Source organism: Chryseobacterium potabilaquae (assembly GCF_902728265.1).
Lineage (GTDB): Bacteria > Bacteroidota > Bacteroidia > Flavobacteriales > Weeksellaceae > Chryseobacterium > Chryseobacterium potabilaquae.
Genome location: NZ_CACVBR010000014.1, coordinates 1 through 57,671 on the forward strand (window position 1 = coordinate 1; position 57,671 = coordinate 57,671).

The 57,671-nt window shown below is 32.6% G+C and carries 48 protein-coding genes, 1 tRNA gene and 1 riboswitch (1 of these 50 running past the window's edge); of the genes, 34 read left to right on the plus strand and 15 right to left on the minus strand.

Translation table 11 applies throughout. The annotated features are described in order from the left end of the window. Positions 1-285: 285 nt before the first annotated feature. From CHRY9293_RS09190 to CHRY9293_RS09200, 3 genes are all read right to left on the minus strand, one after another. Positions 286-359: transfer RNA gene (locus CHRY9293_RS09190), tRNA-Asn, on the minus strand. A gap of 81 nt (positions 360-440) precedes the next feature. Continuing rightward, on the minus strand, positions 441-1,802 hold the full coding sequence (rseP, locus tag CHRY9293_RS09195) for an RIP metalloprotease RseP (protein ID WP_162032708.1): 1,362 nt from the start codon (positions 1,800-1,802) through the stop codon (positions 441-443). A 109-nt stretch (positions 1,803-1,911) separates the two neighbouring features. Continuing rightward, positions 1,912-2,352, minus strand: a complete 441-nt coding sequence (locus CHRY9293_RS09200; protein ID WP_122545475.1) for a DUF6646 family protein — start codon at positions 2,350-2,352, stop codon at positions 1,912-1,914. Positions 2,353-2,455: 103 nt separating this feature from the next. Between CHRY9293_RS09200 and CHRY9293_RS09205 the strand changes: the two genes are divergently transcribed. Further along, positions 2,456-3,208 carry a nitrilase-related carbon-nitrogen hydrolase gene (locus tag CHRY9293_RS09205; RefSeq protein ID WP_162032709.1) on the plus strand — a complete coding sequence of 251 codons (753 nt, stop codon included), beginning with the start codon at positions 2,456-2,458 and terminating at the stop codon, positions 3,206-3,208. Between the two features lie 47 nt (positions 3,209-3,255). On the opposite strand, the gene CHRY9293_RS09210 is transcribed toward CHRY9293_RS09205, so the two are convergent. Together CHRY9293_RS09210 and CHRY9293_RS09215 are read right to left on the minus strand one after the other, a co-directional pair. Then, positions 3,256-3,555: a thioredoxin family protein gene (locus tag CHRY9293_RS09210; protein WP_122545473.1), complete on the minus strand. Its 300-nt coding sequence runs from the start codon at positions 3,553-3,555 to the stop codon at positions 3,256-3,258. 42 nt (positions 3,556-3,597) lie between these two features. After that, on the minus strand, positions 3,598-5,007 hold the full coding sequence (locus CHRY9293_RS09215; RefSeq protein WP_162032710.1) for an MBL fold metallo-hydrolase: 1,410 nt from the start codon (positions 5,005-5,007) through the stop codon (positions 3,598-3,600). 244 nt (positions 5,008-5,251) lie between these two features. Here CHRY9293_RS09215 and CHRY9293_RS09220 point away from each other — a divergent pair, with 244 nt between their 5' ends. The 4 genes from CHRY9293_RS09220 to CHRY9293_RS09235 all read left to right on the plus strand — a co-directional run bounded on the left by CHRY9293_RS09220 (position 5,252) and on the right by CHRY9293_RS09235 (position 10,117). Continuing rightward, positions 5,252-6,778, plus strand: coding sequence for a helicase HerA-like domain-containing protein (locus CHRY9293_RS09220; protein WP_162032711.1), 1,527 nt, complete (start codon positions 5,252-5,254; stop codon positions 6,776-6,778). Between the two features lie 211 nt (positions 6,779-6,989). Continuing rightward, positions 6,990-8,213, plus strand: a complete 1,224-nt coding sequence (locus CHRY9293_RS09225) for a 3'-5' exonuclease (RefSeq protein WP_162032712.1) — start codon at positions 6,990-6,992, stop codon at positions 8,211-8,213. Between the two features lie 58 nt (positions 8,214-8,271). Continuing rightward, positions 8,272-9,471 carry a diaminopimelate decarboxylase gene (lysA, locus tag CHRY9293_RS09230; protein WP_185153207.1) on the plus strand — a complete coding sequence of 400 codons (1,200 nt, stop codon included), beginning with the start codon at positions 8,272-8,274 and terminating at the stop codon, positions 9,469-9,471. Positions 9,472-9,685: 214 nt separating this feature from the next. Then, positions 9,686-10,117, plus strand: a complete 432-nt coding sequence (locus CHRY9293_RS09235; RefSeq protein WP_162032713.1) for a hypothetical protein — start codon at positions 9,686-9,688, stop codon at positions 10,115-10,117. Between the two features lie 806 nt (positions 10,118-10,923). On the opposite strand, the gene CHRY9293_RS09240 is transcribed toward CHRY9293_RS09235, so the two are convergent. Together CHRY9293_RS09240 and CHRY9293_RS09245 are read right to left on the minus strand one after the other, a co-directional pair. Beyond that, positions 10,924-11,868, minus strand: a complete 945-nt coding sequence (locus CHRY9293_RS09240; RefSeq protein WP_162032714.1) for a T9SS type A sorting domain-containing protein — start codon at positions 11,866-11,868, stop codon at positions 10,924-10,926. 5 nt (positions 11,869-11,873) lie between these two features. Then, on the minus strand, positions 11,874-12,461 hold the full coding sequence (locus CHRY9293_RS09245) for a hypothetical protein (protein ID WP_162032715.1): 588 nt from the start codon (positions 12,459-12,461) through the stop codon (positions 11,874-11,876). A gap of 949 nt (positions 12,462-13,410) precedes the next feature. Between CHRY9293_RS09245 and miaB the strand changes: the two genes are divergently transcribed. From miaB to CHRY9293_RS09275, 6 genes are read left to right on the plus strand one after another with little or no spacing between them, the layout of a single operon-like run. Continuing rightward, positions 13,411-14,841 (plus strand): tRNA (N6-isopentenyl adenosine(37)-C2)-methylthiotransferase MiaB, encoded by a 1,431-nt coding sequence (gene miaB / locus CHRY9293_RS09250; RefSeq protein ID WP_162032716.1) that lies wholly within the window; start codon positions 13,411-13,413, stop codon positions 14,839-14,841. Positions 14,842-14,899: 58 nt separating this feature from the next. Further along, positions 14,900-15,355, plus strand: coding sequence for a hypothetical protein (locus CHRY9293_RS09255; protein WP_162032717.1), 456 nt, complete (start codon positions 14,900-14,902; stop codon positions 15,353-15,355). Between the two features lie 53 nt (positions 15,356-15,408). After that, positions 15,409-16,689 (plus strand): sigma-54 interaction domain-containing protein, encoded by a 1,281-nt coding sequence (locus tag CHRY9293_RS09260; protein ID WP_162032718.1) that lies wholly within the window; start codon positions 15,409-15,411, stop codon positions 16,687-16,689. A gap of 4 nt (positions 16,690-16,693) precedes the next feature. After that, entirely contained in the window at positions 16,694-17,380 is a 687-nt protein-coding gene (locus CHRY9293_RS09265; RefSeq protein ID WP_162032719.1) for a hypothetical protein, read from the plus strand. Next, the gene (locus CHRY9293_RS09270) at positions 17,373-17,921 is read left to right on the plus strand and encodes an LptE family protein (protein ID WP_162032720.1); all 549 of its coding nucleotides are present in this window, start codon (positions 17,373-17,375) and stop codon (positions 17,919-17,921) included. Before CHRY9293_RS09265 ends, CHRY9293_RS09270 begins: the two co-directional genes overlap by 8 nt. Positions 17,922-17,923: 2 nt before the next feature. Beyond that, a complete protein-coding gene (locus CHRY9293_RS09275) occupies positions 17,924-19,825 on the plus strand; it encodes a hypothetical protein (RefSeq protein WP_162032721.1) in 1,902 nt (633 codons plus the stop codon). A gap of 76 nt (positions 19,826-19,901) precedes the next feature. Here CHRY9293_RS09275 and CHRY9293_RS09280 read toward each other — a convergent pair whose 3' ends face one another. The 4 genes from CHRY9293_RS09280 to CHRY9293_RS09295 all read right to left on the minus strand — a co-directional run bounded on the left by CHRY9293_RS09280 (position 19,902) and on the right by CHRY9293_RS09295 (position 22,302). Further along, a complete protein-coding gene (locus CHRY9293_RS09280) occupies positions 19,902-20,501 on the minus strand; it encodes a DUF4126 domain-containing protein (RefSeq protein ID WP_162032722.1) in 600 nt (199 codons plus the stop codon). Positions 20,502-20,577: 76 nt separating this feature from the next. Beyond that, positions 20,578-20,958 carry a ribonuclease P protein component gene (gene rnpA, locus CHRY9293_RS09285; RefSeq protein WP_162032723.1) on the minus strand — a complete coding sequence of 127 codons (381 nt, stop codon included), beginning with the start codon at positions 20,956-20,958 and terminating at the stop codon, positions 20,578-20,580. Beyond that, positions 20,958-21,683: a tRNA threonylcarbamoyladenosine dehydratase gene (locus CHRY9293_RS09290; RefSeq protein ID WP_162032724.1), complete on the minus strand. Its 726-nt coding sequence runs from the start codon at positions 21,681-21,683 to the stop codon at positions 20,958-20,960. The genes rnpA and CHRY9293_RS09290 overlap by 1 nt, the downstream gene beginning before the upstream one ends. Beyond that, on the minus strand, positions 21,676-22,302 hold the full coding sequence (locus CHRY9293_RS09295; RefSeq protein WP_162032725.1) for a TatD family hydrolase: 627 nt from the start codon (positions 22,300-22,302) through the stop codon (positions 21,676-21,678). The genes CHRY9293_RS09290 and CHRY9293_RS09295 overlap by 8 nt, the downstream gene beginning before the upstream one ends. Positions 22,303-22,399: 97 nt before the next feature. On the opposite strand from CHRY9293_RS09295, the gene CHRY9293_RS09300 reads away from it, so the two are divergent. From CHRY9293_RS09300 to CHRY9293_RS09335, 8 genes are all read left to right on the plus strand, one after another. Then, positions 22,400-23,029: a TetR/AcrR family transcriptional regulator gene (locus CHRY9293_RS09300; protein ID WP_122635350.1), complete on the plus strand. Its 630-nt coding sequence runs from the start codon at positions 22,400-22,402 to the stop codon at positions 23,027-23,029. Positions 23,030-23,130: 101 nt separating this feature from the next. Next, positions 23,131-24,126, plus strand: a complete 996-nt coding sequence (locus CHRY9293_RS09305) for an outer membrane protein assembly factor BamD (RefSeq protein WP_162032726.1) — start codon at positions 23,131-23,133, stop codon at positions 24,124-24,126. Positions 24,127-24,167: 41 nt separating this feature from the next. Further along, positions 24,168-24,491 (plus strand): DNA-directed RNA polymerase subunit omega, encoded by a 324-nt coding sequence (locus CHRY9293_RS09310; protein WP_122545454.1) that lies wholly within the window; start codon positions 24,168-24,170, stop codon positions 24,489-24,491. Between the two features lie 121 nt (positions 24,492-24,612). Continuing rightward, positions 24,613-25,812 carry a bifunctional phosphopantothenoylcysteine decarboxylase/phosphopantothenate--cysteine ligase CoaBC gene (coaBC, locus tag CHRY9293_RS09315; protein ID WP_162032727.1) on the plus strand — a complete coding sequence of 400 codons (1,200 nt, stop codon included), beginning with the start codon at positions 24,613-24,615 and terminating at the stop codon, positions 25,810-25,812. A gap of 36 nt (positions 25,813-25,848) precedes the next feature. Further along, the gene (gene porD, locus CHRY9293_RS09320; protein ID WP_162032728.1) at positions 25,849-26,751 is read left to right on the plus strand and encodes a type IX secretion system protein PorD; all 903 of its coding nucleotides are present in this window, start codon (positions 25,849-25,851) and stop codon (positions 26,749-26,751) included. 70 nt (positions 26,752-26,821) lie between these two features. After that, entirely contained in the window at positions 26,822-28,471 is a 1,650-nt protein-coding gene (locus CHRY9293_RS09325; protein ID WP_162032729.1) for a DNA repair protein RecN, read from the plus strand. Between the two features lie 52 nt (positions 28,472-28,523). After that, positions 28,524-29,990, plus strand: a complete 1,467-nt coding sequence (locus CHRY9293_RS09330; protein ID WP_162032730.1) for a DUF5687 family protein — start codon at positions 28,524-28,526, stop codon at positions 29,988-29,990. A 2-nt stretch (positions 29,991-29,992) separates the two neighbouring features. After that, complete coding sequence (locus CHRY9293_RS09335) at positions 29,993-30,724, plus strand: ABC transporter ATP-binding protein (RefSeq protein ID WP_162032731.1); 732 nt, start codon at positions 29,993-29,995, stop codon at positions 30,722-30,724. Between the two features lie 127 nt (positions 30,725-30,851). On the opposite strand, the gene fumC is transcribed toward CHRY9293_RS09335, so the two are convergent. After that, positions 30,852-32,246: a class II fumarate hydratase gene (gene fumC / locus CHRY9293_RS09340; RefSeq protein ID WP_162032732.1), complete on the minus strand. Its 1,395-nt coding sequence runs from the start codon at positions 32,244-32,246 to the stop codon at positions 30,852-30,854. A 135-nt stretch (positions 32,247-32,381) separates the two neighbouring features. Here fumC and CHRY9293_RS09345 point away from each other — a divergent pair, with 135 nt between their 5' ends. The 13 genes from CHRY9293_RS09345 (at position 32,382) to CHRY9293_RS09405 (ending at position 54,465) form a co-directional block, all read left to right on the plus strand. Further along, positions 32,382-33,989, plus strand: coding sequence for a fumarate hydratase (locus tag CHRY9293_RS09345; RefSeq protein WP_162032733.1), 1,608 nt, complete (start codon positions 32,382-32,384; stop codon positions 33,987-33,989). Positions 33,990-34,089: 100 nt separating this feature from the next. Next, complete coding sequence (locus tag CHRY9293_RS09350; RefSeq protein WP_122545446.1) at positions 34,090-34,368, plus strand: hypothetical protein; 279 nt, start codon at positions 34,090-34,092, stop codon at positions 34,366-34,368. 298 nt (positions 34,369-34,666) lie between these two features. Further along, the gene (locus CHRY9293_RS09355) at positions 34,667-37,507 is read left to right on the plus strand and encodes an alpha-amylase family glycosyl hydrolase (RefSeq protein WP_162032734.1); all 2,841 of its coding nucleotides are present in this window, start codon (positions 34,667-34,669) and stop codon (positions 37,505-37,507) included. Positions 37,508-37,616: 109 nt separating this feature from the next. Then, a riboswitch (SAM riboswitch) is annotated at positions 37,617-37,724 on the plus strand. 95 nt (positions 37,725-37,819) lie between these two features. Continuing rightward, the gene (locus tag CHRY9293_RS09360; protein ID WP_162032735.1) at positions 37,820-40,363 is read left to right on the plus strand and encodes a TonB-dependent receptor plug domain-containing protein; all 2,544 of its coding nucleotides are present in this window, start codon (positions 37,820-37,822) and stop codon (positions 40,361-40,363) included. A gap of 6 nt (positions 40,364-40,369) precedes the next feature. Then, positions 40,370-41,671, plus strand: a complete 1,302-nt coding sequence (locus tag CHRY9293_RS09365) for an APC family permease (RefSeq protein ID WP_162032736.1) — start codon at positions 40,370-40,372, stop codon at positions 41,669-41,671. Between the two features lie 55 nt (positions 41,672-41,726). Then, positions 41,727-42,812, plus strand: coding sequence for a peptide chain release factor 1 (prfA, locus tag CHRY9293_RS09370; RefSeq protein ID WP_122545442.1), 1,086 nt, complete (start codon positions 41,727-41,729; stop codon positions 42,810-42,812). A 163-nt stretch (positions 42,813-42,975) separates the two neighbouring features. Beyond that, positions 42,976-45,015 (plus strand): prolyl oligopeptidase family serine peptidase, encoded by a 2,040-nt coding sequence (locus CHRY9293_RS09375; protein WP_394351031.1) that lies wholly within the window; start codon positions 42,976-42,978, stop codon positions 45,013-45,015. Positions 45,016-45,223: 208 nt separating this feature from the next. Further along, complete coding sequence (gene scpA / locus CHRY9293_RS09380; protein WP_162032738.1) at positions 45,224-47,341, plus strand: methylmalonyl-CoA mutase; 2,118 nt, start codon at positions 45,224-45,226, stop codon at positions 47,339-47,341. Between the two features lie 554 nt (positions 47,342-47,895). Next, entirely contained in the window at positions 47,896-49,287 is a 1,392-nt protein-coding gene (locus CHRY9293_RS09385; RefSeq protein WP_162032739.1) for an RtcB family protein, read from the plus strand. Between the two features lie 89 nt (positions 49,288-49,376). Continuing rightward, positions 49,377-49,922, plus strand: coding sequence for a nucleotidyltransferase domain-containing protein (locus CHRY9293_RS09390; protein WP_162032740.1), 546 nt, complete (start codon positions 49,377-49,379; stop codon positions 49,920-49,922). 2 nt (positions 49,923-49,924) lie between these two features. Continuing rightward, positions 49,925-50,623, plus strand: a complete 699-nt coding sequence (prfH, locus tag CHRY9293_RS09395) for a peptide chain release factor H (RefSeq protein WP_162032741.1) — start codon at positions 49,925-49,927, stop codon at positions 50,621-50,623. Positions 50,624-50,716: 93 nt separating this feature from the next. After that, entirely contained in the window at positions 50,717-53,284 is a 2,568-nt protein-coding gene (locus CHRY9293_RS09400) for a T9SS-dependent M36 family metallopeptidase (protein ID WP_162032742.1), read from the plus strand. A gap of 185 nt (positions 53,285-53,469) precedes the next feature. Further along, positions 53,470-54,465, plus strand: coding sequence for an enolase C-terminal domain-like protein (locus tag CHRY9293_RS09405; RefSeq protein ID WP_162032743.1), 996 nt, complete (start codon positions 53,470-53,472; stop codon positions 54,463-54,465). A 54-nt stretch (positions 54,466-54,519) separates the two neighbouring features. Here CHRY9293_RS09405 and CHRY9293_RS09410 read toward each other — a convergent pair whose 3' ends face one another. Then, entirely contained in the window at positions 54,520-54,777 is a 258-nt protein-coding gene (locus CHRY9293_RS09410; protein WP_228455504.1) for a cytochrome C, read from the minus strand. Positions 54,778-54,826: 49 nt separating this feature from the next. Then, positions 54,827-55,123: a c-type cytochrome gene (locus CHRY9293_RS09415; protein WP_162032745.1), complete on the minus strand. Its 297-nt coding sequence runs from the start codon at positions 55,121-55,123 to the stop codon at positions 54,827-54,829. A gap of 139 nt (positions 55,124-55,262) precedes the next feature. On the opposite strand from CHRY9293_RS09415, the gene meaB reads away from it, so the two are divergent. Beyond that, entirely contained in the window at positions 55,263-56,246 is a 984-nt protein-coding gene (gene meaB / locus CHRY9293_RS09420) for a methylmalonyl Co-A mutase-associated GTPase MeaB (protein ID WP_162032746.1), read from the plus strand. Here the strand turns inward: meaB and CHRY9293_RS09425 are convergent. Next, entirely contained in the window at positions 56,243-56,782 is a 540-nt protein-coding gene (locus tag CHRY9293_RS09425) for a DUF4251 domain-containing protein (RefSeq protein ID WP_162032747.1), read from the minus strand. The genes meaB and CHRY9293_RS09425 overlap by 4 nt on opposite strands. Before the next feature lie 108 nt (positions 56,783-56,890). Here CHRY9293_RS09425 and CHRY9293_RS09430 point away from each other — a divergent pair, with 108 nt between their 5' ends. Continuing rightward, positions 56,891-57,671: the 5' portion of a M48 family metallopeptidase gene (locus CHRY9293_RS09430; protein WP_122545430.1), read on the plus strand. It continues 26 nt past the right edge of the window; the window shows 781 of its 807 coding nt (coding positions 1-781); the start codon lies at positions 56,891-56,893; its stop codon lies beyond the right edge, outside the window.

Genomic DNA, 57,671 nt, shown 5'->3' on the forward strand with positions numbered 1-57,671 from the left:
CAGCAGAGTCTTTTAATGCGAAAATCAAAAACTTTAGATTGCAACTAAGAGGGGTAAAAGACAGAACCTTTTTCTTATTCAGATTATCCAAACTTTTTGCATAGCCCCCAACTTTTGCGCCTGATCCCCTTTTTCTTATTCAGATTATCCAAACTTTTTGCATAGCCCCCAACTTTTGCGCCTGATCCCCTTTTTCTTATTCAGATTATCCAAACTTTTTGCATAGCTCCCAATTATTACAAGTGAGTATATAAAAAAAGACTTACAGAAATGTAAGTCTTTTTGCTCCTCCTGCTGGGCTCGAACCAGCGACCCTCTGATTAACAGTCAGATGCTCTAACCAACTGAGCTAAGGAGGAATGTCCTTTGTTTTAAGTGGTGCAAATATAGGACGAATATTTATACCTTACAAATTTTTTAAAGAAAAAAATATGAGTTTTTTATAATTTCCCTGTAAAGATTTTGAATATATCACTTCCAAAAATTAGTAACATTAAGCCTAACAAGAAGATAACGCCAATCATTTGGGCACTTTCCAATACTTTTTGAGGAACCGGTTTTCCTACAATTATTTCATACAAAGTGAAAATTACATGTCCACCGTCAAGTCCTGGGATAGGAATTAAATTTAAAAATGCTAACCAAACTGAAAACATCGCTGTGAAGCTCCAAAATGCTGTCCAGTTGATCGCAAAATCACCATTAATATCTTTATCAACAGGCATGCTTTTTACGATAGCGATTGGACCTCCTACATTTTTGTATCCTTGAATTTTAGAGTTAAACATGATTTTAAATTGTTTCACCTGCATTGTTAATGCTTCAATTGTTCTTGTAAAACCTCTAGGTATAGCTTCTCCAAATGAATATTTTCTATTGGTAGTAATTGACTTGACAATATCTTTGGTGGAAAATTGTATACCTAATTTCCCATTCTTATCTACAGGAACGGATGGTAAATTTTGGAGTTTTCCACTATTATTTCTTTCAAAATCTATGGAAACTGTTTTTCCTTTATTTTGGTTTAAAATAGAACTTACTTCATCAAAAAATGCGGCACTCTGACCATTGATTTTTACAATTTTATCACCAGCAAGTAATCCTGACGTTTTAGCTGTAGGTGATACCAAAGAATCAATTATCATAGGTACTCTTGGGCTTATGTATAATTTGGCTTCTTTTTGTTTAAGAACATCCGCAACACCGTCTGTATTTACTGGAAAAGAAATTTCTTTTCCATTTCTAAGTACGGTTACTTGATTCCCTAAAAGAATATTAATGGATGCATTTTCAAGTCTTTCATTTGGTTTTCCATCAATACTAATGATTTTATCACCATTCTGGAATCCCATTTTTTTCCCGGCTTCGGTTACTTCTATTCCATTGGTAAATTTATTAAGATCTGTATAAGTTTCACCATTAAAGAAGGACAAGCTGCTATAAATTAGCCACGCAAGAAAAAAGTTAACTGTAACACCTCCAAGCATAATAATTAATCTTTGCCATGCCGGTTTTGCTCTGAATTCCCATGGTTGAGCTGGCTGTTTCAATTGCTCTGTGTCCATACTCTCATCCACCATTCCTGCAATTTTTACATATCCACCAAATGGTAGCCATCCAATTCCATATTCCGTTTCTCCAATTTTTTTCTTTACGATTGAAAACCAAGGATCAAAAAAAAGATAGAACTTTTCTACTTTTGTTTTAAACCATTTTGCGGGTAAAAAGTGTCCAAGCTCGTGAAGAATTACTAAAATAGAAATACTTAATATGAACTGGAAAATCTTAATTGCTAATTCCATTAATTATTTTATTATGTTTTTGATTTGCAAAGGTAATAATTATCAAAACTATGCCAAATAAAAAAGCTTCTTGAAATAAGAAGCTTTGTCATATATTATGATGTTTATATTATAAATTGAAAGAAACTCCAATACTGCCATTGTTTCCCACTTCAGCAAATACGCCAATTTTGTCAGTAAAAAAGTATCGTGCACCAATGTGTGCGCCTATTCCAAAATCTTTGCCTAAAACTCCCAAATCAATTCCTGGATATATATCCCATTTTTTTGGTAGATCTAGAGCTTCTTGTAAATGAAAGTTTAATCGGCCAAAAATGAATACTCTGTTATCTTTATCATTGTCCTTATATCCGCTAAAATAAGCATTCAAACCTGCTCCAACAGATAATATCTGATTTAAACCGTAGTCATAAGTTCCCGTAACTCCTGTTCCGTATCCCCAAGCATTAAGCCCTAACTGAACTTTCTGGTCACCTTTTCCTGTCCAGGCCTGAGCATTTACTGTTGATCCAAAAAAGATGATCATCAACATAAATAACAATTTCTTCATAAGTTTAGATTTTTATAATAGTATAGAAAAATATCATCATCAAAAATAGAACCGAAGTCATTATAAAATCATATTTTTATTGAAGTTTTTTTAATTAAAGGTTATGAAGATTGTAGGATTAAATTTGGACATTATATGGAAGGATAAGTTAGCTAACTTTCAATTGATTGAGGATCAGCTTCAAAATCAACATGCGGATATTTTTCTTCTTCCGGAAATGTTTTCAACGGGGTTTTGCATGGATGCTGCAGAGGTTGCGGATCGAAATGAGGAATCATTGAATTTTTTAAAGAAAATTTCTAAAGAAAAGAAATCTGCATTTTGTGGTAGTATTCCAATGTATTATAATGGAAAGTTTTATAATAGAATGTATTTTGTCCAACCCGATGCTGAAATTGGATTCTATGATAAAAGGCATCTGTTCTCATTTTCAGGAGAAGATACAGTATATACTCCAGGAAAGGAAAAAGTGATTATTCACTATAAAGGGTTTCGATTTTTATTACAGATTTGTTATGATTTACGTTTTCCTGTGTTTGCGAGAAATAATGATGACTATGATGCTATTTTATATGTTGCTAATTGGCCTGATAAAAGAGTTGGTGCTTGGGAACATCTTTTAAAAGCAAGAGCAATAGAAAACTTATCTTTTGTTTTTGGTTTAAATAGAATTGGAACAGATGGGAATGATCTTTTTTATCAGGAAAGTTCTCATTGCTTTTTTGCTGATGGAACAGAGATTTCGCAAAAAGAGGGAAATATTGTTTCTGCAGAATTAGATATTGATCAATTAAAAGATTTTAGAAATCACTTTCAGTTTTTAAATGATAGGGATAATTTTTCAATTCAATTATAATTGAATGTAATCCAAGGTCTATTATAGTCTGACCTTAGATTACATTTTTATACATATTGTTCTAAAAGCTTAGTCAGAGTATTTACATCGTGCACCCCACTTTCTTTCCAAAGTAATTCTCCCTTTTTAAATATGGCTAACGTTGGGACACCTCGAACTCCATATTGAGATGCGATAGAGGGATATTGATCGACATCTACTTTTATAATTCTAGCATTTTCACCAACGTTTTCCTTGACACTATTCAATACAGAAGATTGAACTTTGCATGGTTGGCACCATGTGGCAAAGAAATCAATTAAAATAGGCTTTTCAGAATTGATTATTTCTTGGAATTTTTGTGACATTGCTTTTTATTTTTTAGAATGAAAAGGATTTTTAATTGCTATTTATAACGTTTTTGAAGAGCATACAAAGTTGGTTATGGGAAATTTTTCAGTTTTTTTAATCCCGTTAAATCCGCCTTCAATTTCTGTAAAGTTTCTTATTCCGTGAGAATTAAGTATACTTGCTGCAATCATACTTCTATAGCCTCCTGCACAATGAAGGAAAAAATGTTTCGAATCATCGATAGAATTTACCCAGTCGCTTATGGCATCCAAAGGTTTGTTATAAGAATTTTCGATATGTTCAGCTGAGTATTCGCTTAGTTTTCGGACATCTAGCACTATAGAATTGTCTTTAAATTGTTTTGCAAACTCTGATGGAGATATTCTATTCACTTCATCAATTTCTTTACCTGAATTCTTCCACGCTTCAAAGCCTCCTTTTAAATACCCTAAAACATTATCAAAGCCTACTCTGCTTAATCGTGTAATTACTTCTTCTTGAGTGCCTTCATCAATGATTAATACTATAGGGTGCTTTACGTCAACAACTAATGTTCCTACCCATGGGGCAAAGTCTCCTTTAAGACCAATATTGATAGAATTGGGAATAAATCCTTTATGGAATTCAATAGGGCTTCGAGTGTCTAAAATCAAAGATCCCGTTTCTTCTACAAAAGCTTCAAGTTCTTCTGCAGGAATGGGGTTTAATCCTTTATTCATGATCAAGTCTAAACTTTCATATCCTTCTTTGTTTAAAGCCACATTCATTCCAAAATATTTGGGTGGAGCTGTTAAGCCATCAAGAACTTCTTTTATAAAAGATTGTTTATCAGGTTGATTTAATGCGTAGTTGGTTTTTTTTTGATTTCCTAATGTATCTACCGTTTCTTTCTGCATATTTTTTCCACACGCAGAACCTGCTCCATGGGCAGGATAAACAGTAATTTCATCATTCAATGGTATGATTTTCTCTTGTAGACTGTCATATAATATGCCAGCTAAATCCTCCTGTGTAAGGCTGGTTGATTTTTGAGCTAAATCTGGTCTTCCTACATCTCCTAAAAATAGGGTGTCTCCTGTAAAGATGGCAGTTTCAATACCATTTTCGTCAATTAAAAGATAAGTGGTACTTTCCATTGTATGACCCGGAGTATGTAAAGCTTTAATCCTTATTTTTCCAATATTAAAGATCTGATTATCTTCAGCGATTATCGCATCAAATTTAGGTTGAGCTGTGGGACCATATATGATGGGAGCTCCTGTTTTTTTACTCAAGTCTAAATGTCCTGAAACAAAATCTGCGTGGAAGTGGGTTTCAAAAATATATTTTAAAGTTACATTATCTTTTTTTAGACGATCCAAATAAGGAGTAACCTCTCTTAGAGGGTCAATAATTGCAGCTTCATTTTCTGATACAATATAATAGGCTCCCTGAGCAAGGCAACCTGTATATATTTGTTCAACTTTCATTGGTTTTGTTTTAAAATTTCAGATAAAGATACGAAGTATTAGACGAATGGTAAAATGAATTGTTGAATCAACATTATAGGATCTATCAATATCCCTACAAAGCATAAGGAAAATGATAGTGTATTACCTGTTTTTATATGATAAAAATAGTATTCACAGAATACAATATAATTGTAAGCTAAATGGATAAGATATCATTAAATATTTTATAAAAAAATTTTATATTTATGTTTTAAAAAATAAAATGGGAGATAAAAAACAGTTTATTGAAGAACTTAATTCCAGATATGCTTCAAAGGGAGAATATATTGTGTTGGGAAAAGGAATGTTGGAAGGAGAAGTAATTCCAGAGGTAGATGTAATAATTCCCTTGAAAACTATTAATCGCCATGGTCTTATTGCAGGAGCAACGGGAACGGGTAAAACGAAAACGTTACAAGTTTTTGCAGAGCAGCTTTCTCATGCAGGAGTTCCTTCTTTGGTTTTAGATATTAAAGGTGATTTTTCCGGAATCGCAGAAGCAGGGAATATGAATGCTGTGATAGAAGAAAGATATGCAAAAACACAATTGCCTTATACTCCTCAGGCATTTCCTGTAGAGCTAATGACTATTTCGGGGGAAAAAGGGGTTAAGTTGAGAGCAACTGTTACAGAATTTGGTCCTATTTTATTAAGTAAAATATTAGAATTGAATGATACTCAGCAAAGTATCATGTCCATAGTTTTTAAATATTGTGATGATAAAGGATTGCCTCTGATCGATCTGAATGATTTGAAGAAGGTACTTCAATATGTTACGGAAAATCCGCAGGGAAAATTAGAGATTTCTACCAATTATGGGGCTATATCACCTGCTTCTTTAGGAGCAATTTTAAGATCAATAGTTGCGTTAGAACAACAGGGTGCTTCTAGTTTCTTTGGAGAGCTAAGTTTTGATGTTCATGATTTACTCCAAACAAAGGATGGAAAAGGGGTAGTAAACATTTTAAGAGTTTCTGATATTCAAAGCAAACCTCAGTTGTTTTCAACATTTATGCTTTCGCTTTTTGCTGAAATATATATGACTTTTCCTGAAGAAGGAGACAGTGGAAAGCCTAAGCTTGTATTATTTATTGATGAAGCTCATTTGATTTTCGATGAGTCTTCAAAAGCATTGGTTTCTCAGATTGAAACAATGGTAAAGTTAATTCGGTCAAAAGGAGTGGGAATTTACTTCATAACACAAATTCCGGGAGATGTGCCTGAGTCTGTACTATCTCAATTAGGTTTAAAAATACAGCATGCCTTAAGAGGTTTTACAGCAAAAGATAAAAAAGAAATTACCAAAGCGGTAGAGAATTATCCTACTACGGAATATTATGATTCATCTACGTTGATTCAAAATTTGGGAATTGGAGAAGCTTTTATAACTGCTTTAGATGAAAAAGGTATTCCTACTCCTTTGGTTCATACGTATTTGATTTCTCCAGAATCAAGAATGGATGTATTAAATGAAACGGAAATATTGGAATTGACAGGAAAGTCATCTTTAGTTGCTAAATATGAACAAGTCGTCAATAGTGAATCTGCTTATGAAATATTAGTAGGCAGAATGGAACAAGCTACTCAGAATGTGCCTCTTAATCAGAAAACTAAAAATGTAAAAGAAGAGCCTGGAATGTTTGAGCAGGTGCTGCAAAGTAAGGCAGGAAGAACCTTTACGAGTACGTTGATGAGAGAAGGTGCTAAAGCTATTTTAGGGATGTTGGGATTAGGAGGAAGAAGGAGATAAGAGGGAGAGAAAAGGTTTTAGTCGCTATATTTTTATAATTTTTACTATTTTAGCAGGATGCCTTTATATTTAAAATAGCATAGATATTATAAAATAGTATTGTGTAATGGCATGACTTGTGTAGATCTTGTGTAGATAGTGTAATGAATATCCGTGTTTTATAATGAAAATTAGTAGAATTAATCTGAACATTCAGTTGTATAAAATTTAAATGTATTCAATAATCGATATAGAAAGTAATGGTGCAGGTTATAGAAAAGAATGCATTATAGATATTGCTATTTTTAGGTATGATGGGCAGAAAATTGTTGATCAGTTTATTTCTCTTGTCAACCCTGAAAGCGATATCACACCTTTTGTGCAAAAATTAACCAGTATTACACCTAAAATGGTTAAAACAGCACCTAAATTTCATGAAATTGCAAAAAGAATTGTCGAAATTACGAAAGATACAACGTTGGTTGGGCATAATATTGATTTTGATTATAGAATGCTGCGTCAATCTTTTAATAGACTGGGTTATGATTTTAAAATCAATACGTTAGATACTATTCCTTTAGCGCAAAAGCTTATTCCCAATGAAGTAAGTTATTCTTTAGGCAAATTAGTGAAGTCTTTGGGAATCCCTTTAACTAATGCTCATAGAGCGGAGGGAGATGCTCGTGCTACTTTAGAATTGTTCAAACTTTTGATTTCAAAAGATATTGATAATGAAATTATTCAGAGACATCATGAAGAGGCAAATGCGAAGACCTACATTAATAAAGTTAAAGAATTAACGCAAGATCTTCCTAATGAAAAAGGATTTGTTTATTTACAAAATAATGAGGGAAAGATTCTTTTTTCTGACCATGTACAAGATATTAATAAATTTTCCAAGAAAATATTTAATTCCAAGTCTAAAAAGTGGGAAGTGATTCAAGGAAGTGTTGAGCGTATCAATTATGAACTTACTGGTACTGATATTATTGCAAAGTTAATTTTGAACTCAAAAAATATCAGAAAAAGGGAAGTGCTTCCATTTGGACTTTATTATAGGAATAATAAATATATTGTTGAGAAAAATAAATTAAATAAAACAGAAAAACCGATTTTGAAATTTCGTTCTTTTACCCAAGGAATAAAAGCAGTAAAATTTATAGAAGGACATCAGGAATTTAAAGATCTGGAAGTTTTCAAAAATAAAATAGAGTTGAATAAAAAGAAAGAGCTTTGGCTAGGGACGGGCAGAAAATTGGGGGAAAAGTTATTCTTGATTATTGATGAAGGCAAAGTAGTCTCCTATGGTTTCTATGAATTATTTACACAAATTCGATCAGTACATAAGCTTTCTAAATTAAAAATTGATTTACTATTTCAATCTGCTGATCTAAATAATGAATTGCAATTGGCAATGCTTAGAGGGGATTTTGAGGCACTACCGTTACCAAAATAGATTGCTATTTACTACCTTTGCACTTTACTTATAACAAAAAGAAGTTTTACTTAATATTATGAATTCAAAAGATTTGCTACAGATTGCCACTGAATATGGCACGCCGGTGTATGTTTACGATGCTGAATCTATCAAAACTCAATACGAAAAACTTACATCTTCTTTTTTAAAACATACTAAGTTCTTTTATGCGGCAAAGGCATTAACGAATATAAATATTTTAAAGTACGTCAAGGGCTTAGGAGCATCTTTGGATTGTGTATCAATTAATGAAGTAAAACTTGGTTTAAAAGTTGGATTTCCGAAAGAAAAAATATTATTTACTCCGAATTGTGTGGATTTGGCAGAGATTGAAGAGGCTATGCAATATGGAGTGCATATCAATATAGATAATATATCTATTTTGGAGCAATTTGGTAATAAATATGGAAATACATATCCAATTTTTGTAAGGATTAATCCTCACATTTTTGCAGGAGGCAATTATAAAATATCTACAGGCCATATTGATAGTAAATTTGGTATTTCTATTCACCAATTACGTCATATTGAAAGAGTAATGAAAACTACAAACCTAAATGTAGAAGGTCTTCATATGCATACAGGGAGTGAGATTAAAGATCCTGAAGTTTTTTTACAGGCGTTAGATATTATGTTAGAGCTTTCTGAGCATTTCACTAACCTAAAGTATTTAGATATGGGAAGTGGGTTCAAAATACCGTATCAAGCGAGTGAAGAAGAAACAGATGTTAAAACTTTAGGTAAGAAAGTTGAAAAAGTATTAGCTGAGTTTTCAAAATCTACAGGAAGAAAGTTTGAATTATGGTTTGAACCAGGAAAGTTTCTTGTAGGAAAAAGTGGATATTTATTAGTGAAAGCAAACGTGATTAAGCAAACTACTGCTACTGTTTTTGTGGGAGTAAATTCTGGTTTCAATCATCTTATACGTCCTATGTTTTATGATTCTTATCACAATATTGAAAATCTATCAAATCCAAAGGGTGCAGAAAGAATTTATACAGTGGTAGGTAATATTTGTGAGACTGATACTTTTGCTTGGGATAGAAAATTAAATGAGGTAAGAGAAGGTGATGTTCTGGCTTTCCATAATGCTGGAGCTTATGGATTTGAAATGAGCTCAAACTTTAATTCACGATTAAAGCCTGCTGAAGTTCTATTTTTAGATGGGAAAGCGCATTTAATTCGCAAAAGAGATGAATTTGAAGATTTATTAAGAAATCAAATTGAAGTATTGTAAAACAATTCTAGTTTTTATATCCGAATTATAAATAATGATAAACTGTCCAAAAAATGGGGATATTCTACAATATTCCTACAGTTTATTTTATATTGTTTTTTAAATTTTATTGTCATTTAAATGGACAAGTAGATATTTATTTTATTGTAAATGAGTGGGTTACGACTTGTTCTTGGTATGCTTTTTGACTTTTCCGTCCAAATTTTGAAAAAGGATGAAAAATGAATTAAAAAAAACTATATTATATAGTTTTAGCTTTTTGAGTATGGCTTTTATTACTTATGTACTGGTCATTTCTCTCAATGAAAGCAACCAAGAGTTTGATAAATTTACTATGTTTATGATAGTATTAAATATCCTTCCGGTTATATTATTTATGATAATTGATTTATTCGTGATAAAAAATGTGGATACAGTATTTTTAAAAATATTGTATGGATTAGTGCTATTAGCTTGGGTAATTTTTCCTGTTTTGATGAATGTCATTTGGTACTTTAATAGTAATGATTATGTAAGTGGCTCTTCAACAAGTGCTCTCCATTTTATTATAATGCCTTATTCCTCCATTTTTTTTGGGCTTATTCCCAGTATAATTCTATCAATAAAATCGTTGGATAATATTAAAAGTAATTTATACAAGATATAGAGTTATATTAAGTGTTTTATAATCGATTGATTATTATTATTGTGTTATAGCTTGAGGGAGAATAGGGAAGTTCTATATTTAGCTAATTATCAGTTTTTCTATTCTTTTTTAGCGGAATCTTAATTCCGGCATGTGGAAATAATCCACATGCTCAGAATTAAATAACAACTATTATGAATAAAAAATTTATAGATGATGCTTATTCATGTTCTCTACATTATAGCGTTGTATTGTTTTGTCTCGTCTCCATATAATATGGTAGAAAAGATGAGAACAGGAAAAGCAGATTTTCATGAATGGTTGAACTTTATAGAATCTTTATTTTTAATAAAAACTTTCTATAGAGTGAAAAAGTATCAATGCTAAAAAAATTAAAGCTTTCCTCTAACTAGAAAAAGTTCTAGATTGATTTCTTTTTATACATTGAGTTTAAATGGTTTTCGAAAAAAAATATAATATTTTATCTTTGATTGGTATATTTGTTCAAATGGTCTTTATGGGATTAAATTTGACAGATAATAGCATTCAAATATTTTTTACAAAATTAGAATGTTATTTCGTTTTTTAACGAAGTTTTATGTTTACAAGATGTGTGTAATTATTATTACAATAATCTTTTATAATATATAAAAAATTTTTTGAAAAATTTAGGTAGAAATAGAAAAGTCGCCTCATAATAGTGAGACGACTTCTTGCTGTAATTAAAACTAAGTTTTTTGATTACGAAATTTTATAAATTAAGATTAACAAATTATTGATTTTCTGCTTGCTTACCTATTCTTATTTTCATTGGCCATACTGAAAAATTATAATTTTATAAACGTTTTGAAAACTATGCTTCCATCTTGTAGCATTACTTTTAATATATAGTTTCCTGGAATTAATGTACTTACATCGATTTTATTATTACGATCAATTTCGACTTGTTTTACATTTCTTTCTACGAAGGAGAAGATATAAGCTTGCTCAATTTGATTATCATAGGACACAAGGTTGATGTAATCTTTTGCAGGATTAGGGTAAATTTGGAGACTTTTATTATCCATAGATTGATTGTTTTCATCAGATATAGACTTATTAGTCCAAGTATTGGGTGGCGAATTCAATATTAAGCTATGAGTCCACCTACCAGCACTATTAGAAACAAGCGAATTGTAATTCTCAATCTTTTTACCCTCTCCCGGCCATGGATCCATATAATTAACCATATAGGTGTAATTATATCCCCAGATATACGGATAATAGTATGATCCATTCCAGTAATGACGGATGATAGGAGTAGAATATTGACTCAATCCATATCCTAGCCTGAAATGCCCACCTCCTGAGTTCCAGCCAATTCTTATAAAAAATGGTTTCCTAGCTTTCAATTCGTTATTGATTTGGGATGTATTAAGAGGAGCATTGACCCCATAGCTGTCCGTATGGGAAAAGTATCTTACAATTCCTTGAATATCCCCATTGTATGAATCGAACATAGTATTAGGTTGATTACACCTATCATTCGGTTGACCACAAGGAATCCTTCCAAACATTCCTGGATTATTTATCCGGGCGTATTCTGCAATTTCTGTTTGTGATCTATTCACCCCATAATAATCAAGTAATGACTTGGATGTTCCTGCCCAACACCATTGGTTTCTTTCTTGTGAAATTACATCGACAGGAAGCGATATCTGATAATTGAGCGTTTGTGATTTATATTCTTTTGTAAAGTAAAACATGAGAATAATGATGCATATTTTGTTCATAGTCATTAGTTTGAGATAAATAAATTTTTAATATCACGAATACTGAGGAATAAATCAAGACTAGAAGTCTTATGTTCTTTATTTCTATCACTAATTTGCTCTAAAGGAAAAAATGTCCTCTTTGAGTCATCGCTTTCAGGATTAGAATCAAACGAAATAAAATCAGATTGGGTTTTATTCAATCGTAGTAATGTCGTTGCTTTTTTATTAACTTTTTCTTCTACAGATTCTATTTTTTTAGAAAGAGTACTCGCTCCATAAGCAGTAGCATTATATTGCCCCTCTTCATTTTTTGTAACCGTTAATAAGCCAACATTCTTCTTGTCTACTTGAACAGGAACTCTAAATTGATTGATGTTGTGAATTATTCCCTTATCATCCATAACTACTATTTCTATGGGAGAACCAAACTTTATCTTTCCAAATTCATCTCTTCTTTCAAATCCAAAGTCGTTTTCTTCCCCAATAGGAATTCCATTCAAGTATATTAAAAGCTCAGAATTTGCCGCTTTTAAAATTAAATCATCTTTTTGTTGAGCAATCACATAGCTTAATGACATTAAAAATGCCAATAAATAAATCTTTTTTTTCATGGGTGTAATTTTTAGATTAGTATATTTATTTAAGATTTTTAGCCAAAAGTTGATAATACATATATTTTGAAATTACTTTTATTTATCGAGGTTATAAGCTACAAGAAAGGTAGTGTATGCATATTGAGTTATTTCTTTATCCTATGAAAATAGGAATAACATGAATTTGTATTAAATTCATTATAATGAATAGGTAGAGATTTGTGGATATAAATTGTTCTAATAAATCAGGTAGATTATAATTGGAGATAATAATATACCAGAGTAATAAAATATCTGTTTGGATAAAGATTATTGAATGAATAGCAAGTCTGTACTAATTCAGGATTTGGTTATTTCCTGATCCATACTCCTTTCCATTTCTTACTGAATAGAAAATTTTTTGGAGCATGTAAAGAGCAAGTTCTAGTAAAAAAGTTTTTTAATGGATAAAGTTTTTTAATTATTTATTACAACTTTTTCAATATTTAATTTTAATACTATAAGCTTAACTACTATGAGGCTATAGTATTAATTTTTCCTTATTTATTAATATAAAATTCTATAAAAATAAACTCTAATTCAACATGTCTCTTAATGGTGATTAATGATGCTAATATAATAATTTATTTATTTATTACATACTTTTTAGAAATTAGTTAAAAATCGAAATATAGGAATATTATCTTGTAATCCCCTACCATAAGGCATTGAGTAATATTAAGGAAATAATCAATAATCCTAATAGATAATAATTATAATTCATCATATGGTGATATTATTCCATGTGCATTGTTTAATACATTTAATATAAGCGATAATACCATCTAATATCTCAATAAAGAATAAATAATTATTGTAAAAATATAATTCTGACAGAATGGCAGAATATTTTGTATCTTTGCAAATTAATTTAAAAAATCCTATGTATAGAATCCCACCTATATATAGCTAATTTAAAAAGAAGATAGTGCAAGAAAAATATATAGACGAAACAAAGCAAGGTGAGGCATTTGCCATTGCCGAAAAACCTGAAAATTCTAAGAAATTATTTTTAGAAAGTTATGGTTGTCAGATGAATTTCTCGGATTCTGAAATAGTTGCTTCTATACTTAATGAGCAAGGATATAATACGACAATGAAAATTGAAGAGGCAGATCTTATTCTTCTCAATACTTGTTCAATACGTGAGAAAGCCGAACAAACAGTAAGAATGCGCCTTTCTCAGTTCAAAAATCTTAAGAAAGAGAAACCTAATATGACGGTTGGTGTTCTTGGGTGTATGGCTGAAAGATTAAAAACTAAATTTTTAGAAGAGGAGCAATTGGTCGATCTTGTGGTAGGCCCTGATGCATACAGAGATTTACCTAATCTTTTGAAAGAAACAGAAGATGGAAGAGATGCGATTAATGTAATTCTTTCAAAAGAGGAGACGTATGCTGATATCAATCCTGTACGGTTAGGAGGAAATGGAGTTACTGCTTTCGTTACGATTACAAGGGGCTGTGATAATATGTGTACTTTCTGTGTGGTCCCTTTTACAAGAGGTAGAGAAAGAAGCCGTGATCCTCATTCAATTATTGAAGAATGCCAAAATCTTTGGAATAACGGATATAAAGAAATAACACTTTTAGGGCAAAATGTAGATTCCTACCTTTGGTACGGAGGAGGTCCCAAAAAAGACTTTGCTAAGGCTTCTGAAATGCAAAAAGCTACAGCAATTAACTTTGCTCAATTGCTTGATGCTGTAGCAAAAGCAGTACCTGAAATGAGAATTAGATTTTCTACATCTAATCCACAGGATATGAGCTTAGATGTGTTCAAAATGGTGGCAAAACATGATAATATCTGTAAATATGTACATCTCCCTGTTCAAAGTGGAAGTAATAATATGCTAGAAGCAATGAACAGACAACATACACGTGAAGAATACCTCGAATTAATTAAAAAAGCTAGAGAAATTGTTCCGGATATAGCCTTTTCTCAAGATATGATTGTTGGTTTTTGTAATGAAACGGAAGAAGATCATCAAGATACATTAAGCTTAATGAAAGAAGTTGAGTATGATTATGGATATATGTTTGCATATTCGGAAAGACCTGGTACTCCGGCTCATAAAAAAATGGAAGATAATATTCCGGCGGATGTAAAACAAAGACGTTTGGCTGAAGTTATAGCATTACAAGGTGAGCTTTCGAGAAAGCGTATGAAGTCTTATGTGGGAAGAGTACATCAAATTTTAATTGAAGGAACTTCTAAAAAGAATGAAAATCAATGGAAAGGACGAAACTCTCAAAATGCAGTCTGTGTTTTTGATAAACAAGAAGGTCAGAAAATAGGTGACATTGTGGAGGTCTTTGTTTATGATAATACACAAGGCACGCTTTTAGGGCGAATGTAGGATAAATAAAAACAGAATTATTTAATCAATCCATATTTAAATCAATCAATAATAACTTATGGAAAAATTTCAAAAATACTGCCTTGGTGTTTTATTGGTGATTATTTATAATAATGTTTCCACGAATCATAATGTGTTTCATGAAAGTAATTGTTATAATTTAGTTAAAATATATGGTCAATTTTTGGCTGAAAAGCATAATGGAAATGAAACAAATCTCTTTAAGAAAAAGGTAACATTTCAGAGTGCTTTTAGTTCTAAAAATAGCGCCGAAGATACTCTAATAAAATTTTTTTTAAGAAAAAAACAAAATATAAACCCTTATAAGATCATTCATTTTAATAATCTCGCCTCAGATGTGATCTTGGAAAACTTCGAAAAAAGGGATGTGGAATATTCCATTTTTGGAAGATTTTATATTAAAAATAAAGTTTCAAAGATTAGGAATAAGGATTACTTAGATTTAAATAAAGGAACTGTTAAAACAGATGAAGTTGATAACTACTTCATTTAACACTACAGACGAAAATCTGTAGAAAAACTTTATTAAAAATCTAAAATTTATTTATGAGCAACGAGTTACAAAATATAAAAAATCGCTTTGGAATAATTGGAAACTTTCCTGTATTAAATCGGGCTTTAGAAAAAGCTATTCAGGTAGCTCCAACAGATATTTCGGTATTGGTTATAGGAGAAAGTGGAGTAGGAAAAGAATTTATTCCTAAAATTATTCATTCTGAATCCAAAAGAAAACACCAGCCGTATATCGTTGTTAATTGTGGTGCTATTCCTGAAGGGACCATCGATTCTGAATTATTTGGTCATGAAAAAGGTGCATTTACTGGAGCCACGACAACAAGAAAGGGGTATTTTGAAGTAGCCGATGGAGGGACTATTTTTCTTGATGAGGTAGGAGAGTTACCATTACAGACCCAAGTTCGCCTTTTAAGGGTGTTAGAAAGTGGTGAGTTTATGAAAGTTGGGTCTTCGCAGGTCCAAAAGACAGACGTGAGAATTGTTGCGGCTACGAATGTCAATATGATGAAAGCCATTCAGGACGGTAGATTTCGGGAAGATTTATACTATCGTCTAAATACAGTGCAGATTGATATGCCGCCTTTACGTGAAAGAAAAGGAGATATTCATTTGTTATTCAGAAAATTTGCAATAGATTTTGCTGAAAAATATAGAATGCCTGAATTAGAGCTGGAGCCAAGTGCTGTACATTATATAGAAAATTATACCTTTCCGGGAAATATTCGTCAATTAAGAAATTTGGTTGAACAAATGACTGTTGTAGAGAGAAACCGACAAATTTCTGTAGGAAAACTTTCGGAATATATTCCCATGGATGCTCATTTGCCAATGGTTGTCAATTCTTCCAATTCTCAAAAGCAGAATGACTTTAATAGTGAAAGAGAAATCATGTACAAGATTCTTTTTGATATGAGGAATGATATAAATGATTTAAAATCACTAACTTCGGAGTTAATAAAAAATAAAAATACAGGAGATCTTAGTATACAGGAAAAGAATTTGATTAATAGAATTTATACTCCTGATAATCAGCAGGCTGTAAATTCAAATTCTTTATTGTATTTTGAAAACAATAATTCAGTACAGACACCGACGATCATTTCTAATCCGGATGAAAGTTATGAAGATATTGAAGACATTGAGATTGAAGAAAATAAGCCAGAATCTCTTTCTCTGCAGAATAATGAAAAGGATTTGATTATTAAAGCTTTAGAAAAGCATAAAGGTCGTAGAAATAGAGCTGCAGATGAATTAGGAATCTCACAAAGGACTCTTTATAGAAAAATAAAACAATATAACCTCGAAGACTAAAATTATGGATATTAAAGCAAAGCCAATCGATTTTAAATTTAATGAGTATTTAAGCAAAGGATATGAGCTCTTAAAAAAAGATTTTGGTAATATCTTATTAGCTGTTTTTTTCTGTATTATTATGTCTATTATTCCCTTTTGTGGATTTTTAGCCATGGGAAATCTATACAAATTTTTAAAGAAAGTAAATAAGGGACAACAAGCGAGTGCTGTAGAGATCTTTAATTTTGATAATTTTACTTCCTATTTTATTTTGCAATTGATTATAATAGGAGGAGTATTGCTATTTTACATACCTATTTTGTTTATGTTACCCATCATAAAAAGTGGACAAGAGCCCTCTGAAAATTTCTTGCTGTTTTTTATTCCCTATTTTGTTATTCTTTATATTGCCATCATTATTATTTCTATAAAAGGATTTTATATTCCGGGATTAATTTCACTGGGTGGAATAAAAGATATAAAAACGGCTTGGAGTATGTCAGTAGTTATGAGTAAGAATAATTTATTATCGATTTTCTTATTTTCACTGGTTGTAAGTATACTAGGGCAATTGGGAATAATCCTTTGTGGAATTGGTGTTTTTTTAACAATACCCTTTATTTATACAACTCACTATTGTGCATTTGAAGATGCTTTTGAACAAGTTGAAAATGATGAAATAAAAGAAATAGGATTGAAAAATGAATAATAAAATTATTAATAGTATTAAAAAAGGTAAGCTGGTTTGGGGAATATTAATAGCCAGTGTTATTTTGAATTCTTGTTATAGTTTTACAGGTTCATCTTTAACGGATGAAAAAACGATTCAAATCAATGAATTTCCAAATAACTCCGCATTGGTAAATCCTACTTTGGCTCAACAATTTTCTACGGATATTCAAAATAGATTTTTACAAAGAACCACACTAAAAGGAACTAAAGAAAATGCTGATATCTTGATTGAGGGAGAAATTACAGATTATTCTATCAACCCGACAACTATTAGTTCAAATACTTTAACCAATAATGCGGGAGGGGTTGTTCAAGAATCTCAGAATAAATTAACAATTACTGTAAAAGTTCATTATGAAAATAAACTTCATTCCGACTTGAGCTTTGATAGAACATATTCCGATGAAGCTACTTTTAACAGTAGTTTATCTCAAACTGAAATTGAAAACTCTCAGGTTAAAATTGCGACAGAAAGAATTATAAATAAGATATTTAACGATATTGTAGCGAATTGGTAATAATGAATGCTAGAGTTTTAGAATTATTAAAAAGTCCTAAAAAGATCCTTTCAGAAGATTTAGTTCTGTTGAAGGAAGAAATTAATTCGTTCCCTTACATTCAAAATATAAGAGCTCTTCACTTATATGGGGTTCACTTATATGATAAGGATAAATATCAGGGAGAATTGTCTACAACAGCGGCATATACTACTGATAAAAAAATTCTTTATCAGTTAATCAATGGTGAAGTTAAACCTCGACAGATGTCTCCTACTATTCAGGAAAAGTCAGGTATAATTGAACAAGAAACTAAAAATGATCAAATTACTAGAGCTTTTCCTATTAAAAGAGATGACGAGTACCTTCTAGATTTGCAATCTGAACCAAAACATGTGTTTATAAATGGGGAAAGAAATAGGATTTTATTTGAAGGTGAAGAGAACTTTCTTACTGGTGAAAATGTTGAAGTCATTGATATTAAATCCACTCTGGAATCAGGATCACTCATTACTCAGAAAATAGATGAAAATTCATTAGAGGCTGTTACGGATTCAATGAATACTTCTGTTGAGGAAAAGGAGAATGAAGTCAATATTCATGATAATCGAGAAGAAATATCTTCAGCACTAAACTCGGATGAAAAAGAGGGAGTAACACCTTTTCAAATCACTTCTAATGAAGAGGAAAATAAGGATATGGATGAATCGGTTGTTGTTCAAGATGAAGAATCAAAAATTGAATTAAACACTTCGTTTTCTTCAGAAAAGCTTATCGATGAGGAAAAAATAGCCTCTGAGAAGTCAATTATTCAAGAAGATTCAGAACTTAGTTTCCATGGGATGGAATCCTTTATGCCTGACGTAAAAATTCAATCGAATAATAATTTTTCGCAAGAAACAGCAGAAACTTCTCTTCCTAATTTCAATAAGCATGAAGAGGAAATGCGTCGTTTGATTGAAGAGGTAGAGAAAAAAATGCAAGAAGGAAAAAGTGTTACTTCTAAGGTTGAGTTAGATCATAAAAATGATGGGGGGAACCATGGAATTAGTTTTTCAGAAACGCAAGCATTTAGTGTAGATTCTTCACTAGCTCCGAAAAAAGATGATATTTCTAAGGTAGAATATGTTTCAAACGAAATTGTTTCCAACATACAAACAGATGAGTTACCAGAGAAAGGAACAAATAGGGAAGAGGGTATTTATAATGAGGATAATATAAAACATTCTGCTTGGAAACCTATGAATGTAGAATCTCATATTCCGGATTCTATGATAAGTATTAGTAGTGAAGAAAAAATAACAGCGATTGAGCATGAAGAGGGTTTAAAAAAAGAAAAAATAGAGCCCCAAGTAGACGTTGCAGAGGAAGAACCCAATATATTATTAGAGAATAATAAAGAAATTCAAGGAAATATTGAGATTGAGGATGTGCATAAGGAAGCCCCTGCAATGAATGTCTCTTTCTTCAGCTCTAATATTTCTTCCTGGACTACAGATGGAAAGAAGGATGAACCAAAAGATGTAAGTGAGACTGTAGGAAATCAAGAAGTAGAACCGATTACGGATCCTAATATTAGTAATGTTCCTGGATTCATTAATACATGGCAAAGCTGGCTAAAGATTGATAGAGTTGGAGATATAGAAAAATATAAAGTTGAGAATAAAAGTAAAGTGATTGATACTTTCATTGAGAATAATCCTAAAATTAGTCAGCTAAGAGATGAAAGTAGTTATGTTATTAAGGAAAAAGCAAATGATATTTCTCATTTAATGACCGAAACCTTGGCTAACTTATATATCGAGCAAAAATTATATACAAAAGCGATCAAGGCCTTTGAAATATTAATTAGTAAAAATCCTGATAAAAAAGAGTATTTTGAAGGAAAAATACAGGAAGTTAAAGATATTAAAAATAGAAATTAACCAATTAATAGATGAAGTATTAAAGGTTAAAAGTCTTTATAAATCAAAAATCGGAGAGCTCCTTTCTTCGATTTTTTTATGTATTAGAGGGGACTTTTCTTAATTTTCGCCATGCATTTCTTCCTAATATAAAAACAGAAATGATTAAGATAATAGTACAAATTCCTGCTATAATGGGAGTGATCATTGCTAAAAATGACATTATACCGGCACCAGCGGTTTCAGTTGTTCCTACAATAGGGTTTCCAAGCCCTCCTGTGGTTACAGCCGAGGCTGCACGAATTCCTGCAAATCCAGAGCTGATAGTGGCAGCGGTTCCTCCTCCGGCTATTAATGCTAATGCCCATTGAAAAAATGTCCCAAATTCTGTAAATTGGCTTGCAAATAAAATAGAACCGGCAATGGTTGCCATGGGGACAGATAAAGTGTCTAATAGATTATCAATAAATGGGATGTAATAAGCCAAAATTTCGATAATTGTAGCAGTTCCTGTCGTAATAAGACTTGGAATACTGGCTAGCCATTCAAACTGTTCATTCATTGGAATCCAATGAAAATAAGAAGCCAAACTTACCGCAAACATCGGAAGGAATACTCTAAAACCTGTTGCGGCTGCCAAACCAAGACCAATGAAGGCACTTATTATATAGGGTAAATAAGGAATATCTTCTAACATGTTAATTTTCAGATTGGTTTTATTAAAGTTACAAAAACTTATGGAAATATTGTTATCTCTGAAAATAAGGATATAATCATTTTTTTAAAGGGTGAGTCTTCTGGCAAAGTTGTTTAAACTGAGTTTCAACATCTTGAAATTTTTTTGGCATTTCAGGAGAAACCCAAAATAGCATGGTTAATGTTTTCTCTCCAAATGCCTGTTGGAATATGCTCTTATTTAAGCGGTAGGCTTCTCGCATTAATCTTTTAATACGATTTCTATGGACAGCCTTTTTAAAATATTTTTTAGAAACTGAAACTGCAAACTTTGTGCTTTCAATAGGAAATGTAGGCTTATTTTTGAGAGTAATAATTCTCAAGTTTCCACTCGTTAACCATTTGCCTTTTTCGAAAAGCAAAGTAATTTCAGCGTTTTTTTTGAGTTTTTCTGCTCGGGAATATCGGAAATCTTGCATTAATCTTTTTTCACTAAATGATTGATTACTTCTGCTGCTGCATAAAGTCCAAATATGGCGGGAATAAAACTTATTGTACCATAAAAAGATTTTTTAAAATTACTTCCATCAGTCATTTTAAGACTTTCTTCTTTTTGAAGTTCATTAGAAAAAACACATCTGAATCCTTTATTAATTTTTTCTTTTTTAAGCCTTTTTCGGACTTGCTTTGCTAAGAAACAATTATGAGTTTTACTAATATCCCTAACCATTACTTTGCTAGGGTCGGTTTTGCCACCTGCCCCCATTGAGCTGATTATTTTAATCTTTCTTTTTCTTGCTGCTTTAATTAGAAATAACTTTGGAGTTACACTATCAATGCAGTCTAGAATATAATTAAAATTTCCCGAGTCGATAACCTCTTCCATTCTTTCAGGATTTAGAAACTCGTTAATCTTTACTAAATTAAGGGTAGGGTTAATGTCTAGGAGTCTTTCAGCTACTACTTCCACTTTATGCTTACCAATAGTAGAATGTAAAGCTGGTAACTGTCTGTTAATGTTTGTGATATCTACAGTGTCTCCATCAACGATGGTCATGTTTCCTACACCTGCTCGTGCCAAAAACTCAGCAGCAAATGATCCAACACCCCCTAAACCTACAACTAAAATGTTGGCTTTCATTAATTTATCCAATCCATCTTCTTTTATGAGAAGTTCTGTTCTTTCTAACCAATATTTATCCATTTCTTATAGTGTCTAGATTTTCTAAAATTTGCTCGCTAAGTTGCTTTAAAGAGATTCCTTTAAGTAAGGAAACTTTTTTGTATAACTCTTCAATAATAAAATCATCATTATCCGTTTCCAAAAATAATTTATCTAGCGGAGTAATTCTTATTGTATTTTGCAAAGATAAATTATACAAAACGGCTTTTCCAACACTCAGATAAAAATTATTTTTTAGTAAATCTTCCGCAACTCCTTGTTTTTTATTGAATCCATGAATAATCATAGCTTGTGTAGCTTGTTTTTTAAAGGATATGACTTCATAAAATTTTCTAACACAATGTATAATTAAAGGTTTTCTCATCTCATTGGATAGCTGTATTTGTTTTATAAATATCATTTCCTGTATTTTGGGATCTATTGGGACAAGTGAATCCAGTCCACATTCTCCTATTGCAAAACAATGATCAGAGATGTTAGAAGTTAGCCAATCTATTTGGTTTTCAATGGAATTACAATTAATATCTCTAGGGTGTATTCCTACAGAATATAAAGTGGAGGGTATAGCCTCATTATATTCCAAGTTATAAATTCCATAAGATATATTTTTCTTATGGTGATGAAAATCAAAATAATCCATTTTCAAAAATACTATTTATATAGAATTAATGTAAAATTTTTAAACAGACGTTTACAAATATGTTAAATTTTCTTTAACTTTACTCAAAGTACATTTCATGAGGAAAAGATTTACTGAAAAACAAATTCATATTTTAGATATTGCAGAAGAATTAATAGCGAAAAAAGGTTATGAAGGAACATCAGTAAGAGATATATGTTCGAAAGCCAATATCAATGTTGCTATGATTTCCTATTATTTTGGTTCTAAAGAGAAGATGATGACCTATCTCTATCAGTATAGGGTGCTGAAAACTAGGGAAAAATTTTCTGAGTTTGCGGATACTATTAATGATGGAAAGCCAGAAATGCAAATGAAAGAAATGATCAAATATATTGTTTCACAACTATTCAAATATAACTATTTTCATGGTTTTGTTACCCAAGAGCTTAGGCATACGGAGAATTTAAAAGACGAACTTTTGGACTTTTATCAACTATTTGTAAAAAAATTAGATGAGGTAATTAAAAAAGGAGTTGCTTCGGGAGTTTTTACCTTTACTCCTAAGCCGGAAGATATTCTTACGACTATTATAGGATCAACATTATTTGTGATTCGAAACAGAAATTTCTACGAGCTCTATGTCCCGAGTAAAAATGAAGAAACATATACTAAAGAAGCTGAAAAAAAAATAAGAATGAATCTCTTACTCAGCGTTTTTGCAATTTTGGGATACGCTGCAGACTAAAATTACGTTAAATAATCATAAAAAAAAATCTATTGATAAAAAAGTTATATTTTTGCAAATTAATAGGTCGGTCATAGAACCCGAAAATTGTTGAATTTTTTATGAAAAAATATATTTTAGGTCTTTTTGCCGTTGCTGTACTTTCATCTTGTGCGAGCCAACAGGAAAAAGCAATGAAAAGTGCTGATAAAAACTATATTTTAAAAATAGCGAATGAAAATTTTGCTAAAAAGAAATGGAAAAATGCCTTAGCACTTTATGATAGGCTAGCTAATCTTGTGGCTGGAACGGACGATTTTCCCAATGTGGGTTTTAATACTGCATATGCGAACTATTATGATAAAAGCTACAAATTAGCAGGACATCAGTTTAAGAACTTTGCTGTTAATTTTTCTAAGGATCCTAGAGCTGAGGAGGCGGCTTATATGTCTGCGTTATGTTATTATGAAGGATCAATGGATTATAATTTAGATCAAACAAGTACCACACTTGCAATCAATGAAATGCAGGATTTTTTAAACAATTATCCGAACTCCGAAAGGGCTAAGAATATTAGCCAGTTGATTGATGAACTGTCTTATAAGTTAGAATTTAAGGCATATGAAAATGCTAGACAATATTTCAAAATGGCAGAATATAAAGCTGCTAATGTGGCTTTGGAAAATGTTTTAGAAGATTTTCCGAGTACTAAGTTACGTCCAAAAATCTACGATTATATTATGAAGTCGAGATATGAATTGGCAACAAAATCAATATATGATCTTAAGGATGAACGAATTGAAAATGCGTTGTCATTTACTCGACAGGTTGAAAAAGAACTTCCGGATACTGAATATTCTAAAACGGCTTTGGATCTGAGAGAAAAACTTGAAAAGGAAAAACAGAATTTTGTGGTTGTTAAAAAACAAACAGAAGCGAAAATGGCGGCTCTTACTGAAAAGCAGAAGAAAATAGCTAATAAACTCGCAGAACAGAATAAAACTCAGCAACAAGTAAAGGATCAGGTAGACGCTGAAAAGAAAGCAATGAAGATACAGAGGGATAGTGCGGCACTTATGACCCCTCCGCCTGCGGCGACTTTCAAAATTCAAAGATAATTCGTAAATTTGTAGTCTTAAAATAAAATAATTTTCTCAAAATGAGTGTAAAAGATACAAAAGCAGAAGTAAATACAATTACTTACGATAAAGATAAGATTGAAGAAAAAGTAGGTTCAATCTATGAAGCTATTGTTATCATGGGAAAGAGAGCAGAACAAATTAATGCTGAAATTCGCACTGAATTGCACAATAAGCTGGATGAATTTGCTGTTCACAATTCTACATTAGAAGAAGTTTTTGAAAATAGAGAGCAAATTGAAATCTCAAAACATTATGAAAAACTTCCAAAACCAACTTCCATAGCTGTTGAAGAATGGTTAAATGATGACATCTATTTTAGAAAAACCGAAGAAAGAAAATAGTCATTATTGTTTTTTATACATGAAGGTCATGAAAGGATAAACTTCTTTTATGACCTTTTTTGTTTTATGCTGAGTTTATAATAAAAAATACTTAATTTAGTGTTTCAAAAATTAAAATTACATGAGTATTTCCAGAAAAAAAATACTTATCGCTATTTCTGGAGGGATTGCGGCATATAAAATTCATTTTCTAATACGAGAGTTTATCAAGAAGGGAGCCGAAGTACAAGTTATTATGACGCCTGGCGCTGAAAACTTCGTTACTGCATTAAGCATTTCAACATTATCAAAAAAGCCTGTTTATTCAGATTTTTATGGACCTAATGGTACATGGAATAGCCATGTAGAGCTTGCTTTATGGGCAGATGTGATGATTATGGCCCCTTGTACAGCAAATACATTATCTAAAATGATTCATGGAGGATGTGATAATTTGGTGATTGCAACTTATATGTCTGCAAAATGTCCTGTATTTATTGCTCCTGCGATGGATTTGGATATGTACAGACATCCTTCTACAAAACAAAATCTAGAATCTGCAGAAAAGTTTGGACATATTATCATTCCAGCTGAAGATGGAGAATTGGCAAGTGGGTTAATAGGGCAAGGAAGAATGGCGGAGCCGGAAACGATTTGTAAAAAGATTGAAGCCTTTTTTGAGACATCCTCCAAAAGTCTTGAAGGTAAAACAGTTTTAATTACTGCTGGTCCTACTTATGAAGCAATAGATCCCGTAAGATTTATAGGAAATCATTCTTCCGGGAAAATGGGATATTCTTTAGCTGAGGAGGCTTCAAAACGGGGAGCTCGAGTTATTCTAATTTCCGGACCTAGCTCTCAAAAAATAGAAGATAAAAATATAGACTTACATAAAGTTACCTCGGCAAAAGAAATGTTAGAAAAAGTTTTTGAATTCTATCATTTAGTAGATATCGGAATTGCTAGTGCTGCTGTAGCCGATTATGCTCCTAAAGAGGTTGCCCAAGAAAAAATTAAAAAAAATGATAGTACCCTTACAATTGAGCTGATTAAAAATCCGGATATACTTAAAACGATGGGAGAAAAAAAGTCTCATCAACTTTTGGTAGGATTTGCTTTGGAAACTCATAATGAGGATGAAAACGCTAAAGCAAAGCTTGAAAAGAAGAATTTGGATATGATTGTTTTAAATTCTCTTCGGGATCACGGAGCCGGTTTTAAAAATGATACTAATAAAATCAAGATATTCACTAAAACAACGGAAAAAGAATTTGATCTTAAATCTAAAGATGAGGTAGCAAAAGATATACTTAATTTTATAGAGGAGCAGTTTTTAAAATAATTTTAATAAATTTCCGTTCTCAATTTTTAATTAATAATGAAAAAAATTATAAGTCTGTTTTTTCTGATCTTCTTGTTTAATAATTATTTTTCTCAAGAGCTATTGGCTACAGTACAAGTGAATTCTCAGCAATTAGGAGGAAGTAATCAACAAGCTTATAAGGCGTTGGAAAAAAGCCTTAGAGATTTTATTAATAATACCAGTTGGACTGGAAAGAAGCTTCAGAATTTTGAGAAGATTAAATCAAACTTCGCTATTGTGATCTCTGAAAGAGATGGAAATCGATTTAAAGGGACAATTGTAATCCAAGCCGTTAGGCCTGTATATAGCTCATCTTATGAGTCTCCGTTGATTAATCTTCAAGATAATAGATTTGGATTTGAATATATTGAAAATGAGAATCTTGTTTTTAATGAAAGACAATTTTCAGGTAAAAATTTAATTGATGTAATAAGCTTTTACATTTATTTGATTTTGGGATATGATGCGGATAGCTTTCAATCCACGGGAGGAACGCAATGGTTTCAGAAGGCTCAACAAATTGCTCAAAATGGAGAATCTCAGAATACCTATGAAGGTTGGAAGCAGGTTAATGAACCAAGAAATCGGTCTCAGCTCATTAGGGAAATTTTAAACCCTAATATGAGCCAACTTCGCTCCACAATTTATAGCTACCATAGAGCCGGGTTGGATAATCTTTTTAATCAGGATCAAACTCTTGCAAAAAAAGCTATTTTTGATGCCCTTATGAAGTTGAAAATGTATGAAAATTCATTTCAGCAGAATTATTTCTTTGATGTTTTCATGAGTAGTAAAAGTGATGAGATCTTTAATATTTTTAATTCCGGAAATAACGGAGGAATTGTAATAGGTGATTTAAAACAATTGATGTTAACTCTATCACCTAAAAATCAAGCAAAGTGGGAACAATGGAAATAAGAAAATCAGGTTTTTCTTTTGTAGTCTAAAGTTCTATATTTGCAGTATATAAAGAAATCTGCCATAATCGATGCTTTCAAGAATTTATATTAAAAATTTTGCCTTAATTGATACTCTTGAAGTATCATTACACAATGGTTTGCAGGTCATAACAGGAGAGACAGGTGCTGGGAAATCCATTATTTTAGGAGCTCTTCGGTTGATCCTAGGTGAGAGGGCAGATCTTAAATCTATTGCCAATCAGGAGGAAAAAAGCATTGTAGAAACCGAATTTGCCTTACATAACCAGTTTAAAAAATTTTTTATAGAAAATGATTTAGACTATGAGCATCAAACTATTATTCGGAGAGAGATTTTACCTTCAGGTAAGTCTAGGGCATTTATCAATGATGTTCCCGTAACATTAGATGTATTGAAAGAGCTTTCTTCTCAATTAATAGATATTCATTCTCAGTTTGAAACCTCTAATCTTTTTACTTCCGAATATCAATTTAAAATTATTGATGGTTTTTCTGACAATAAAAAAATAATAGAAGAATATCAAAATGAATTTTCAGATTTTCAAAGTTTGAAAGCACAATTGAAAAAGTTGCAAACGCAGCTTGCGGAAAACAATAAGGAAAGTGATTATAAATCATTTTTATTGAATGAATTAGAGGAATTAAAGCTTGATGACTTAGACTATCAGGATTTGCTAAATCAACTTTCCGTTCAAGAGAATGCTGAGATGATCTCAGAAAATCTAGTTCAAGTATTATCAAGGTTTCATCAGGAAGAAATTGGAATTCTTTCTTTTTTTAATGATGCTAAAAACAGATTGTCAAAAGTTTCAGAAGCTTCTCATGCTTTTGTAGAGTTGGATGAAAGATTAGAAACATCTTTTGTAGAGTTGAAAGATATTATTTCAGAACTTGAACATGAAGCAGAAAGGATTGAAGTTAATCCTGAACGTTTGACTCTTCTTTCTGAACTTAATAATAAAATTAACACCTTACTAAACAAGCACAATGTATCTGATATCAATGAATTAAAAGAAATAAGAGATACATTATCTAGAGAGCAAAAAGGAACATCGGAATTAGAGACACATCTTATTGAAGTGGAGGAGAACATTTCTAAAAAAGAGGGTAAACTTCACCATATAGCAGAAAAATTAGCGAAAAATCGCAAAAAAAGTATTCCGGTTTTTATCGCAAAAATTGAAAGTCTGCTGAAAAAACTAGGCCTTGAAAAAGCTAAAGTGGATATTGAATTGCAAGATATACCAGATTTTAATCAATTTGGGAAAGAAAGTATTCAGCTTTTATTTCAGGCCAATTCAGGATTTCCATTAAAGCCTATCCAAACAGCAATTTCAGGAGGAGAAAGATCGAGGGTAATGCTGGCTGTAAAGAAGATTATTGCAGAAAGTGATCAGCTTCCCACCTTAATTCTTGATGAAATAGATACAGGAGTTTCAGGAAAAGTTGCAGAAGAAATTGGTAATCTTATGCGTGAAATGTCAGAAGATATGCAGCTTATTGTTATTTCTCATTTAGCTCAAGTGGCAGCCAAAGGAAGTAATAATTATAAAGTAGTAAAACAGGATGTTTCAGGAAAAACACAATCTACAATCATTTCTTTGTCCACAGAAGAAAAATTAAATGAAATCGCTCAATTGCTTTCCGGAAGTAAAATTACCGAAGCTGCTTTAGCACAAGCAAGAGAACTTATAGGATAATTTGTAACATATTTTGTTTTATTATTACTAATTTGTATATAATAAGTAAAATATGTTTATAAAATTCTTGAGGTTAGAATTCAAAAGTTTTTTTCGAGGCTCTTCCGTGGGCATAAATCTTACCATGAAGATTTTTCGTTTTTTGGGAATTCTTTATTTTATGGGGTGCTTGATAGGGGGTGCATTCATTGCTTTTTTCTATATAAAGGAAGAAATGAATCAGGATCCCATAAAGATTGTTTCGAAGTTTCTGATTGCAGCTTGGGCAGTTGATCTGATTTGTAAATATATATGGCAGGAAATGCCCACCCAAAATATAAAACCTTTTCTCACCCTGAATATTCCGAAAAAGACATTAGTTAATTATATGCTAATTAAAACATTTGTCTCTGCATTAAGCTGGCTCAATTCTTTCTTTTTTATTACTTTTTGTGGAATTGCTTTATTTAAAGGGTATGATTTTCTAGGAGTCTTTGCATGGTTGGTATCTATTTCTTTATTGTTTTATCTCAATAACTTTCTTAATATATTATTCAATAGTAATGAGGTAATTGTAACAATTATAGGAAGTATATTCTTATTAGGAGCTGGTTTATCATATTATAATATTGTCCCTATACTTTCTTATTCGGAAAGATTCTTTTATAATTTTTATGAAAGACCTTATTTTATTGTATTATCCATAATTTTATTTTTTGGATTATGGAAAATATGTTTCCAATATGTTCACAAAGAATTTTACTTAGATCAAGGGCTAGAATTAAAAAAACAGGTTGGGAAAACTGAAAATATAGCTTTTCTCAACAAATATGGATCCATTGGAACTTTTATTAATAATGATATCAAAATGTTAAAACGTAATAAAGTTACGAAGGGCATTCTGTTCGGAAGTTTTATGTTTCTTTTTTATGGTCTTCTCATGTTTACTTCTCCTATCTATAAAACACCTTATATGATGATGTTTATGGGTCTTTTTGTAACGGGGGGATTTCAGTTTTTATTTGGACAGAGAGTTCCTGCCTTTGATAGTTCTTACTATCCTCTGATGATGACTCTGAATGTTCCCTACAAAGAATATTTAAAGGCTAAATGGTGGTTGATGAATATTGTAACTTTCATTTCAATCTTTATTGCTTTGTTTTATGCTTATTTTGGTTGGGAGGTTTATTTTACATTTTTTGCTGCTGGCATATATAATATTGGGGTGAATTCACAATTTACTCTCTGGTCGGGAGCATTCAATAAAACTCAGATAGATCTCAATTCCAAAGAAAAGAGAATTGGTCAGAAAAATAGTTTTAGCTTAAAAGCTTTACTTCTATTAATTCCTAAAATGCTTCTCCCTATGGCGGTTTTTGGCATTTCGAAACATTTTTTTGGAATGACTGCAGGGGTGGTTAGTATTGCCGTATTGGGATTGTTCGGGTTTATCATACGAGAAAAGATCTTCGATATTATTGTGAAACATTATAAAGTTGAAAAATACAGTACAATAGATGCATTCAAAAATAAAGACTAATTATGATTACTATAAATAAATTATCTAAAACATACGGAGTAGCCACAGTATTACAGATTGAAAATCTTGAAATTTCTAAAGGAGAAACTTTTGGATTAGTTGGAAATAATGGGGCAGGAAAAACGACACTTTTTAGTTTGATGTTGGATCTTATTCAAGCTACTACAGGTTTTGTGAGTATTGATGGAATAAAAGTAAATGAATCTGAGGCTTGGAAAAGTAAAGTGTCAGCATTTGTAGATGATACATTTTTAATTGGATATCTTACCCCGGAAGAATATTTTTATTTTATTGGAGAGCTTCGGGGGCAAAATAAAGCTTCGGTAGATGAATTTCTTATACAATTTCATGACCTTTTTAATGGGGAAATTTTAAATTCAGGAAAATACGTCCGGGATCTTTCAAAAGGAAATCAGAAAAAAGTAGGAATTGTAGGAGCCATTTTAGGAAGTCCGGAAATTATTATTCTAGATGAACCTTTTGCCAATCTTGATCCCTCTACACAGATTAAACTAAAGAATTTAATTAAAGAACTTTCAAAACAGGATGGGGTAACCTTCCTTATTTCAAGTCATGACCTTTCCCATACGACAGAAGTGTGTAACAGAATAGTGGTGGTAAATAAAGGACAACTAGTAAAGGATATTCAAACCAATCCCGAAACTCTTAGAGATTTGGAACAATACTTTGCAGATCAGGTTTCAATGCCGATATCTATTTCAGAAGATCATTAAATAATTTGTCAGAAAATGGCAAGATTTTATTTTTGGCATAAGAATTGAATAATTATATATAACATTTCATATTAACACAAAAGCTCCCGGAGAATTTTTTCCGGGAGTTTTTGTTTATTATTAGTAACTACTTCATACTGCCAACCATATCTTCGGGCTTTACCCATTCATTAAACTGTTCAGCCGTTAAAAAGCCTAGATTGATAGCTTCTTCTTTTAAGGTAGTTCCGTTTTTATGTGCTGTCTTTGCAATTTTAGCTGCATTTTCATAACCTATATGAGTGTTGAGAGCGGTGACCAACATTAAGGATTTATCCACTAGTTCTTTAATTCTTTCACGGTTAGGCTCAATTCCTATTGCACAATGATAATTGAAAGAAATACAAGCATCAGCAAGAAGTTGAGCAGATTGAAGGAAATTATACGCCATAACAGGTTTGAAAACATTTAATTCATAATTTCCTTGAGTTCCGGCAAAAGAAATAGTGGTATCGTTTCCTAATATCTGGGCGCATACCATAGTCATTGCTTCATTTTGAGTTGGATTTACTTTTCCCGGCATAATGGAAGATCCTGGCTCATTTTCGGGAATAGATATTTCTCCAATTCCTGAACGAGGTCCGGAAGCCAGGAGTCTAATATCCTGAGCAATTTTGAATAAAGATACTGCTAATTGTTTCAGGGCTCCATGTGATTCCACAATAGCGTCATGAGCAGCTAAAGCTTCAAACTTATTCTCAGCTGTTGTGAAGGGTAAATGGGTAAATTTTGCAATATATTCTGCGACTTTTACGTCATAACCTTTAGGGGTATTTAAACCTGTCCCGACAGCTGTACCTCCTAAAGCTAATTCCGAAAGATGGGGTAGTGTATTTTTTAATGCTCTTATGCCAAATTCCAATTGGGCTACATATCCGGAAAATTCTTGACCTAAAGTTAATGGAGTAGCGTCCATTAAATGGGTTCTTCCTATTTTGACAATACTTTTAAATGCTGAAGATTTTTCTGCTAATGTATTTTTTAATTTCTCTACAGCTGGAATGGTTTTTTCAACAACTTTTTTATAAGCAGCAATATGCATTGCGGTGGGATAAGTATCATTTGAGGATTGCGATTTATTGACATCATCATTAGGGTGAATTTCTGATTTTTCGCCTAATTTTCCTCCACTATTGGTATGAGCCTTATTTGAAATAACTTCATTAATATTCATATTAGACTGAGTGCCGGAGCCTGTTTGCCAGATCACTAATGGAAATTGATCGTTTAATTTTCCTTCTAAAATTTCATCACAGACCTGGGCAATCATATCTCTTTTTTTGGTAGAAAGAACTCCTAAATCAGTATTGGTATAGGCAGCAGCCTTTTTTAAATATGCAAATGCTTCTATAATTTCATGAGGCATTGATCCCTCTGGACCAATTTTGAAATTGTTTCTAGAACGTTCTGTTTGTGCTCCCCAAAATTTATCTGAAGGTACCTGTACCTCTCCCATTGTGTCTTTTTCTATTCTATAATTCATTGTGATTGAAATTTTTATAAATTTAGCGATAAACTGATGATTCCGCAATTTATAATCATTATAAATATCAATAAAGAATACTGATTTTACTCATGTTTTTTTTTGATCACTTATTTTTGCACAAACTAAAGTAGTATGGAATTTAGATATCAGGATCCGTATCCGATTCAAAAAGATGATACGGTGTATAAAAAGCTTACATCGGACTATGTAAAGATGGAAAAACTGGGAGATAGAGAAATTTTAACGATTGACCCTAAAGGACTGGAGATATTGGCTGAGGAAGCAATGGCAGATGTTTCTTTTATGTTGCGCTCTTCTCACCTAGAAAGCCTGAGAAGAATTATTGATGATCCTGAAGCAACTGATAATGATAGGTTTGTTGCATATAATTTATTACAAAATGCTGCTGTTGCTGTAGAGGGAGCTTTACCTTCTTGCCAAGATACGGGGACGGCAATTGTGATGGGTAAAAAAGGCGAAAATGTATATACTGGAGTGGATGATGGAGAGTATTTGAGCCAAGGTATTTTTAATACATATCAAAAAAGAAATTTGAGATATTCTCAGGTAGTTCCCTTAACTATGTTTGATGAGAAAAATTCGGGTTCAAACCTTCCCGCGCAAATTGATATTTATGCTAAAAAAGGAGATTACTATGAATTTTTATTTCTAACCAAAGGAGGGGGATCGGCAAATAAGACATTTTTGTATCAAAAAACAAAATCCTTACTTAACGAAAAGTCACTTGAAGAATTTATTAAAGAAAAAATATCAGACCTTGGGACTGCTGCTTGCCCTCCATACCATTTGGCTTTAGTAATTGGTGGAACTTCCGCGGAAGCGAATCTAGCAGCAGTGAAAAAAGCTTCAGCAAAATATTACGATAATCTTCCGACTGAAGGAAATGAATCGGGGCAGGCTTTTAGAGATTTGGAATGGGAAGCAAAAGTACAGAAGATTTGTCAGGAAAGTGCGATAGGAGCCCAGTTTGGAGGGAAATACTTAACCCATGACGTGAGAGTAATCAGACTTCCTCGTCATGCCGCTTCCTGTCCTGTAGGAATGGGTGTTTCTTGTTCCGCAGATAGAAACATTAAAGGAAAAATTACAAAAGATGGGATTTTCTTGGAACAATTGGAAGAAAACCCTAAGAGATTTTTACCAGATACACCTCCTCATTTAGAAGAAGCAGTGGAAATTGATTTAAACAAGCCTATGCCTGATATTTTGGCTGAGCTTTCCAAATATCCTATCAAAACAAGATTAAAATTAAATGGAACTTTAATTGTAGCTAGAGATATTGCTCACGCAAAAATTAAAGAAATTATTGATAGTGGAAAACCAATGCCGGAATATTTTAAAAATCATCCTATTTATTATGCCGGACCAGCTAAAACTCCTGAAGGAATGGCCTCAGGAAGTTTCGGACCTACAACTGCGGGAAGAATGGATGTATATGTTGGTGATTTTCAGAGTCATGGAGGTAGTATGGTGATGCTGGCAAAAGGGAATAGAAGTAAAGATGTTATGAATGCATGCAAAAAGTACGGAGGATTTTATTTAGGATCGATAGGTGGACCCGCTGCAATTTTGGCAAAGGATAATATTGTATCAGTAGATGTAGTTGATTTTCCGGAATTAGGTATGGAAGCTGTCAGAAAAATTGAAGTGAAAGACTTTCCGGCATTCATTATTACAGATGACAAAGGAAATGACTTCTTTGCTGATCTTGCCCATTAAATTTAGTATAGAATTAAAATAAATAAGAAAATAGGATACATAACTTTTGTGTAAAAAAATAAAAAGTCCTATTTTTGCCTAAAATCTTTAAGAAATGATAATGATTTTATCAGCATTTTGGCCATTTTACCAGTTCCTTTGGACAATCTTTTTCTTTACAATGTTCCTTGTAGGGTTTTGGTGTATTTTTATGTTCTTTGGACTTGTAATTCCATTATGGTTAACTGAAGGTCTGAAAGAATATTTCGGAAAAGTAAAACCTTTTGATCCAGAGGATATCAGAAGAAAAAAAATGTATGAACAAGAAGGTGTAGAAGTTATTTTTAATGAACCTAAAGGTAACGGTCCTTTTATTCATGATCACGGACATCATCATTAATTGATTGTCATTGCTTTTTCACCTTAATTCTGAAAAAGTAATATCAAAGAAAAACAATATATATTAAACCACTTAATTATTAATTAAGTGGTTTTTAGTTTTTTAAGTTTAGAAAAATTCCTTAGATAGACATCACTTTATAGGCCGTGAAATATATAGAGACGCAATATATTAATAGTAGAAATTTTCCTTTTTAGAATATCAGGGAAAAATCAGTTAATATTTTTCTAATAATTATGGGTGTATTAATGGTAAAATGAATTATTTTAGTAATGTATTAATATGAAAAGAATAATTTATGAAAAAATTATATTCTATTGTCATGTTATTCATGATAATTTTTACTTTCAGCCAGATCAATTATACTATTACTCCAAATCCATTTAACGAAACGGATCAAATTACGTTAACGGTTCCGGGAAATCAGATTGATGAAGCAGCTTGGGGAGTAAGTAATAATGCTATTTATCTTTGGAGTTGGTCTTTAGATACTAATTATGCTAATAGCTTAGATAGCCCTACGAATGGGAGTTGGAATAACTCTAATGAAGCAAATAAATTAAACTATAATTCGGGGACAGATACTTATTCTTTTACTTTCATACCTACCTCATTTTTTGGCCGAACAGGGATTGGGAGGTTTGGTTTTCTTTTAAAAAATAAAACGGGTTCACGTCAGACGTCACCAGATATTTTTGTAAATGTGGGAGCATTAAACTTAAACTTAACCAACCCATTACCCAATAGTTTAACTTCAGTTTCTTCAGGGGCGTCTGTAGGTGTAACTGCAACAACAAATGTGGCCGCGACATTTCAATTAAAAGCAAATGGATCTGTTATTAATTCTACATCGGTACCTTCTACTTCCTATTCTTATAATTATATAGTAACCGGAGATGCGAATATGGAGCTTAGTGCAACAGACAATATTAGCTCTAAAAATACAAGCTTTATAGTACAAGTTCAACGTAATGTTGCCTCTGTACCTATTCCAAATTGGATAAAACCAGGTGTCAATTATAATCTTAATGATAACACAACGGTTGGATTGGCTATATATGCTCCATTTAAAAGCTTCGTTCATGTAATAGGAAGTTTTAATAATTGGCAAATAGATGATAACTATCTTATGAACCGTGACACGACAAATCCCGATTTGTACTGGATTGTATTGAATGGAATTACTCCTCTTCAATTATATACTTTTCAATATAGGACCAATGACTTGAGAAAAGTTGCTGACCCTTTTTCTCCACAGATTTTATCGTCATATGATGACTCATCGATTCTCTCATCCACTTATCCCGGATTACCGGGCTTTCCTGCGGGACAAAACTTTGAAGTTTCTATGTTTAAAACAGGGCAGGCTTCTTACAGTTGGCAGGTTACTAATTTTCAAAGACCGGAGAAAGAAAATTTAATTATTTATGAACTTTTATTAAGGGATTTTACTCAAGAAAAGAATTGGCAATCATTGATTAATAAAATTAATTATTTAAAAGCACTCAACATAAATGCAATAGAACTTCTTCCTATTATGGAATTTGAGGGAAATATTTCCTGGGGGTATAATACATCCTTTCATTATGCTTTAGATAAAGCATATGGAACCCCTGAAAAGTTTAAAGAGTTTGTGGATATTTGTCATCAAAATGGAATTGCTGTGATCCTCGATATAGCTTTTAATCATGCTACAGGTCGCTCTCCGTTGGTAAGGCTTTGGAATGTGGATCCTGATGGAGACGGATATGGAGATGTTGCTGCTAATAATCCATATTTTAATCAAACACCTAAACATTCATATAATGTTTTTAATGATTTCAACCATACAAGTCTGGCTACCAGATATTATGTAGAAAGATGTTTGGGCCAATGGCTGACAGAGTATAAAATTGATGGATTTCGATGGGATTTAACTAAGGGATTTACTCAAAGTTGTTCTGAGAATGATGAGACTTGTACTAATTCTTATCAGCAGGATAGAGTTGATATTATGAAATACTATGCTGATAAGCAATGGTCTATTGATCCTAATTCTTATATTATTTTTGAGCATTTGGGCACTGATGCGGAAGAACAAGAATGGGCCAATTATAAGATTGCGGAAGGAAAAGGGGTAATGCTTTGGAATAAACAAACTGATCCATATAACCAGAATACAATGGGATACAAGGAAAACAGTAACTATGATAGAATGGATCATAAACTTCATGGATTTACCAATAAGAATGCCGTTGGATATGGAGAAAGTCATGATGAAGAGCGATTAATGTTTAAAAATAGTAGCTATGGAGCGGTAAATGGCACATATAATGTGAAAAATATCGATACAGCATTACATAGAATGAAAGCTTTTGGAGCTACTTTTTTTACGATTCCTGGCCCTAAAATGATTTGGCAATTTGGAGAATTAGGATATGATTTTAGCATTAATAGATGTGTTGATGGATCTATTAATAACGGATGTCGTACAGATGAAAAGCCTGTTGCGTTTACATTAGGTTATGATACAGAGCCTAGTAGAAAGGCGATATATGATACTTGGGCGCAAATTATTAATATAAGAAAAATACATCCTGTTTTCAATTCAAAGACATACACGGTAGAATCTAATAATTTAGTTAATGATCCTAACGGCTTGATTACTCGGATTTATGTATATGATAATACTTTAACAGCCCTTGACATAAAAAATATTGTCGTATTGGCTAACTATGATACTTCCGTTAAGAATGTTGTTCCTTATTTTCCTTATGGTGGGCAATGGGAGAACTTAATGGATAACACTGTTTTGAATGTGGTTTCTACTACGGCTCCGATCGCCCTCCAGCCGGGAGAATTTAGAATTTTTGGAAATTATACCGGAAATTTATCCACAATAGATGAAAATAGTACACATAGATTATCACTTCAAATAGTAGATAATCCTGTACAAAACGGGATGGTAAAATTGGTTTATCACCAAGCTAAAAACGGAGAGATTACGATATACGATATGAGTGGTAAAAAACTAGATTCTTTTCCATTGAAAACTGAAAATGGAATTTATGAATTAAGAACACATTATCCTCCCGGAACTTATTTAGTTCATTTAAAGACGGCTAATGGGATAGCTATTCAAAAGATGATAGTAAAATAAGGAACATTACATATTATGTATTATTTAAGGCGAGCAGATTCAATCTGCTCGCCTTTGTAGTTTAAGATTAGATTTTGTTATTTAAAAATATTAGTCTACTTTTGCAGTAGATTTATCAAGAAAGGTGGAGGGATTTGGCCCTATGAAACCTTAGCAACCAACATTCTTCTAAAAGTGTAATGGTGCTAATTCCAACCCATCTGGGGGAAGATAAGTAAAGAGGATATTCTAAGTATTATTCCATTTTCTTGACAATCTTTTTTTTGCGGGTTTCATCCGTAGGGTATATTATTAATTTTACAAAAATAAAAGATGAGGAAATTAAGTCTATCTGTTTTATTACTTGGAGCTATTTTGGTTTCTGCACAGGAAAAGGAAAAGCAGATTGAAGATGTCATTATTGTTGGGAATCGTAATGCTAAAAGGACAAAGCTAGAAACTCTAGTCCCTGTAGATGTTATAAGTATTGAAAAGATTCAAAAATCGGCACCTCAAACAACTGTTCAGGATCTACTGAATTATGTGATTCCATCATTCAACTCAGTTCGACAATCGGCTTCTGATGGTACAGAGCATATTGATCCCGTAACATTAAGAGGAATGGGTCCTGATCAGGTTTTAGTTCTTGTGAATGGTAAAAGAAGACATACTACATCTTTAGTTAATTATCAAAATACGGTCGGGAATGGTTCGGTAGGAACTGATTTAAGTACGATTCCTGTAATTGCTATTGATAGGATTGAAGTTTTAAGAGATGGAGCCGCAGCTCAATATGGATCTGATGCTATTGCGGGGGTAATTAATATTATTCTTAAAAAAGATATTGGCGCTTCTGCAAGCCTAAATTATGGAATTTCAGGGAGAAATGACGGTGAAACCTACCAGGCCGGTGCCAATTATGGAACATCTTTAGGAAAAGAGAAAAGTTATATCAATTTATCTCTTCAGTTGAATTACAGAGGAAAAACAACAAGAACGCAAAATCATGATTTGATTATTTATGATCAATCTAATTTGGATGTGGTGAATAATAATGGGGCAATTTCTGTGAATGGGATAATGCTACCTAATGTTTCACCTATTGCATCCGGAAATTACGGTAATTTTTTCGCTTATGATTTTGCAGATACTGGAAGCCAAATTTCTCGAGCCTATGATGATGCTTTAATGGGGCAAAATGGTTTATCCCGTAATGATTTTAATTTTCAAATTGGAGATGCCCAGATCAAACAAGCTCAGTTATTTTTCAATTCAGAATATCCTTTTAATGATCATTTTAAAATGTACTCTTTTGGAGGTTTTAGCGTTAAAGAAGGTGAGGGATTTGGCTTTAGAAGGCTTCCAAGCGAAACTTCTAATATAGTTTCCTCTATTTACCCAAATGGTTTTCAGGCAGTTTTAGCTTCGCAGGTTTATGATTTCTCATATGCAGTGGGGGCAAAGTATAACCTTAATGAATGGCAATTTGATCTAAGTAATACTTTTGGAAGTAATACCTTCAATTATAATGTTAATAATACGGTAAATGCTTCCTTGGGTTCAAAATCTCCAACTCATTTTTATGCAGGCTCTCATGGGTTTTTACAGAACACTGTTAATTTAGATGTTTCAAAAAATATCAATAATTTAAATGTTGCTTTTGGAGGGGAATTTAGGTTTGAGCAATATGATATAAAGGCAGGGGAAGAAGCCTCCTATGCTAGATATGATATCTTTGGAAATATAGCTACATCCTCTACACCCTCTTCTAATATAATTGGAGCGGGAGGTTCTCAATCTTTCACAGGTTTTTCACCAGATAATGCGTTAAAAAAATCACGACGTTCGACTGCTATATATGCAGATATTTCTTACGATTTAGCTAAAAAATTAAATATTGATGCGGCTACAAGATTTGAAAATTATTCAGATTTTGGGAATACTCTAAATGGAAAATTAGCTTTGCGATATGAATTTATAAAAAACTATGCGATCAGAGGGGCAATAGGAACTGGGTTTAGGGCTCCTTCCTTACAGCAACAGTACTTTAATAACTCTTATGCAGATATTTCTACTTCAGGAATTGGGATTGTAAAGAAAGGTATTTTTACCAATGAAAGTAAAGCTGCCGAGGTTCTAGGTTTTGATAAATTAAAACAGGAAACTTCTGTGAATGGAAGTGTCGGGTTTACTTTAAAGCCTATAAAAGGACTGTTCATTACATTAGATGGGTATTGGATTAAAGTCAAAGATAGAATTGTGATTACCAGTAATATTACTGATTCTAAGCTCAAAGACCCAACAATTGTGGGAGAAGGAAATGAGGTAGAAAGTGCTCGTTTTTTTACCAATGCTGTAGATACAGAAACGAAAGGTGTTGACTTAGTGATTTCGTATGATTGGAAGTTGGCAGGAGGCAACTTAAATGTGAATCTTGCCGGAAATTATACGGAAACCAAAATTACAGATTTCCATTTTCCTACCAACTTACAGACTCCACAGACTGATTTTTTTGGACCTGATCAAGTCAATATCATAGAATCTCTTTCCCCGAAAACAAAAGCGACACTAGGGCTGAATTACGGGGTCGGAAAGTTTAATTTTATGATACGAAATACCTACTTTGGCAAAGTCATAAGAGATGGGTATCCTTTTGGAGGTGTTCAGCAGTTTTCTCCAAAAGTAGTAACGGATGCTAGTATTGGATATGACATTACGAAAAATATAAATCTGACTGTGGGTGCCAATAATATTTTTGATATCTTTCCGGATTTACAGATCTACGAAAATTCCTATTATGGAGTTTTTAAATATGCACCAGTACAAATGGGGGCATTAGGAAGTTATTTTTTTGGAAGACTTAATTTTACTTTTTAATAAAAAATGAGCATTTCTTCACATCATCAGATTGGTTGGAAAACAGCTGTGGCCATTGTGATTTCGAATATGATCGGAACAGGTATTTTTACCACTTTAGGATTTCAATTAGTAGATATTACCAATACATATAGTATATTTCTGCTATGGGGAATAGGCGGTGTGCTGGCCTTATTTGGTGCGTTTTGCTATGCAGAGTTGGGTTCTCATTTCAAAGGAAATGGGGGTGATTTTATTTATTTAAAAGAAACATACCATCCTTTGTTAGGCTATTTGATAAGCTGGATATCTTTAATTATCGGTTTTTCTGCCCCGGTTGCCTTGGCTGCCTTGGCCATGTCAAAGTATCTCTCGGTATTTAATTATACTTTTGAAAATGGATTTGCAATTATTGTAATTTTTTTAGTCGCTATATCTTTGTCTTTTAGTGTAAAAACGTCGAGTAAATTTCATAATTTTTTTACTTTTATTAAAATAGCGTTTATTATTATTTTGATAGTTTTAGGAGTGGGACTTTCTCAGCCTATAACAGACGGAAGCTTGAACTTTAGTAACGATTGGCAAAAAGAAATTATGCTTCCTGCATTTGCAACCTCTTTAGTATTTGTAACGTATTCATATACAGGATGGAATTCAGCTTCTTATATAGCGGGAGAAATTAAAGATGTTCAAAAAAATCTTCCTAAATCATTGATTATAGGGACCATTTTTGTAACAGTCTGTTATATTATGATCAATTTTATTATGTTGAAGCATGCTACTTTACATCAATTATCTGGAAAAGAAGATGTGATGGGAGAGGCGGCCAATAATATGTTTGGACATTTTTTTGGAAAAGTGGTAAATGTTTTTATTGCGCTACAGTTGATAGCAACAATTAGTGGTTATTTATGGGTAGGCTCAAGATTGACTCAAGCTTTTGCTAAAGAAAATAAACTATGGAAATCTTTATCCACCAATAATAAAAAAGGAATTCCGGTACGAGCTATTTTTGCTCATGCAGCTATTGCGGCATTGATTATTTTGACAGGTAGCTTTAAAGAAATATTTATTTATACCTCATTTATTCTTCAATTATTTGCAAGTCTAGCAATTTCTACGGCATACTTTCTTAAAAAAGAAGATAGAAAAATATTTAAATCAAATTTATTCTACGTTTTTCCTACCGTATTTCTTCTTTTTAGCATATATATACTATATTTTACCCTTGTGCATAACCCTAAAGAGAGTTTTCTGGGGTTGGGAATTGTAGTAGTAGGGATTATTTTGTATTGGATTGATAGAAAGCTTTCTAAATCAGTACCCTAAAGAGCTTTTAATTTGAATTAATAATTCTTATCTTTGCAGCCACAAAATTTTCAGAATGTCTAAATCATTAATTCCAAAATTAGAAGCTATAAAACAACGATATAATGAGGTTGCAGATCTTATTATCCAGCCTGATATTATTTCAGATCAAAAAAGATATTCTTCTTTGAACAAAGAATATAGTGATTTGGGGAAGATTGTAAAAGTGTATGATCAATATAAATCCGCTTTAGATACTATTGAAGAATCTGAAGAGATCATTGCAGATGGCTCAGATAAAGATTTGGCAGATTTAGCTAAACTGGAGAAGTTGGAAGCCCAAGAGAAACTTCCTGGATTGGAAGAAGATCTAAAAGTACTATTAATACCTAAAGATCCTGCAGATGATAAAAATGTGATTGTAGAATTACGTGCAGGAACAGGAGGAGATGAAGCCGCTATTTTTGTGGAGGATATTTATAGAATGTACAGCATGTATTTCAAAACCAAAGGGTGGAGACATGAAGTAACTGATTCTAATGAAGCCGCAAAAGGATATAAAGAATTGATCATGAAAGTAGAAGGTGAAGGTGTGTATGGGATCATGAAATTTGAATCAGGCGTTCATCGTGTACAACGTGTTCCTGAAACAGAATCTCAAGGGAGAGTGCATACTTCTGCTATTACAATTGCTGTGTTACCTGAAGCAGAAGAAGTTGATTTTGAATTAAATCCTGCAGATATTGAAATGCAAACTTCACGTTCAGGAGGAGCTGGGGGACAGAATGTAAACAAGGTTGAAACAAAAGTTCAATTGACCCATAAACCTTCGGGATTAGTAGTTGTTTGTCAGCAGGCCCGTTCTCAGTTGGCAAACCGTGAATTGGCAATGGAAATGTTGAGGACAAAGCTATATGATATCGAGTTGCAAAAAGTTCAGGGAGATATTGCTGCCCAACGTAAATCAATGGTTTCTACAGGAGACCGTTCTGCAAAAATTAAAACCTATAATTATCCACAAGGGAGAGTTACTGATCATAGAATCAATAAATCGATGTATAATTTAGATGCCTATATGAACGGAGATATTTCCGAAATGATAGATGCTGTAATCATGGCAGAAAATGCAGAAAAAATGAAAGGAGAAGAAGATAACTATTAAAATATATCTTCTTTTAAAATAAAGCAAAAAGTGACTGAGTTTCCAGTCACTTTTTTTATTTCAATACTTTGCTTATTTTTGATAAAAACAATTCAGCATGAATTTTAGAACTACCTTATTAACAGCTGGAGTCTTATTCTCAGCAACTTTTTATTCTCAAAAAATGAATTATCCTAAAGCATTAAAAGGAAACCAAATAGATACTTATTTTGATACTGCTGTGGCAGATCCATTCAGAGATTTGGAAAATGATTCTCAAACTACTAAAAAATGGGTTGATGAAGAAGTGAATTATACACAAAACTACCTTTCGAAAATCCCATTTAGAGATAAGATCAAAAATCAATTGAAAGATATCTGGAATTATGAAAAAATTACGGCACCTTTCAAAGAAGGAGATTATACATATTATTACAAAAATGACGGTCTTCAAGCACAGTCTGTTTTATACAGAACACACAATAAAGCAAAAACAACAGAAGTATTTTTAGATCCAAATAAATTTTCGGAAAAAGGAACCACATCACTTTCTCAGTTGTCATTTAATAAAAAAGGAAATCTAGCAGCTTATTCTATTTCAGAGGGAGGGAGTGATTGGAATAAAATCATTATTATTGATGCCATTACCAAAAAGCAGATGGATGCTACTTTAATAGATGTGAAATTCAGTGGAATTGCATGGAAAGGTGATGAAGGTTTCTACTATTCAAGCTATGATAAGCCCAAAGAAGGAACAGTTCTTTCAGGAATGACAGATAAGCATAAAGTATATTTTCATAAGCTAGGAACTAAGCAGTCTGAAGATGTCCTTATTTTTGGAGGAGATCAGACTCCAAGACGATATTTAGGAGCATCTGTTTCTGAAGATCAAAGGTATTTAATTATTTCTGCAGCTAATGCAACCAATGGAAATGAATTATATATAAAGGATTTAAAAAATAATAGTAAAGATTTTGTCCAAATCGTGAAGGGATTTGATGTGAATGCAGATATTGTAGATACTCAGGGTGATGATCTTTTTATTTTTACAGATTTGAAAGCTCCAAATATGCGTTTGGTAAAAGCAAATATTAATAATCCGTCTCCTGAAAATTGGAAAGATGTAGTTCCTGAAACTGAAAATGTATTAGGTGTTTCCTCTGGAGGAGGATCTTTTTTCGCAACTTATATGATTGATGCTATTGATCAGGTAAAGCAATATGATAAAACAGGGAAACTGATTAGAGAAATTGCTCTTCCGGGTAAAGGAAATATAAGTGGATTTGGAGGAAAAGAAACTGAAAAAGAACTTTATTTTTCGTTTACTAATTATATTACTCCTGGAACAATTTATAAAATTAATGCAGATACAGGAAAGTCTGAGGTGTATCAAAGACCTAAAGTAAAGTTCAATACTGATGATTATATTTCCGAGCAGGTATTTTATACATCGAAAGATGGAACAAAAATTCCGATGATGATCAATTATAAAAAGGGAACAAAATTAGACGGGAAAAATCCTACCATATTATATTCATATGGCGGATTTAATATCAGTTTGCAGCCGTCTTTTTCTGTTGTGAATGCTATTTGGATGGAAAATGGAGGTATTTATGCTGTCCCTAATATCCGTGGAGGAGGAGAGTATGGGAAGAATTGGCATGATGCCGGAACGAAAATGCAAAAGAAAAATGTATTTGAAGATTTTATTGCAGCGGGTGAATATTTACAAAGTAACGGATATACTTCAAAGGAATATATGGCTCTTTCTGGAAGATCAAATGGAGGTTTGTTAGTAGGTGCAACTATGACGATGCGTCCGGATTTAGCAAAGGTGGCGTTCCCTGGAGTAGGGGTATTGGATATGTTGAGATATAATAAATTTACAGCTGGAGCAGGATGGTCATATGATTATGGAACCGCAGAAGATAGCAAGGAAATGTTTAACTATCTTAAATCATATTCACCTGTTCATAATGTGAAAGCCAATACATGCTACCCTTCAACAATGATTATCACAAGTGATCATGATGATAGAGTAGTACCTGCACATTCTTTTAAATTTGGAGCAGAATTGCAAGAAAAGCAATCATGTAATAACCCGGTTCTATTAAGGATTGAGAAAAATGCAGGACATGGAGCCGGAAGATCAACAGAGCAAGTTATTAGTGAAAATGCAGACTTGATTTCTTTTGCTTTGTACGAAATGGGTATTAAGATTTAAAATAATATACAACAATTAATCAATATCAAATCCGGAGGAATTTTTCTTCGGATTTTTCTTTTCCCATTCAATGAATTGGAGATTATCTATTTGTACCTATTAAAATAAAAAGAAGTCTATTTTAACATTTATACAATCAGGTTATTACTCTGCCTTAGTTGTTATTCTAAAAATCCGTAATTTTAGCCATCTAATAAATCTGAAGATTATGAGAAGAGAAGTTAAAAATAAAACTCCTCAATTTAATATAACTGAAAAAGAATCGGAAAACTATTATTTCGAGAAAGATGGTCTCCAACTTAAAACTTCCTATCAAGAAAAAGATACAAAAAATAGGGATTTGACACATACTGTGTCGGGAATTGAGCCTTATTTAAGAGGTCCCTATTCTACCATGTATGTTCAGAAACCTTGGACAATTCGCCAGTATGCGGGATTTTCAACGGCAGAGGAATCAAATGCTTTTTATAGAAGGAATTTAGCTGCTGGGCAAAAAGGACTTTCTGTAGCTTTTGACTTAGCAACGCATAGAGGATATGATTCAGACCACGCAAGAGTGATGGGAGATGTAGGGAAGGCAGGTGTTGCTATTGATTCTGTGGAGGACATGAAAATCTTGTTTAATGAAATTCCATTAGATCAGATTTCAGTATCCATGACAATGAATGGAGCGGTTCTTCCTATTTTATCATTTTATATAGTTGCTGCGGAAGAGCAGGGAGTAAAACAGAACTTACTTTCGGGCACGATACAGAATGATATTCTGAAGGAGTTTATGGTGAGAAATACGTATATCTATCCACCAACTCCATCCATGAAAATTATCGCAGATATTTTTGAATATACTTCTCGAAACATTCCAAAATTTAATTCTATTTCTATTTCTGGCTATCATATGCAAGAGGCAGGAGCGACTCCTGTTTTAGAAATGGCTTATACCCTTGCGGATGGGTTAGAATATGTGCGAACGGGAATAAAAGCCGGAATGAATGTTGACGATTTTGCTCCAAGATTATCCTTTTTCTGGGCAATTGGGATGAACCACTTTATGGAAATTGCCAAAATGCGTGCCGCTAGATATATTTGGGCAACTCTATTGAAACAGTTCAATCCTCAAAATCCTAAATCTTTAGCTTTAAGGACTCATTCTCAAACTTCTGGTTGGTCACTGACAGAGCAAGAGCCTTTTAATAATATTACAAGAACTGCGATTGAAGCATTATCTTCTGCTTTAGGAGGAACACAATCTTTGCATACTAATGCTTTAGACGAAGCAATAGCACTTCCTACGGATTATTCAGCTAAAATAGCGAGAAATACACAGATCATTCTTCAACAAGAAAGTGGGATATGTGATGTGGTAGATCCAATGGGGGGAAGTAATTTGATAGAAAGCCTCACCCAACAAATGATTGAAGAAGCGATGAAGTATATCGATGAAGTAGAGAAAGAAGGAGGAATGACAAAAGCGATAGAAGCTGGAATCCCAAAAATGAGAATTGAGGAGGCAGCTGCTAAAAAGCAAGCTAAAATAGATAGTGGAGAGGAATTTATTATTGGGGTCAACTCTTTTAAATCTTCCTTAAAACAAGAGGAAATTGAAATATTAGATATTGATAATACGGAAGTACGTAGGAAGCAAATCGAGAGATTAAATACAATCAAAGAATCGAGAAACTCAGAAAAAGTCAATGAAATTTTGGAGAGAATTAGGGAGTGTGCGAAGTCTGGCAAGGGAAATCTGTTAGAACTATGTATTGAAGCCGCAAGAAGGAGAGTTACCTTGGGAGAGATGAGTGATGCTATGGAAGAAAGTTTCGGTAGATATAAAGCCAATATTAAAACAATATCTGGAGTATATGCTATGAATGCAGGGAAAAATGAATATTTTGAAAAAGCACTTCTCCTTACTCAGAAATTTGAGGAAGAAGAAGGACGCCGCCCAAGATTAATGGTAGCAAAAATGGGACAGGATGGTCATGATAGAGGTGCAAAAGTAGTTGCAACAGCATTTGCAGATATGGGATTTGATGTGGATGTTGCACCATTATTTCAAACCCCGGAAGAAGTGGCGAAGCAGGCAGTTGAAAATGACATTCATATTTTAGGGGTTTCTTCTTTAGCAGCTGGACATAAAACGTTGGTCCCTCAGGTGGTGGAAGAATTAAAAAAACTAGGTGCGGATGATATTACGATCGTAGTTGGGGGAGTTATTCCTCAGCAAGACTATGAGTTTCTGTATGCTAACGGTGCAGATTTTATTTTTGGTCCGGGAACCAATCTTCCAAAATGTGCAGTAGATATTTTGGAGAAATTTTTACAATAGTTTATTGGTGAAAATAATGAACTTTTATCCTAAAATACATAAGTCTGGATGTTCTATTCAGACTTTTTTTATCAATTCTGCAAAAAAATAATTTGATTATTAAAAAATAAGTGTACCTTTGCTCCTGAAAATCAAGTTTAATCATTAAAAAACAACGAAGCAATGTTCAAAATAACATCTATTTCTACAGTTGGATTGCCACTTTTGGTGGTGAGGCTTCGTGGTTTGATACACTCTTAGAATAACAGTATAACGAAATATCACAACCCGAAGTCGTAGGATTTCGGGTTTTTTATTGCGCAATATTTCAAACTCAGGTTTCCCCGAAATCTTTTTAATAATAATTTGGAGCTATTTCCCGCTTTCTGTTACAATCTTTTTTTTCAAAAAAGGATTTTCACGACAATCGGGGCTAGTGATCAATTTGTACTCAATCAATCAGATAGGTTTATTGAGATAAAACTAAAGTCAACTAAATTTTTAGTTGGAAATAAATATGCAAAATATTAGAAGTAAATTCTAATCTCTCATATCTAAGTTTAAAAATAAAAACAATGGGAAATTTAAAACTTAAAGGAAAAGATATATTAAAAATAGGATATCCAAATAATCAGAGTGTTATTATTGCGTTAGAAGTTATGAAAAGAAATTTTGCAACCAAAAATATTCACCACGTGAAATCTCTTTTAAAGGAAATTTTGAATCATCCGGAAAATTTTGAAAAAGATTTAACCTTCGGACAAATTGCAGAAGCTTTACTTTCATCTAAGAAAACAGAGAAAAGAATGCTCAATACCAACCGGGTAGATTTCAGGATTTTTGGAAACAATATTGCAGACGAAGCTAAAAACCAATTGTATACTGCATTGAAACTCCCCATTTCAACACAAGGTGCTTTGATGCCTGATGCTCATAGTGGTTATGGACTTCCCATCGGAGGAGTTCTTGCTGTAGAAAATGCAGTCATCCCTTACGGAGTAGGAATGGATATAGGTTGTAGAATGAGTCTCAGTATTTTAGATACTCCTATTTCATATCTTGACGGAGCAAGAGATAAATATGAAAAAGCTCTTGCCGAACATACAAAATTCGGAATGTATGAAACACATAAGTCACATGTCGAGCATGAAATTTTCGATAGGGATACTTTTGAGATGATCCCCATTTTGAGAAGACTAAAAGGAAAAGCCATTAAGCAAATGGGAACTTCTGGAGGAGGAAATCATTTTGTAGAATTCGGAGAGGTTGAAATTACGGAAGAAGAGGAACAAATTGGATTGCCAAGAGGAAAATATCTCGGAATCCTTTCACACAGTGGGTCGCGTGGCCTAGGTGCCGAAATAGCACAGTATTATTCCAGAGTTGCTACAGAGCAATGTCCTTTGCCTAAAGAAGCCCAAAACTTTGCCTGGCTAGATTTGAATACCCATCTCGGATTAGAATATTGGACAGCAATGAATTTAGCAGGAGATTATGCGGCTGCTTGTCACGATGATATTCATAGGAGATTGGTAAAATCAGTGGGAGGAAGAGTAAAAGCTAAAATCGAAAATCATCACAATTTCGCATGGAAAGAAATTCATAATGGAAAAGAAGTTATTGTCCATAGAAAAGGGGCAACTCCGGCTCATGAAAATGAATTAGGAATGATTCCCGGTTCAATGACAGCAAAGGGATTTATTGTTCGTGGAAAAGGAAATCCAGATTCCTTGAAATCTGCTTCACATGGGGCGGGAAGAGCTCATTCGAGAGGAGAGTGTCGAAATCTTTTCACTCAAAATGATATTAAAAAAGAATTAAAGCTCAAAAATGTAATTCTAATGGGTGGTAATGCAGAAGAAGCTCCTATGGCATACAAAGATATCAATGAGGTTATGAATGCTCAAAGTGAGTTGGTCGATATTCTCGGAACTTTTCAACCAAGAATAGTGAGAATGGATAAATAAAATTGGGATAATGGATGATAGTTGCTGTTAAAAAATTTTTGAAGGCATCTATATTCCATTATTCTTAACTAAAAAAATAAAAAAGAAAAATGGGAGCACAACACAATATCAAAAGATATGGAGAGGTCTGGCCGGAATTTAGAATTCAGTACGGCCTCGAAATTTTAGAAAAATTAAAAAATAAAGTCATTATATCAGGAGGGTGGGCATGGCATTTTATGTCTGAAATCGATCATACAGAATACAAGCATGCTCACGATCATAAGGATATTGATGTTTTTGTAAAGAAAGAAAATGTTGCTGAAGTAGTTATGATTCTTCAGCAACAAGACTTTCAAAAAGTATGGACAAGATATGATCATCTTCAGAGCCAGGAAAATTTTCGTAGATATGAAAAAACAGTGGAAAGGCAAAATGGAACATTCCATAGAATTACTATAGATTTCTTTGAAAGGAATGATTTGGAAACGATCAAAATAAATGGATTTACGGTTGTAAAACCTGATGTGCTGCTTTCTTTTTATAGAAATATTCATTCTAGTGATAAATGTTGGGCAGTAATGGCAACAAAAGACTTATTGGAAAAAGGGATTGATCCTATTGGTCACCCGAAATTAAGTAAAATACCAAAATAATAATGGAAAAATTAATACAAATAACCTCAGGAAGAGGACCTTTAGAATGCCAATGGGTAGTGGCAAAAGTTCTTAAGGTCTTCCTTGAGGAAGCCAAAAATAACAATATAGAGTACGAAATCATTCACCGAGAAAAGGGGGATGAAAATCTAACATTGAAATCAATAACTATTCTTTTAAAAGGAAAAGAATTAAGTGAATTTTTAAAAACATGGTTAGGCAGTGTTTGTTGGAACGGAAAAAGTACCTTTAGAAAATTACATAAAAGAAGTAATTGGTATATAGGAGTTTTTGAATTGGAAGGTTTGGATAAAATAAATTTCAATGAAAAAGATATTCAGTTCCAGACGACAAGAAGCCAAGGAAGTGGAGGACAGAGTGTAAATAAAGTGAATACAGCAGTTCGGGCCACTCATATTCCAACAGGGCAAAGTGTTTTTGTACAGGATTCGCGCTCACAACTAGAGAATAAAAAGCTCTCTATAATAAGATTAAAGGAAAAAGTAATGGCAATCTATATTGAGCAATTGGAAAAAAGAATGCACGAAACATGGAATAATCATTTACAAGTACAAAGAGGAAATCCTAGCCGTACATTTTCGGGCACAGATTTTAAAAAAAATTATTGTGAAAAGTCTTATAAAAAAAAAAGAAGTGAACTGAAAAACGAATTAAAAAAATATAAAAATAATTTACATTAATAATTTAAAAATTGCTTAGATGAATTTCTTTTTGTGAAAATGGATTTTGTATTTATAAAACACTTAAATTTAAATATTAAAAAAAACATTACTATGAATAGAAAAATATTTTTGCAATCATTTTGTGCAATCGGATTTTTTGCATTTAACGTGATTAATGGGCAAAGCTCCGAAGAAACTCTCAAAAATTATTACCAAAAAAATGGTCTGCTTGGCTCTAGTAACTCCGCTTTCATTATTCTAAATGAAGACAATTCTAAGAGTTTGGGTGCAAATATTATTAATACTCAGCAGACTTATAACGGACTGAGAGTCTATAATGCCCTCGGGAAAGTGATTATAAAAGAGGGTAAAATTATTTTAGAAAAAAATGATTTTAAAAAAAATATTTTTATTACTAATCAAGGGAATGGAAAAGATCAATTTTCCGAAGACCTTCTGAAGCAAAATCTTGGTTTAAAAAATATTGTAAGAGTAGAATATTTACCGGATGTATATTTTGAAAAAAATAATGTTTTTGTTTTAGCTAAAGAATTATTTGTCACAGACAAAAATTCATCAGATGTATGGCATGTGATAGCAGATGCCAACACCGGAGAAATTTTAACAAAAGATAATTTAACCGTTGAATGCAACTTTGAACATAGTAATGGATATAAAGAACAAGAAAAAGAAAGCTCTCCCTATGTAAATTCTGACTTAGAAAATCAGAAAATGAGTGCTAATAGTTCTTTACTAGTTCCCTCAAATGCATCTTATAATGTTTTTGCTTTACCTGTAGAGGCTCCTACTTTTGGAGGGAGATCCATTTTGAATAATCCGTGGGATATTACCGCTTCTCCTGAAGGATGGCATTCTGATGGGGCAAATAGTTATACAAATACGAGAGGGAATAATGTATATGCTTATTCTGATCAAGGAAATACCAATAATCCGGGATATTCGCCTGATGGAGGAAGTAATAGAAATTTTGATTTTACGTATACAGAAGGGAGATTTGTAAATCCCTTTACTCATAGGGATGCTGCTATTACGAATTTATTTTATATAAATAATAAAATTCATGATGTGTTTTATAAATTTGGTTTTACAGAATCTGCAAGAAACTTTCAAACCAATAACTTTTCCATTGGAGGTATAGGAGGAGATGCTGTAAGAGCTGAAGCTTCTGATGGGAGTGGTTTAAATAATGCGAATTTTTCTTCTGGTTATGAGACCGTTATTAGCGGACAAGTGTTTCTTCTTGCTCCAAGAATGCAGATGTATCTTTGGGACAGAGCTCAAACAACGGCAGATCCTATTGTAAGGTATCAATATAACTCCCCTGCAAATGTTGCAAGTAGACCAAAAGTAATGACAGGATCAGCATCTTTTGGCCCTCTATTTTTTGATGGCCAATCCGTAACAGGAAATCTCGCTGTGGCGTCGCCTGCAGATGCCTGTACGCAGCCTGCTGCTGGAAGTTTAACAAATAAAATAGCTATTGTAACAAGTGCATCTTGTGAATATGGACTCAAAGTGTTAAATGCTCAGAATGCTGGAGCAGTAGGAGTAATTGTTTATAGACCCGGATCCGATACCCCACTCAATATGGGACCGGGAACGTATGGAAATCAAGTCACCATTCCTGCAATTAATATGGGAATGACAGAAGGAAATTTTTTGGTGACTGAAGTAAACAACGGAACTGCTATTAATACAACATTGCTTAATGATTTCAATGGATTTAAACATTCTAGCTTAGACAATGGTATAGTTATCCATGAATATGGACATGGGATTTCCAACAGATTAACAGGACAAGGATATTCATGTCTTTCAACGAGTAACTCTACGGAGCAAATGGGAGAAGGTTGGTCAGATTTTTTTGCTCTTATGCTAACTGCAAGACCTGGAGATACTTCTGCTTTAGCAAGAGGGATAGGTACATATTCGTCCGATCAAGCGACTACAGGAGTAGGAATTAGACCGGAGAAATACTCTCCAGATTTTGCTATAAATGACTATACATATCAAGCCACTAATTCAATGACGGGAAATTCTCACTCTACAGGATTTGTGTGGGCAAGTACACTTTGGGATCTTACCTGGAAATATATAGAAAAATATGGGTATAATAGTGATGTATTGGCAGATCCTAATTCTGGGAATGCTAGAATTCTCCAAATAGTAGTCAATGGATTGAAATTGCAGGCTTGTAGCCCTACTTTCATTGATGGAAGAGATGCTATATTACAAGCAGATATGATCGCTACAAATGGAGCAGATAAGTGTATGATTTGGAAAGCTTTTGCAAAAAGGGGATTAGGAGTAAATGCCTCTGCAGGCTCAAAAACCGTGTGGACTGATCAAGTAGAGGATTTTTCATTTCCTCAGGAGTGTAATACCGTATTGGGAACTGAAGAAATTAAGGCTTCGGAGACTAAATATGTTATTTTCCCAAATCCAACATATGATGAATTTTTTGTAGGTAATATTGATAAGTCTAAAGAAGAAGTTAAAATAAATGTATTTGATATGTCAGGAAAACGTATTCTATCGGATACAAGGGAATATACTTCTAAAAAAGGGATTTCAACCAAAGGTCTACAAAAAGGAGTTTATATGGTGGTGATCAAGCAAGGAGATAAGATACAAACAGAGAAACTTATTGTGAAATAAAGAATATATTTTGTCTTAATATTTGTGAAATAGGTCATTATTGACCTATTTTTTTGTAGTTTTATATAAAGAACAACATTGTTAGGTATATAAATACTATTTATTGGAAATAGAAATGTACTATTTTAGTAATAGGAAACCTAGTGATGGATAATAAAACTTTCTGATAGTTGATTAGTGAAGAAATGAGAGTAAATTTTGCAATAAAACAACTCCAATTAAAAGAAACATTCTCAATTGCGTACGGAAACTATAACAAAAGAGAAGTATTATTTATTGAGCTTTCTCATCATCATATTAGGGGATATGGAGAATGTGTAGCAATAGATTATTACCAAATTAATCTTCAAAGTTTTATTATCAAACTAAAAAATATTCAGTCAAAGATTGAAAATCACGAAATTGTTGATCCTAAAGATTTTTTCAAATTTTTACGAAGTTTGAACCTACATCCCTTTTTACTTTCTGCTTTAGATTGTGCATATTGGGATCTTTTTGGTAAGTTGGAGAATAAAAATTTTATTGAGCTCAATCATCTTCCCTCCAATGTGTTTGTGGAAAGTTCGATTACGATATCTATTGGGAAGATTCAGGATCAAATTGAGAGAATTGAAAGAAGCAGCTGGAAAAAGTTTAAAGTAAAATGTAAAGGACTCCATAAAAATGAGTTGGAAAAGCTTTTGAAATTAGATCAAAATATAGCGCTTGATTCTAATGCAAGTTTTACTAATGAGGATTGTCTTTGGTTACAGGAAAATAGGGCTGTACAAAAGTTTTCGTATATAGAGCAACCAAGGCCGATTGATCATTTTAAAATCTTGAAAAAAGAGGCATATGCCAATTGGATGGCTGATGAAGATTGCCAAAATATGGATTCTTTGGAAGAATTAATTCCTTATTATAAAAGTATAAATATTAAATTGATGAAGTGCGGAGGGTTGACTCCGGCTTTGGAAATGATTAATAAAGCACGAGAGCTTAATTACAAAATTATGATAGGTTGCATGACAGAGTCTTCAGTTGGGATTTCGGCAGGATGTGTTTTAACAAGTATTGTTGACTATGTTGATTTAGATGGTGCAAATCTTATATCCAACGATTATGCGAGAGGAAACTTTATTGATAATGGAAGAATAGTTATGTCAGAAAATCCAGGTTTGGGAATTGAATTAAAGTTATGATTAAATAACATAGTATAAAATAGTGAGATATAAAAAATAGACTTTATGAGAAGCCTATTTTTTATTTACAGAGATAAGATAATCGTAAACCATTTGATGTTGGTCATCAGTCAAATGAGCTTTTGGAGCCATCCTGCTTAATGTTTTTATCCATCCTTGATTATCATGCTTTTGAGGATTTGGTAGTTTGTGACACTTGGTACAAGAGCTTTCGAAAATCGTTTTTCCTTGATTTATTTGTTCTGATGAGGTGTATTTAGGTCCGGTTACGGCTATGCTTTTCGGTCCACATGATACGATAAAGAGTGCCACTAGTATTAAGCCTAATATCTTTTCTTTCATAATAATATTTTTATTGTACTTATTTTTTTACAGAAACTATATAGTCATAAACCCACTGATGTTGTGCGTCCGTCAGTTTTGCTTTTGGAGCCATAGAATTCATGATTCCCACCCATTGAACGGAGGTATGAGCTGTTGGTTCGGGTAATTTATGACACTTTCCACAAGAGTTTTCAAAAATGGTTTTTCCTTGGACAATCTGCTCAGCTGTAGATGTTGAAGCACCCATTGTCGTGGCAGTTGCAGGAGATGTTTTAGGAGTACACGAAGCTAACAAAACAACAGAAAGTGTTGCGATAAAAATTGAATTTTTCATGTTAATTTTTTTGATTCATAACAAATGTAGGAAATAACTTCTCCGGCTGATAAAATCAAGGGTATTTTTAATTTAGAAGAAATAAAATTAAGAACGCTTTTTATGGTGATATATTGGTTAATTTCATATTTTTGAATTAATGAAATTTTCTACTCAAGAACTCATTAATGGCATACAATCAGGAAATAAGCGCTTGATCGCTAAAGCTATTACACTTGTTGAAAGCAAAAAGGTTGAACATAGACAGCAAGCAGATGAATTACTAAAAATCATTATGCCATACACTGGGAATTCTATTAGAATAGGAATAACAGGAGTACCTGGTGCTGGAAAATCCACTTTTATAGAAAATTTTGGAAAATTGGCCATAGCTCAGGGTAAAAAAGTAGCTGTTCTAGCTATTGATCCAAGCTCTTCTGTTAATAAAGGAAGTATTCTGGGTGATAAAACGAGAATGGAGGAGTTGGCGAAGGAAGAAAATGCATTTATCCGTCCTTCTCCCAGTTCGGGGTTTTTAGGAGGGGTTGCCAATACTACTTTTGAAACAATGATGATTTGTGAAGCAGCAGGATATGATTATATTTTAATAGAAACCGTAGGAGTAGGGCAATCGGAAGTTTTAGTAGCAGATATTACAGATGTTTTTTTATTCTTAAAAATTATTGGAGGTGGAGATGAGCTACAAGGAATAAAAAGAGGAATTATGGAAATGGTTGACATTATTTTTATTAATAAGGTACATGAAAGCAATCTTTCTAAAGCAAAAAATACAAGATTAGAACTTAAAAGAGCTTTAGATTTTATTCCATCAAAAGAAAAATGGAAAGTTCCGGTACTCCTTGGTTCAGCATTAAATAATAAAGGGCTGGAAGATGTCTTTTTAAGAATTAAAGAGTTCATCATCTTGAAAAATAAATCAGGTAATTTTGAAAAAATAAGATCGCAGCAAGCCGAGAAAAGATTTGAATATTGGGTACAGGAATATATTTTAGCCAATGTTAAAAAAAATAGTGCTGCAGAAAATGCTTATATTCAGCATAAAAAAAATGCTTCCACAAAGGTTTCCAATCCTAGTACCGAAGCAAAATTATTTGTAGATGAGTTTTTATCTAAACGAGATTAAGGCTTAGAATTCACATCATTTTTGTCAACATATCCATCATATGAAATAGGTTGTCGATCACTACTCTTCATAGATGTAAATGCTTTTCCATTTTTGAAGACCTCAATATAAATTTCACTTACCGTACTTACATCTTTTGGGTTTATTTTAATAATCCAATTTCCTTTTTTATTTTGAGACTTATTTACAGTAAAATCTTTTGATACAAATTTGTATCCTGTTTTGTCTGTACTTCCATAGGATGGATTAAAAGACCTTCCAAAATAAGGCAAATAAACATCTAAAGTATCATTTTTTAATATGATAGTATAGCTTCCATCAAGTTCAAGAATTCTTGTTGAAGTAGAATTTGGAATTGAATTCATCACGTTAATTACATCATAATTGGTTGGGTTAGCCCTTTGGGCATGAAATGTAAAATTTTGTGAATTTACCAAGCTATCAACAGCCTTTGGGTCTGATGAACTTTGAGAAGAACAACTTTGGGAAAAAAATAAAAACCCCAAAAATAAAAAGAATGAAATATATGTTTTCATAAGATTAAAATAATTATTAAATTTAAATAGCAAAATGTATGCAAATTTTTTTATTGGAATATTTTGGAATAATAATTGTTAAGGTTGAACTAAATAACACTGCATATTATGAGAATTTCACAAATATTGGGAGCCGGAGCAATTGCTTTATCGGTTACAGCTTGTACAACAAATCCAATGACTGGTAGGCAGTCATTTCAGATAGGTTCTTTAAATTCAGAAATTGAAGCATCATCTCTACAACAATATAAAAAAACACTGTCTGAATCTAAAGTGATTTCCGGAGCCCAGGCTCAAAGTGTAAAGAACGTTGGAACTAGAATAAAATCCGCAGCAGAAAAATATTATGCAAGTATTGGAAGAAGCTCTGCTTTAGCTAATTATAAATGGGAATTTAATCTTATTCAAAGTAATGAACTGAATGCATGGTGTATGCCGGGAGGAAAAGTAGCTGTTTATACAGGAATTTTACCTGTGACAAAAAATGATAATGGTCTTGCAGTAGTGATGGGGCATGAAGTTTCTCACGCATTAGCCGGACATGGAAATGAGAGAATTTCCCAAGCAATGGTAGCGCAATATGGAGGTGCTATTCTAGGAGGAAGTATTTCTAATGCTCAATGGGCGAGTGTTTTTGAAAAAGTATATCCAATAGGATCTCAAGTGGCTCTTCTAAAATATGGAAGAACACAAGAATCAGAAGCAGATGAGATGGGGCTATATCTTATGTCAATGGCAGGATATGATCCAAGAGAAGCCATTCCTTTTTGGAATAGAATGGAGGCAGCTTCTACAGGTTCAAGACAGCCGGAGTTTTTATCTACACACCCAAGCCCGGGAACTAGAATTTCAGATATTAATAAAGACCTACCGAAGGCTTTAGAATATT

What these genes read in the sequence shown, in the direction of transcription:
- CHRY9293_RS09290 (WP_162032724.1), bottom strand. Translation starts at nt 21,683, where the DNA reads ATGGATAAATATTGGTTAGAAAGAACAGAACTTCTCATAAAAGAAGAT.
- CHRY9293_RS09255 (WP_162032717.1), top strand. Translation starts at nt 14,900, where the DNA reads ATGGAAAAATTTCAAAAATACTGCCTTGGTGTTTTATTGGTGATTATT.
- CHRY9293_RS09205 (WP_162032709.1), top strand. Translation starts at nt 2,456, where the DNA reads ATGAAGATTGTAGGATTAAATTTGGACATTATATGGAAGGATAAGTTA.
- CHRY9293_RS09220 (WP_162032711.1), top strand. Translation starts at nt 5,252, where the DNA reads ATGGGAGATAAAAAACAGTTTATTGAAGAACTTAATTCCAGATATGCT.
- porD (WP_162032728.1), top strand. Translation starts at nt 25,849, where the DNA reads ATGAAAAAAATTATAAGTCTGTTTTTTCTGATCTTCTTGTTTAATAAT.
- CHRY9293_RS09265 (WP_162032719.1), top strand. Translation starts at nt 16,694, where the DNA reads ATGGATATTAAAGCAAAGCCAATCGATTTTAAATTTAATGAGTATTTA.
- CHRY9293_RS09325 (WP_162032729.1), top strand. Translation starts at nt 26,822, where the DNA reads ATGCTTTCAAGAATTTATATTAAAAATTTTGCCTTAATTGATACTCTT.
- CHRY9293_RS09405 (WP_162032743.1), top strand. Translation starts at nt 53,470, where the DNA reads ATGAGAGTAAATTTTGCAATAAAACAACTCCAATTAAAAGAAACATTC.
- CHRY9293_RS09415 (WP_162032745.1), bottom strand. Translation starts at nt 55,123, where the DNA reads ATGAAAAATTCAATTTTTATCGCAACACTTTCTGTTGTTTTGTTAGCT.
- CHRY9293_RS09215 (WP_162032710.1), bottom strand. Translation starts at nt 5,007, where the DNA reads ATGAAAGTTGAACAAATATATACAGGTTGCCTTGCTCAGGGAGCCTAT.
- CHRY9293_RS09270 (WP_162032720.1), top strand. Translation starts at nt 17,373, where the DNA reads ATGAATAATAAAATTATTAATAGTATTAAAAAAGGTAAGCTGGTTTGG.
- CHRY9293_RS09200 (WP_122545475.1), bottom strand. Translation starts at nt 2,352, where the DNA reads ATGAAGAAATTGTTATTTATGTTGATGATCATCTTTTTTGGATCAACA.
- CHRY9293_RS09245 (WP_162032715.1), bottom strand. Translation starts at nt 12,461, where the DNA reads ATGAAAAAAAAGATTTATTTATTGGCATTTTTAATGTCATTAAGCTAT.
- CHRY9293_RS09305 (WP_162032726.1), top strand. Translation starts at nt 23,131, where the DNA reads ATGAAAAAATATATTTTAGGTCTTTTTGCCGTTGCTGTACTTTCATCT.
- CHRY9293_RS09280 (WP_162032722.1), bottom strand. Translation starts at nt 20,501, where the DNA reads ATGTTAGAAGATATTCCTTATTTACCCTATATAATAAGTGCCTTCATT.
- scpA (WP_162032738.1), top strand. Translation starts at nt 45,224, where the DNA reads ATGAGAAGAGAAGTTAAAAATAAAACTCCTCAATTTAATATAACTGAA.
- lysA (WP_185153207.1), top strand. Translation starts at nt 8,272, where the DNA reads ATGAATTCAAAAGATTTGCTACAGATTGCCACTGAATATGGCACGCCG.
- fumC (WP_162032732.1), bottom strand. Translation starts at nt 32,246, where the DNA reads ATGAATTATAGAATAGAAAAAGACACAATGGGAGAGGTACAGGTACCT.
- CHRY9293_RS09375 (WP_394351031.1), top strand. Translation starts at nt 42,976, where the DNA reads ATGAATTATCCTAAAGCATTAAAAGGAAACCAAATAGATACTTATTTT.
- CHRY9293_RS09350 (WP_122545446.1), top strand. Translation starts at nt 34,090, where the DNA reads ATGATTTTATCAGCATTTTGGCCATTTTACCAGTTCCTTTGGACAATC.
- coaBC (WP_162032727.1), top strand. Translation starts at nt 24,613, where the DNA reads ATGAGTATTTCCAGAAAAAAAATACTTATCGCTATTTCTGGAGGGATT.
- CHRY9293_RS09310 (WP_122545454.1), top strand. Translation starts at nt 24,168, where the DNA reads ATGAGTGTAAAAGATACAAAAGCAGAAGTAAATACAATTACTTACGAT.
- CHRY9293_RS09330 (WP_162032730.1), top strand. Translation starts at nt 28,524, where the DNA reads ATGTTTATAAAATTCTTGAGGTTAGAATTCAAAAGTTTTTTTCGAGGC.
- CHRY9293_RS09300 (WP_122635350.1), top strand. Translation starts at nt 22,400, where the DNA reads ATGAGGAAAAGATTTACTGAAAAACAAATTCATATTTTAGATATTGCA.
- rnpA (WP_162032723.1), bottom strand. Translation starts at nt 20,958, where the DNA reads ATGCAAGATTTCCGATATTCCCGAGCAGAAAAACTCAAAAAAAACGCT.
- CHRY9293_RS09225 (WP_162032712.1), top strand. Translation starts at nt 6,990, where the DNA reads ATGTATTCAATAATCGATATAGAAAGTAATGGTGCAGGTTATAGAAAA.
- CHRY9293_RS09345 (WP_162032733.1), top strand. Translation starts at nt 32,382, where the DNA reads ATGGAATTTAGATATCAGGATCCGTATCCGATTCAAAAAGATGATACG.
- CHRY9293_RS09210 (WP_122545473.1), bottom strand. Translation starts at nt 3,555, where the DNA reads ATGTCACAAAAATTCCAAGAAATAATCAATTCTGAAAAGCCTATTTTA.
- CHRY9293_RS09235 (WP_162032713.1), top strand. Translation starts at nt 9,686, where the DNA reads ATGAAAAATGAATTAAAAAAAACTATATTATATAGTTTTAGCTTTTTG.
- CHRY9293_RS09365 (WP_162032736.1), top strand. Translation starts at nt 40,370, where the DNA reads ATGAGCATTTCTTCACATCATCAGATTGGTTGGAAAACAGCTGTGGCC.
- CHRY9293_RS09335 (WP_162032731.1), top strand. Translation starts at nt 29,993, where the DNA reads ATGATTACTATAAATAAATTATCTAAAACATACGGAGTAGCCACAGTA.
- CHRY9293_RS09390 (WP_162032740.1), top strand. Translation starts at nt 49,377, where the DNA reads ATGGGAGCACAACACAATATCAAAAGATATGGAGAGGTCTGGCCGGAA.
- CHRY9293_RS09355 (WP_162032734.1), top strand. Translation starts at nt 34,667, where the DNA reads ATGAAAAAATTATATTCTATTGTCATGTTATTCATGATAATTTTTACT.
- CHRY9293_RS09360 (WP_162032735.1), top strand. Translation starts at nt 37,820, where the DNA reads ATGAGGAAATTAAGTCTATCTGTTTTATTACTTGGAGCTATTTTGGTT.
- rseP (WP_162032708.1), bottom strand. Translation starts at nt 1,802, where the DNA reads ATGGAATTAGCAATTAAGATTTTCCAGTTCATATTAAGTATTTCTATT.
- CHRY9293_RS09425 (WP_162032747.1), bottom strand. Translation starts at nt 56,782, where the DNA reads ATGAAAACATATATTTCATTCTTTTTATTTTTGGGGTTTTTATTTTTT.
- CHRY9293_RS09275 (WP_162032721.1), top strand. Translation starts at nt 17,924, where the DNA reads ATGAATGCTAGAGTTTTAGAATTATTAAAAAGTCCTAAAAAGATCCTT.
- prfA (WP_122545442.1), top strand. Translation starts at nt 41,727, where the DNA reads ATGTCTAAATCATTAATTCCAAAATTAGAAGCTATAAAACAACGATAT.
- CHRY9293_RS09400 (WP_162032742.1), top strand. Translation starts at nt 50,717, where the DNA reads ATGAATAGAAAAATATTTTTGCAATCATTTTGTGCAATCGGATTTTTT.
- meaB (WP_162032746.1), top strand. Translation starts at nt 55,263, where the DNA reads ATGAAATTTTCTACTCAAGAACTCATTAATGGCATACAATCAGGAAAT.
- CHRY9293_RS09260 (WP_162032718.1), top strand. Translation starts at nt 15,409, where the DNA reads ATGAGCAACGAGTTACAAAATATAAAAAATCGCTTTGGAATAATTGGA.
- CHRY9293_RS09385 (WP_162032739.1), top strand. Translation starts at nt 47,896, where the DNA reads ATGGGAAATTTAAAACTTAAAGGAAAAGATATATTAAAAATAGGATAT.
- CHRY9293_RS09295 (WP_162032725.1), bottom strand. Translation starts at nt 22,302, where the DNA reads ATGGATTATTTTGATTTTCATCACCATAAGAAAAATATATCTTATGGA.
- prfH (WP_162032741.1), top strand. Translation starts at nt 49,925, where the DNA reads ATGGAAAAATTAATACAAATAACCTCAGGAAGAGGACCTTTAGAATGC.
- CHRY9293_RS09240 (WP_162032714.1), bottom strand. Translation starts at nt 11,868, where the DNA reads ATGAACAAAATATGCATCATTATTCTCATGTTTTACTTTACAAAAGAA.